This window comes from Novipirellula sp. (assembly GCF_041583735.1).
Taxonomy (GTDB): domain Bacteria; phylum Planctomycetota; class Planctomycetia; order Pirellulales; family Pirellulaceae; genus Novipirellula.
The window spans coordinates 1-54,654 of the sequence record NZ_JBFHFD010000004.1 but is presented as its reverse complement, the minus strand read 5'-3'; the positions used below and the strand labels follow the sequence as shown (position 1 = coordinate 54,654).

The following is a 54,654-nucleotide window of genomic DNA, read 5'->3' as shown; positions in this document are numbered from 1 at the left end:
TATCTTTGCCGTGCTTGCGATCAGTGGCGCAACGCTGGCGTTGTACAAGTCGTTTGCATCGGGTCCAGTCAGCAGTCGCGATCGAACACTTTCTGAATCCGCGGTGGTGACCGAGACCGTGATCATTTTGAGTCTGTTCCTAACGATGGCTGTTCTTTTTATCGCGTTCGGCGGGCTGATCTACTTAGCCATCGCCACGATCTTTCCGCAACGATTGATGCAAACCTGGACTACGGTGGTGCCGGCAACCGGCTTTCAACAGCACGCCAAGCTATGCATCTTCATCAGTGGACTATCGATTCTAGCAGGCTCCCTAGGTGGACGAGCGGACAGCAAAGAACTCATCCGCGGTGTCTTATTCACTGACGAAGAATCCTAACTGCTCATTACCTAACTGTTCATCAAACGCCACGTGCACTAACGCCGTCGGCGAGAGCGTTTAGTTAGCTCGCTCTGTGCTCATTTGCCCGACGCCATCCAGTGCAGTTCCTGGTAAACGCGAGCGAATAGGTCCTGATGCAATTGCCCCTGCTCGACTCGGTTCACCGGTCGGACGAACCCCACGGTAGTCCACTTAATTTCGCCTTGAAATGAGAATTTTCCCGCGTTGCTGGTATCGACCGCTGACCGACGACTTTGCGAACGCTACCAACGCTATTACTCGAGAACGGGATGGCTCGCGATGTCAACAAATTGCTGACTAAATCGGAGAGTAGGTCTGGATGGCCCGGCGTTTGCTTTATCGCCCTATCATTGGCGTTCCCAACCTGCAAGTCCAAGATGAACGACAAAGCTAGATTCCTCCTATTCAAAGCAAACAGTTGTCTACAAAGAACTTTATTCAACAGATAGCAGATCGCTTGGATATTGACAAAGCGACAGTCACGTTGGCCACCACCAAGACGCTGGCGATCATCAAAGCAGTTGGTGACAAAGGACTCATGTCAAAGATTGAAGCTGCCATTTCCGGTACTGCCAAGAAGGCTGACGCGGGATCAATTATCGAAGTTTGAATTGCTTCGACGCGATCGGCTTACGCGATTCCAGTGGAAAACACGAGAGTCAAGGCGCTGCTTGATTGCCCGTCGACATGGCGGGCAATCGTTCGGTCGCGAATATAGATTGGTAAACACTTTCCACTTACTTCCCCATTAACGGAGACCATTGATGAATAAAACGTTCCCACCAAACACACTTGTTGTCGTAGCTGATGGCACCCATGCGATGTTGTATCGCAATGAGGCGGGAGACGGAAATCTGAAGCTGAAACAAGTTGGTGAGTTGACGCCCAAGAATCTTGAGGACGATGGTCCATCAGGGTCTCGTCCACCGGAGTCGTCGTCGCAGGAAACTGACGAAGCGACGTTTGCCAAACAACTGGCGGAATATCTCTACCAGGAAGCTCACAAGAACAATTTTGCTGATCTCGTCTTGGCGGCTGACCCGCAAACGCTCGGGCAACTGCGTCCATGTCTGCATCAAGAAGTCACCGATCGGATCCTCAAAGAAGTTGACAAGACACATACCAACTCGCCGGTTGAAGATATCGAGCGATCGTTAAGCTGAAGTCTATCGGATGTCTCGTTTCCTGGATGATTTCCCGATCTTTATGCTGTTGACCGTGTTCAGTGGGCGTTTCATCTTGATGAACGGGACCGTCGAGCCAGGCCAAGTCGGTTGTCACGCGCTCAAGGAAGATTGCGAGAAGTGATCGAGAGTTGCAAAGCAAAATCGCAGACGCGATGTAGAGACGCAGATTCCTGACGAGAGAACACTGCAAGTCCATAACGGCACGTAAAGTGCGACCATTAACAATGGCATCCTTCGAACCCGCTCCTCAAACGCCGAAGCCACTCATCATGCAAGTACTCACCACAAAGTGTCCATACTGCAATCATGAAGTCGATACTACGATCGAGCACCTCGATGGGCCGGTCGTTTGTCCGAGTTGTGAGAAACCGTTTGAGGTTGAGATGCCGACTGCCGTGGTTTCGTCCGTTCGGGATGTGGACGAAAAGGTGGCACGCGAAAATCGAATGGCATCCAAACCGGATGAACGAACGCTGATTGAAGTCCACCCGGTTGTGTTCCGTGCCAGACCGATCGCAACTCTCGTCGTCGCTATCGTCGGCCTTGCCGCCATCGTGCTGATGATCATGTCGGTTGCGGGAATGTCACTGGCCGGCTACGCATTGGATGAAACGATGGTGCTCGGACCTGCGTCGTTGTTGATTTGGCTTTGTGCGATCACTCTGCTGGTCATTGCCGCAGTCATCAGTTACTGGATGCTATTAAGCCAGTTCACGTCGTTGACGGTGACGGATGACCGAACGATTTACCGTCAAGGCATCGTTTCTCGCGAAACCTCGGAAGTACAGCACGACGACGTTCGCAATATTCAGCTCGACCAATCTTTTATGCAACGACTGTTAAAAGTCGGTGGCGTCGGGATTTCGAGTTCTGGCCAAGACGATTTGGAAGTGGTTGCCCACCGTCTACCGCATCCTGATCGGATCATCGAACTCATCCGCGAAAATCAAGAGTGAAAACCACGCATAGCCAAATCGAGTCGTGGTCGATATGAAACGTTCAACGCGCACACCACGTCAAGTCATGATTGTCGCGGTTCTTTTGATCGCCGGTACGGGTTCTGGAATCGCGATGGCGAATCCGCAAGACGTTAGCCCAGACGTAGCTGTCGAGCAATCGGTGGACGAAGAGAAGGTGATTGAGACCCCTGATAAAGTTGAGGTCGAGCCGGTCACCGAAGACGTCGATATTTCAGGGCGTCTGGAGCGTATCCTCAATGCGACTGGCTGGTTTGAATCCGTGGAAGTTTCCACGGACGAAGGTGTCGTCTTCATGAGTGGCGTTGCGGACAGTGAACAGCACCGCGATTGGGCGGAACGAGTCGCGCAGCGGACCACGGATGTCGTTGCCGTCGTGAATCGCATTTCGGTGAAAGCGAGACCGGTCTGGGATGTCTCACCGGCAATCTTACAATTAAGACAGCTTGGACGCGATTTTGTTCAACTAATCCCGCTGCTGGTCGTTGGCGCGCTCGTCATATTCTTAGCGTACTTAGTTGCCAAGCTCCTCGCATCAATCGCCCGGCGGATGACCGCACGTCGCATCGACAGCCAACTGTTGCAGCAAGTCATCGCCAGCGTTGTCGCTGTGTTGGTGATGCTGATCGGCCTCTACATCGCATTGAAGGTGTCAGGTCTGAGTCGACTGGCGGTCACCGTTCTGGGTGGTACCGGATTGGTCGGTATCGCGCTGGGTTTCGCGTTTCGGGATATCGCCGAAAACTATCTGTCGAGCGTGCTGATTAGTTTGAATCGACCATTCAGCGTCGGGGACTTGATCGAGTTGGACAACTACAAAGGCTTCGTCCGCAAGGTGACGACTCGCGGAACTCTGTTGCTCACTCTTGATGGCAACCATATCCAGATTCCCAACAGCACGATCTACAAATCGGTCATCATCAACTACTCTTCATCGCCACGCTTGCGGAAGGACTTTACCATCGGCATCGGTTACGACGACTCGGTGACGGAAGCGCAAGACGTCGTTCTTCAAACGCTGATGAAGCACGAATCTGTATTAGACGATCCGGCACCGCTCGTTTTGGTTGAATCTCTTGGTGCATCGACTGTGAATTTACAAGTCTTGTTTTGGCTCGATGGCGAACGCTTCGACGCACCATCGGTAAGCAGTGCCCTGATGCGACTTGCGAAGGTGGCACTCACTGAGGCAAACATCAGCATGCCGGATGAAGCACGTGAAGTCGTGTTCCCCCAGGGTGTCCCGGTTGCGATGCTGGAAGGAGAGCAGCAAGACAGGGTGCAAGTTCAACCCGTGGCCGCCCGCAACAACGGGAAGCCGAGTTCACAAAAGCTATCCGCCGACAGCGTCCACGCTAGCAAGGGCGAAGGCGACCTGCGAAGCATATCGGACGAGATCCAGCGGCACTCTGATGAGGTAGAAGATGACAGCGAAGAAAACCTGATTGATTGATTGATGAAGTTACCAATTTACTCTTACAAGGTGGATACGATGAAAACAGCTGCGCATGATTGCTTTGCAGTCACCGTGGTTGCTTACTAACGGTCTGTTGCTTCGCGGCGGAGCCGGAGACCTACATGCCGGTTGTGGTCGGCGATTTTGAAGAGATGCGAAAGAAGGAGCGCACGGTACAAAGACATTGCGACTTGTTCAGCCAGCGATTTTGGGAGCGGAATTGTGGTTGGCCGTGTCGAAGCTTGCGAACACCTTTGGCGGCAACCGTGGTTTGATGGGCCTTCTGCTGTGCTGAAACGTGGTTCCAGCGATGACGGCGCAGCAGCCCTATGATTGAACTTTGACAATTGGGCAGTCGAAACGATGCGGGTCAGCGTTTGCTTATGCCGCTGGCCGGTACGACTTTAGCAGTCCACCACGCTCGGTGTGGCACTGGATCTTCGTTTTCTTCAGGTCAATTGTCCGAGGCGAATCGTCATCGCGAATAGGTGGTAAATGAGCCCGGGCAGAATGTCCGCGACGTTTGTTGTACCATTCTTGCGTAATTCAAAGGATGCCGTCGAGGTGCTTGTTGGTCGCGATGCAAAATGCGTTGAGTACCTCGTGTTTGATTGTCTGGATTACGCGTTCAACGTGGCCCTGCAAATTAGGTGATCGAACCGGTGTCAGCTTGATCTTGCACTCCGAATTCTTGAACACTTCGTCAAATGAGTCAACTTGCTGAGCCAATTCCTGCCGGGTGAGCGACGCGAGCAGTGTCAAAAGCGGGTGAACGATCGTGGCCATTCGTGCTGCCGATTCCCTTGCGAATCCTGAAATAATCGGGGTGGCATCATTATTTTACCCCGCTGAAATGACGAGCATACGGAACCATTCGCCCACCGCAATGGCCGTGGGCTTGAACGGTGTTGGGCTAGTCCGATTGTCGTTGCGTCGATCAGGGGTAACCGGCACAAATTGCCAGCGTCTCGACCGCTTTTCTAGGCATTCTCTCCACCTGTTAACCACTCGCAGAATTGGGAGAAACAGCAGCTTTAATTAACGGCAAAGCAACGTACGGCATTCGTATACGATTCGCTGCGGGTCTCATCGAAAAAGACGGGAATCGCATTAGAACAGCCATTCCAGGCAGAAAAAGCCCGCATTATCCGCGGACTCTCTCCAAATTGGTTTTGTACAGGGAGCCTTTCAGAATTGGTTCGAAACTGAGCCAATCTGGTAAACACAAGAAGCCGAGACGAGAGCCTCGGCTTCTTTCGTTTAAATCCCGCGTTTTAGCGGGTTTCTTGTTAACCGCCGTCCCGAACCGTTCGTCTCTTCCAGCTAGGTCAACGTCCAGGATCGCTCGTTTCCTGGTCCCTACCCCATCCAGGATAGCCGAATCTCTCGACCTCTCTCGGTTAACGGGGGCAGACTGGTTAACAGAATGAGATGAACCGAGAGAGTTTCTGGCGATTGCTTTCTGAGAGTTTGAGACCTGGTTTTTATTGCCCATAACCTAAAGGTAGTCGGTACAAATCCGGCTCGGTAAGAAGCCCCAAGTTGCGAACTTCGCATGCGGGTACCCGAGTTCGATGGCTACACGATCGACGCCAAGTACCAAGTCCTACACGGGCAAGGTTTCGACGCCGACCAGGCCAAGGCGTGGCAAGTGGTGGTCGATATTTGCGACGAATTCAAGTCCGCCGATAAATACTTGATCAGCATCCCGATGTGGAATTTCGGCGTGCCCTACAAGTTCAAACACTACATCGACGTCATCGCCCAACCCGGTCAGACGTTTTCGTTCGATTCGGCTACCGGCTACAGCGGTTTGGTCACGGGCAAACCGGCCGCGGTGATTTACGCTCGCGGCGGAGCTTACGGCGGCGAGGGTTCGGGCATGGACCACCAAAAGCCGTACGTCGAACAGATTCTCGGTTTCTTCGGCTTTACCGAGATTAACCCGGTCGTCATCGAACCGACTCTCGCGGCACCGGACGACTTGGCCGCGACGATGAAAGCGGCGATTGAAAAGGCGCAGCAAATCGCGTCGACGTTGTGATCCAGCGCTGGACGCTATTGATAGATTCGCGCCTTCAGGTTTCTTTCTTCGCGAACAAAATTGACGGCGGAACGGTCGACCGTTGTGGTCACTGCGTTGCCGAGGCGCGACCGGACTTTCTGATCGAACAGATCAAACTGTTTTGCAAGAACTAGGAGGCCACTGAAATGCATTGTGCGGATACACCGAAGCGAAAGTCATGGCCGCAATTCGTGCATCGTGATCGCTTGTCTTCTTCATTTTGCTTCTCCCCAAGATGGTTTTGCGAAACGAGCTTTTCAGAGACATCTTCCATCAGGCAAGAATCTAGTTTAACATGCAACTAAATCGTTGCACAACGGCACATGTCAAAGTAGGAGATTTTAATGAACAATAGCACGAGCGACCGGATCGAGAAGCAGATCGAAATCGAGGCGAGCGTGTCGCGGGTCTGGCAGGCAATCGCGGATTATCGCGAGTTCGGTGAGTGGTTTCGTGTACGCTTGGAAGGTCCGTTTGTCGTTGGAGAAGTCTCACGCGGACAGATCACTTATCCTGGATACGAACACGTGACGATGGAAGTCATCGTTGAAGCGATTGAGGCTGAGCACCGATTTGCGTTCTGGTGGCGACCCTATGCGATTGATCTCAGCGTCGACTATTCGGCGGAACCACGGACGATCGTTGAGTTTACTCTCGAACCAGCCCCCACAGGGACGTTAGTGCGGGTCACAGAATCCGGTTTCGATGGCATTCCCGCTCATCGCCGCGACGAAGCATTCCGCATGAACGACGGCGGTTGGGCCGCACAAGTAAAGAATATCCGAGACCATGTCCAAACAAACCGTTAAACGCCCCAGCAAAGCGGTCACGCGCCGAAACGCGACAATGTTCGCCGCGTTGGGAGATGAAACACGGCTGCAACTGTTGGTCAAGCTCGGTACGGGCGTGCCGCAATCGATCAAGCAGTTGACGATGGATTTGCCGGTGACGCGGCAAGCGGTGACGAGACATTTGCGAGTGTTGGAGACGGCCAAGTTTGTCACCCAGGAAACGTACGGGCGTGAACGCCGCTTTGTCGCTTGCCAGGAGGGACTCGACGAAGCACAGGACGCACTCAAAAACATCGCTCAACAATGGGGCGATGCGCTTCAAAGATTAAAACAGTTTCTCGAAGAGTAGGGCTGATATCAGCTTGACTAACGCAATTGAAATCACGATGGATGACCTTCGTGCCATTGCGGCATGGGTTGCCGAATGCGCCGACCATGTCTTGCCGCTGTTCGAGGCGAAAGTCCCTTTGGACGCTCGGCCTCGCGAAGCGATCGCGGGCATTCGAGAATTTGCGAACGGCGAGAATCGAACGACGATCTTACGCACGCTTTTTCGAGCTGCAAATGCCGCCGCTCAAGAGATCGAAGCTCCTGCTGCATCTGCTGCAGCACGCTCCGCAGCATACGCGGCGTCGAGTGCCTTCATGCACGCGGTTTATTCGGCGAATCAGGAAAAGCACTTGCTCGGACCTGCCGTCTATGCGGCGCTCGCACGGGAAGCTGAGTCAGGCAGCGACCAAGACGCAGGAGATCACGAACTCCAGTGGGCTATCGATCATGCTTCACAAGAAGTTCGACGGATCGTGGGTCGACTTCCAAAGCGAGAGCCGGGTCGCACTCGACTAAGTGCGCCTAACATAAACTGGATGCCGGATTGCATGGCCGACGACCCTGAACCAATCCAAAAGTAAGACCAACGATTCAAGGCCGCACATCGAGGCGGTCTGCTAACAGGCGATGAACACTCCTGTCCAAGCACGTCAGCACAAGTCTTTTCGTTTGACGGCAAGCAGTAGGCGTCACGGAATCGTACAAAACACGGTCGCCTGCGGCTTGCCGCTAAACGAGTTACGCCGGAGAACTCCTGGAGGCGTGCTTAGCCCCCGTGCAGAGCAGGTCGATGGTTTCAACTCGACTGCGAGCGGGGCACCGTGAACGCATTTTCTTTTAGTCTACTCTATGGATTCACAAAGCCGACGGTCGACGGCAATCGCAATCTTTCCTTGCACACCGTTGTTGGAACTCTCAAGGCGCGCATGTGCGAGCGGAATGTCGGCAAGCGAATAGGCCGCGCTCACGTGTGGCTTCAGCTGACCGCGCTCGATCAATGCACTCAACTCATCAAGCTTGCCCCGATTTTGTCTTGTGAAAACGAAGTGATAACTCGCGTTTTTGCCCCAGGCTTGAATGACGTTTTGTGGCAGCGCGGTGTCCACGATCGTGACAACGCGGCCAAGTTGAGCCAGCGCGTCGGGGCTGCGCGACAAGGCGTCGCCGCCAATGGTATCGAACACAACATCGACTCCTCGGCCACTCGTTTCCCGCATGATGCAATCGACATAGTCCTCCTTTTGATAGTCGATGATGACATCGGCCCCCATCCTTCGTGCGAACTCGGCATTTGCTTCGCGCACGGTCGTAAACACCTTCGCTCCGATGGCTTTTGCGAGCTGGAGCGCCACATGACCGACTCCTCCTGCGCCGCCGTGTACCAGAATGCTTTCGCCGACTCTCAGCACCGCACGAACGATCAGTGCTTCCCACACCGTTCCGCCAACCAAGGTCAAGCTGGCCGCCTCAAGATGGCTCAACGAGGCAGGTTTCTTTCCGATGATGTTTTCGGCGGCAACGTGGTACTCGGCATAGCTTCCGGGCCCGTTAAATATTTGTGGGGTGTACCAGACTTCGTCCCCTGGAGAGAAGGTCGTCACACCCGCGCCGACTTCTTCGACTACGCCAGATACGTCGTGTCCTGTAATGGCCGGCAGTTGCACCAGGTCGTGATAATCGCCGCGTCGAACTTGGTAATCCAACGGATTGATGGAGGTTGCATGGACCCGGACCAGGACTTGCCCCTCGTGCGGCACGGGCTTGGGGACGTCACAAAGCTCGAACGATTCCGGGCCCCCAAATGAATTAAGTATGATCGCTTTCATCGCGATGCTCTTTTTTGTGTGGCGATAAACGAACTAGCTGAGCAACCGGGGCCGCAAAGCAACGATGGACTTCAAAAGCGAACCTGCCCTGCCGATCAGGTGCATGGGCCAGGTTCGGCATTTTCACTAGCTCAGCGAGCTTGGATCACTTCTTCGCCCGCGCCGGCCTCGAACTGGTTCAGCTTGGTTTCGTGCCCATCGCGTTGCACGCTTTGCGCCTTGTCGTAACTCTCCATCAGCGCCCGGTAGTGCGGCACGAGGTCGACCATCACGGCCGCGAAGTCCATCGCGTCGGGGCGGTTCCACGTGCTCATCAGTTCGCCTAGTACGGCAAACGTGTCGATCGGGATCGCTCCAGCTTGAGCGATTCGGGCGAGCGTCAAGTCGGTGGCCATTTGGGAGTGGTTGCCCGAAGCGTCGATGATGCAGAAGACCTTGTACCCCGCGGCGACAGCGCTGATTGCGGGAAACGCCATGCAGACGCTCGTCAGCGTGCCAGCAATGAGCAACGTCTTGCGGCCTGTGTTCTCGATGGCTTCCACCCACGGTGGGTTGTCCCATGCGTTGACTTGGCCTGTACGAGGTATGTAAACCGCCTCGGGGTTCTGCTGATGAATCTCTGGGATGAGCGGGCCATTCGGTCCGTCGGGAACCGAGGCTGTCGTGAAGGTTGGAACCTTGGCGAGACGCGCCACCTTCGCCAAGGCGATAACATTAGACCGCAGCACGGGGAGTTCGATGTCCTTAACCAGTTGAAATAGGCCGCTCTGGTGGTCAATCAGCAGCATCACCGCATCGTCCGGGTCGATCATCCACTTGTTGACTGTGCTCATGATTTTCTCCTGAAGAGAAGAGTTCTCTGTTCTGCACCGCGACACCGCGATGTCTGAGAACAGAATAGATGGCGGAATCAGGAGAGTATCGGCGGTTCTTGCTGACTCTTTGGCGATTCTTGCTGTGTTCAGGCAAATTGCCGGGGGGTGATGCCGACGAGCCGTTTGAAGTGCCGGTTGAGTTGACTCTGGTCGCTGAAGCCGACCTCGAAGGCGATCTGGACAAGCGAGAGTTGCCCGGCGGCGATGAGTCGCTTGGCGCGCTCGACGCGCTGGTGGATGACGAACTGATGCGGCGCCAGGCCGGTCGTCTGCTTGAACAGCCGGGCGAAGTGGAATTCGCTCAGGTGGGCCACATCGGCAAGGTCTGCAAGGGAGATGTTTTGGTCGAGATGGGCGTGGATGTATTCCTCGACCGCCCGCAACGTATGTCGGGGCAGTCGGCCGCCTGCCCCGCGGATGCCCCCGTTGGAACCCTGCCTGTTGGACATTTGTCGAATCAGTTGGACGACCAGCACGTTCGCCAGCGACTCGGCACACAGCCGCCCGCCCGGACCGCCGGTAATCAGCTCGCGGCGAAGGGCCGTGAGGGTGTCGATCACCTCGGGGCTCGATTGGTTGTAATAGCGAACCGGAAAATGAATGCGGGCCGGGTCGAGATCGAACGCCTCTTCAGCCACTTTGGCGACCAAGGCCGGCGACAACTGGTAGTGAGTCGAGTCGGTCAAGTCGCCCGTGTTGCGCCACCGCCACCGGCTCTCGATGCCGGGCGGCAGAAGATTCACGGCATGCGGTAAACCGTCCCCGCTGTACCGCACATTATCGCAACGATGATCAGTACGCTCCGGAAAGATCTCGCCGGTGAGGACGAGCATCAGACATTCGAGAGGCGGGTGGACGAAGTCGCTCGCAGGCTGCCGTGTGTTGTATTCGACTCGAAGACCATTCCAGCCGTGCGTCGCGCTCGTATGCCGGAACCCATACGGAATGTGCCTCAGCCGATCATCGGGGGTGAGCGGACGCAAGGATTTCGGTGGTTGGATTGTCCGCGTCATGATACAACCTTCTGAATCTATTCTTTCATCTCCGACCGCCAAAGCTTGAGAAGGAACCTCTGAACTCCGATAAGCTGTCACGCGACGCGGCCTGCCGCAGCATCATTGCAACACATCGTTCGGCATTGCCGACCACCCTCATGGTAATGCTTTCGGGGCCAAATGCATAGCAACCAGATTGGAACTCGACCGGTAAAACAGAGGACAGATTTTGAACATCGTATCGCCTAGCCGCGAAATGAATTGCGTTGTCTCATGTGGAATCGTAAAAAATCCAGCTCGATTGTTGAACTCGATCGTGGCAGCACGAGGAAGCCGACTCGGCCGAATCCCGCGTCACCTTCACCGATGCGAACTCCCCTCACGCCAGCTTTGTTGTTCCCAACGAACCCGGGTAACAGTTACACATCGTGCTTGAAGCCACGGACAACGGCACGCCGCCGCGTGTTCGTTATCAACGAGTGGTTTGTAACATCCAAGATTGAGTGATGCACATACGTCACTGCTCGTAACAGAACGACAGGTGCGGCTACCTCAAAACACAATCAAAATCCACCCCGAACCAGCGTTTACATCTTTGGCGGAATGCCCGGCAACTGCGACACGCTGCGTCGGCGGGAAGACTTCCTTAAACGCCACACCCGCAGCCGGTTTGCCAGACTCGTCCATCGGCGGCCATGACTTGGCTATGATCATGCCTGAGCGGTGGAGTGGCCTCGGTGTTGTTGTAACCGCCGACGGTGGCGACTGGGGACCAACTTGGGCTGACGGGCGGAAGCTCTGGTGCGAGACACGTGTAGTCTGCTTGTCCGTGGACAACGCGTCCGCCAACGATGGTCAGTACGCTTTCGATTGCGCGAATGTCGTCGGCTTCGACCGTGAAATAGTCGTCACTGAGTACCGCCAGATCCGCGAATCGCCCAACCTCCAGAGTTCCCTTCCGGTGCTCCTCGCGGCTAAACCAAGCACTGCCCTGCGTGTAAAGTCGGAGTGCTTCTTCGCGCGTTAGTCGATCTGCTTCAGTGTGCAGCTCGATTCCGCCGACAGTCTTCGACGTAACCATCCACCAAAGACAAGTCCAAGGATGGTAGCTGGCCACTCGCGTGCCGTCCGTACCTGCTCCAACCGGCAGTCCCATCTGCAACATTTTCCGCAGCGGCGGACGACGTTTGGCGGCTTCAACGCCATAGCGTCGAATATAATATTCGCCTTGAAACGCCATGCGATGCTGAGTGGCAATTCCGCCTCCGAGCGACTGAATGCGTTCAAGGTTCCTCTCGGACACGGTTTCGGCATGGTCGATGAACCATCGCAGTTGGTCGATCGGAACCTCGCGATGAACACGTTCAAATACATCGAGGAAGCGACCAATCGACTCGTCGTACGTCGCGTGAATGCGCCACGGCCAACGCGCTTCTGCAAGCTTGCGAATGACGGCTTCGAGCTCGTGTTCCATGAGCGGGCGTAAGTCGGGTCGCGGTTGCAGGAAATTTTCAAAGTCCGCAGCGCTCCAAACCAGATTCTCGCCCGCACCATTGACGCGGAGCAAATCACCTCCGTCTCCGGGCTTCGTCATGTCCAGCCATCGCGTGTAATCGGCAAGCTCCTCTCCGGGTTTCTGCGCGAATAGACTGTAGGCGATTCGTACGGTCAGTTGTCCGGCTTCGTCCAGTTGTTTGACGACGGAGTAATCCTCGGGATAGTTCTGCCCACCACCGCCAGCATCAGAGACACTGGTCACGCCAAAGCGATTGAGTTCTCGCAGGTAGTGCCGCGTCGAGTTCAGTTGATCTTCGAGTGACAACTTGGGAGCGTTGGCAATCGTCGAATAGAGAATCAACGCGCTAGGTTCGGCGATCAGTAGCCCAGTTGGATTGCCTTTCGCGTCGCGTGCGATCAGTCCTCCAGGCGGATTCGGTGTGTTGCGATCGAACCCTAAGACACGCAAGGCGGCTTTGTTCAGTAGGGCAGAATCGTACAAGTGTAGTAGGAAGACCGGTGTGTCGGGTGCCGCTTTGTTGATCTCGTCAATTGATGGCATGCGCCCCTCCTTGAACTGAAACTCATTCCAGCCGCCGATGACTCGCACCCACTGCGGCGGCGGAGTCATGTCGGCCTGCCGCTTCAATTGGGCCAGCGCTTGCGACAGACTTGGAACGCCATCCCAGCGCAGTTCCAGGTTATAGAACAGACCTGCTCGAATGACATGCAAATGCGAGTCGTTCAGTCCAGGAATGACACGACGACCGCTCAAGTCAATTCGCAGCGTCTGCTGTTCGGCGAGTGAGAGCACTTCATCATTGGTGCCAACCGCCGAAACAACTCCGTCAGTAACCGCAATGGCTGACACTTCGAGTTGTCGCGGAGCAAGTGTAGTAACTTTGCCGTTATAGAGTACGAGTTGAGGTGCCATGGTGGTGTACGCCTTTTCTATAAAGTACGGAACATGCCTACTTGTGCAACCAACTCGCAAGGACTCTTGTCAGTACGGGCATGACGATCCAGGCAAGTGTGGCGACGACGAAAATATTGACAATCGCGACAACTATCAGATGCGGTACGCTGGTCAACAGTTGGGGAAGCACGGAAGACCAGAGCAGCACGGATGGATAGACGCCGAGCCATGTAACGACCGCCATTTTCCATCGCGGCGGTGACCTCGGTGAATCACGAAAGAAGGCCTCCAGTCCGGTTAACCGTCGCAGATTCGGTTTACCTACAACTAGATCCGCGACCCGTCGATTCCATTGCTGAAAAAGTGACGAATCGTAAAAGCGGCGACTTGCAGCCTCATCTTCAAACGAACGCAGAATGCCGAACTCGCATCCATTCGTGCCTGGAATGGGTTCAATAAGATGAACGCCTGTGGTTCCGGGAAAGTGAAGTGACTCGCGAGCAAACTCATTGAGCGCAGCTTCAAAATCGGCTTCACACCCCGGTTTGACTTCTCTCGTCACTGCGACGTGGACAGCTTTCACGGACTCATCCCAATCTCTGTTCATGGCATTGCACAGAGGGCCAAATCGGTTCGGTAAAAGAGCATTAAGACTTCACGTGCTTGCGCGCGGGCGGCTCCTTGTGCACCATCGTGTAGGCATACTCGATACCCATGCCGTATCCACCACCATGTTCTCGGAATAGATTCATCAGTGCGTTGTAGTGCTCTCGATGGGCCCAATCGCGCTGAAACTCGAGCACGGTTGCGATCGTTGTCGTCCGCACCGCACCGGCTTGAACCATGCGCGACAATGCCGCAGCATGGGCAGCGGGCGACGTACCCGCACAAGCGTCCTCGACAACAAAGATATTGTAGCCTTCGGCCAACATGTTCAGCGTTGGCCACGTGATACAGACTTCAGTCCACAGCCCCGATAGAATGATGTTCTTCTTCCCAGTTGCTTTGATCGCATCGCGGAACGCCTGCGTATCCCAGGAGTTCATGCCGGTTCGTTCAATCGGCGTTTGATCTGGAAAAATATCCAGTAGCTGTGGCCATGTTGGTCCACTGAACGATTCCGTTTCTACTGTTGTGATGATGGTTGGAACCCCAAACTCTCTTGCTCCCTTGGCGAGCATGAGCACATTGTTGACGAGCAGTTGACGGTCAATCCCGCTGGCGGCGCCAAAGGACATCTGAGGTTGCAAGTCGATGAATGCCAGTGCGCAGTTGTCTTTGGTAAGCAGTCCACCGTCGGTATTGGCAAGAGCTTTGGTCATGGGCTTGGTTTCCTTTTTTTTGGTTTGATTAAAAATATCAATACAGGTAGCTAGACTTTTGCTGGGAACGTGAAATTGCCTGCTACTGGGTCTGGACGTTCCGGCTTAGCAGAGATCGAACAACATGATTTCGGCATCCATGGTGGCGCAAATATTGAGGGCTGTTTCACTACTGACGGCAGCTCCGTCGCCTGTTTCCATCGCATATCCATTCAATTTGACGCGACCGCGTAGTACCTGCAGCCAGGCGTGACGGTTCTCTTCAAGTTGGAACTCAATTGACTTCTCGGCCGCTAGTCGCGAAACATATATTTGCACATCCTGATGGATGGTGATTGAACCTTTACGACCATCAGCCGAGGCGACCAAACGCAGCTGCTGTGCTGAACTGCTGACGTCGAAACGTTTCTGTTCATAACTTGGCGCATGGCCCGACCGATCTGGAACAATCCATATTTGGTAGAAGTGGGTCGGCTCGTCGCTCGACGGATTGAACTCACTGTGGGTGATGCCCGTTCCGGCTGAGATGCGTTGAAACTCTCCGGGGTATAGGACAGCACCGTTTCCCATCGAGTCCTTGTGTTCCAGCGCTCCTTCCAACACGTAGGAAACGATCTCCATGTCCTTGTGTGGATGAGTTCCGAACCCTTGCCCGGCAGCGACACGGTCCTCGTTTATCACGCGGAGCGCTCGAAATCCCATGTGTTTTGCGTCGTGGTAGCCTGAAAATGAGAACGTATGATGTGACATCAGCCAGCCGTAATCGGCATGCCCTCGATCTGCAGATTTGCGAATGTTGATCATCGCTAAAACCCTGTGGTTGAAGAGCTTCGTGTGTCAATTAGCCCTGTTTGGCACCGTACGGTGGAAACAAGGGTTACACGGTAGAGCCTTGGTAATAACTGGGGGACCTCGCCAACAAAGCTGGCGGGACCTTCGGCGGCGTCTCGAGGCTCGTGGTTCGTGTCTCCCTCTGCTACACTAAGCGGAGAGACAGGACAGGACCGATAGCAAGGCGATTGGGTGGTGCGTCTTTGTACTCAATGCGGTCCGTCCTGCCGCAACAGACCGTCTCGAGGCCTCACGTTCAGCAGGTGAACAACGTTGCAAAACGACATAGGAAACACAACTGCCGCCGTCGAGAAGTACGTCGCCCTCTTGGCTCAATTGCCGAAGGATGCTCCCGCTGATGCCGTGATTCATGATCTGCTCAGTCGTGCAGTAAGTCGACTGCACAAATTGTGTACCACGGTGCTGTACAGAAACTATCCGCGACTGGTGGGAGCGCCGTTGAACCTGCAGGCTGAAGAGCTTTTGAGTTCTGTTGTTGGCCGTTTGATAACAGCAATGCAGAATGCACGGCCATCGGGTGTCCGGCAGTTCTTTTCACTTGCCAATCAGCACATGCGTTGGGAACTAAATGATCTGGCCCGACGCCTGGACGATGGGGAGGCTTTTGTTGAGTTTCCAGAGGCCTTGATCGTTGCGCCAGAAAGTAGTGGGGCCGAACTCAGTGATCGTGCCAGACGAATGCTGGAGGCGATCGAAAATCTGCCCGAGGAAGAATTGGAAGTCTTCAGTCTCGTACGAATTCAAGGCATGTCGCAGGTTGAAGCCGCACAGATCGTCAACGTCTCAACCAAAACGGTTCAGCGTCGATTGAACCGAAGTCTGTTACTGCTGGCACAATCCCTAAAAGACATTTCGTTAGGTGCCGAGTCGAATGAGAAGAGCTGAATAATCTGTAAGAAACATAGTTCTTCGAGTATTGTCCCCCAGGCCTGACGTGTTGTTGGATTTCTATCTATGAACGACGATCAACGCATCACGCAACTGCTGGAACACATTCTGGCGACGGGCTGCGATCCCGCCGAAGCCTGCAAAGCTTGCCCGGAACTCTTACCTGCCGTTTGCCAGCGTTTGGACGATGTTCGAAGCATCGAACAGCAGCTCAACGAAATATTCCCAGATTCTGACAAAGGATCGGATCAGTCCCGCCAGGAATCGGAAGTAGCCAAAGGTCAGCTCCCACCATTTGCGGATTACGATGTCCTTGAGATTCTCGGCAGCGGCGGAATGGGAATCGTCTTCAGCGCGAGACAACGCAAACTCAATCGAACCGTGGCAATTAAAATGTTGCGATCCGGACCGTTTGCAAGTCATGCAGAAAAGCTTCGTTTCGCGCGTGAATTTCATGCGATCGCCGCCTTGCAACATCCCCACATCGTGCAGATTTATGACATGGGTGAAACGGAGGGGCGACCTTTCTTCTCCATGGAACTTCTGGAAGGAGGAAGTTTATCGGAACGACTTGCTGGCACACCTCTGCCAGATCGGCAAGCCGCAGAGAATGTATTTGTCCTGGCAGGTGCGGTCGAGTTTGCGCATTCAAATGGCGTTGTGCATCGAGATCTGAAACCTGCCAACGTATTGTTTTCAGCGGACGGAATTTTAAAGGTTGTTGATTTTGGACTGGCGCGCCACATGGAGCGAGATCCGGCCATTACTGTCAGTGGAATGCAGTTGGGAACCCCCAGCTACATGGCGCCTGAGCAGGCCAAAGGGGATTGCAAAGTCGTTGGGACTTCTGTAGACGTGTACGCCTTAGGGGCCATTCTGTACGAAATGCTCACGGGGCGGGCCCCCTTTCGCGCAGAGACCGCCGCTGAGACACAAAGACAAGTCATTGAACTTGAGGTATTAGCGCCGTCGCACATCAACGCCAGCGTTCCTCGTGACCTTGAAACGATCTGCCTTAAGTGTTTAAGGAAAATGCCAGAGCAACGCTACGCTTCGGCATCTGAGCTTGCTGACGACTTGAAACGCTTTCTGAATCGCGAACCCATTCAGGCACGCCCTGTCAGCCGAGTGGAGCGACTGGCGAGTTGGATACGACGCAATCCTGCATTTGCAGGTTTCTTGTTCACGTCTGTCGCATTGATTGGATTCGCAAGCGCGTTTGCGCTGCAGCATTACAAAGCCGAATCACAACGTCGGATCGAAATCGAGAAGTGGATACAGCGGTTGGCGTTCGTACTCTCACTCGAAGAAGAAGGAAGATTTACCGAAGCCCGCGCGATACTCGGTCGCGTGCCAGATGGTGGCTCGAGCCTACTTCGAGAACAAATCGTAAGAGCCCAAACCGAACTTGATCTGGCCGAGAAACTGGATGCGATTCGAATGAGTCGGGGAAAATACGTTCTCGGTGGTATCGACTATCAAGAATCGAGTGACGCATACCAAGCCGCCTTTAAGGAAGCTCGAATTGGAGTAGTCGGTTTCGACGAGCCTGACGTTGTCGCCTCGCGTATCAAGCAGTCGACGGTTCACGTCGCTTTGATAGCCGCCCTGGACGATTGGGCCGCCTGCGCACCTGCAGAATCGCGTGCATGGATTCTCGAAGTTGCTCGCCAAACCGATCCAAATGCTTGGCGTGACGAAGTGCGACACCAGGAGATGTGGGCGAACGTCGATCGATTGCGGGAGCTGGCGGAGGTTGCCGAAATTGATAAACAACCAGTGACGTTGCTAGTTGCCATGGGAACTCGTTGGCGACGGCTTGGTGGTGACCCCACCGAATTTCTGGAGCGAGTACATCGTAATTATCCCCAAGATTTCTGGCTAAACTTCGAACTCGGCCACTTATTAAGTCAGCGCGAATCTCAATTGGCGATTGGCCACAATCTCGCTGCACTTGCACTCCGGCCAAACGCATCTGCGGTCCACTACAATCTCGGGGTCAATTTCGAATCGCTCAATCAACTCGACGAAGCAATTTACCATTACCAACGCGTGCTCGAATCTGAGCCTTGGCACGGTCGGGCGGAACATCAACTTGCGTGGGCACTGCTCAAGAGTGGTCAGGCTGACGATTCGATTGCTCATTTCCGATGTGCAATCGAACTACAGCATTCTGAACCTTCAACGCATCAAGGGCTTCGAACCGCCCTATTAAGTCTTGGCCGTCTAGAGGAAGCACGGGCGGTGTGGGAGAAAGTCATCAATGACCCTCATTCGGTGCATGAAGACGTTGATGGATACGCGGAGCTGTGTCTGTTTCTTGGTCAGCAAGACCGCTACATCGATGCATGTGAATTGCTACTTGAGCGATTTGGAGAAACAACTAACCCGCTTGTGTGCGAGAGAGTTGGTCGTGCTTGCCTCCTGAAGCCTCGATCGATGGAGGTTCGTCTCGCGGCAGAACGTCTCATTGACCGCGCGCTGAGTCTCGAATTGTCGCCGGACCAGAATTGGGCGCGTCCGTATTTGTTGTTTGCAAAGGCATTGTCTGAATATCGTCACGAACGGCCGCGTGAAGCGATCGCAATTCTGCAAAACGAAGCTGGAGCGGTGTTACCGCCCGCCCCAAATTTGGTGTTGGCCATGGCGCTGAATGCGATTGGGGAAACCAATGCATCTCGTCGCGAGCTTGAAACGGCTGAGCTCGCGATGGATGGAGTTCAAAGTGTCAACCGCGAGTCTTGGATGTGCAAGCTGTTGCACCGCGAAGCTGTCGCGTTGGCATCGCGTGGGAATGTAGCGCCTAATAATCGAGCTACTCAGGTGCCGACGGACTCTCCTTGAATGAATGCCAACAGATCCGCATTGATGACATCGCTGTTGGTGGTACACATTCCGTGCGAGAACTTTTCGTAAATCTTGAGCGTGCTTTGCTTCAGTAGTTTTGCCGAGAGCATCGCGGAAGCTCCGATGGGCACGATCTGATCATCATCACCATGCATGACAAGTGTTGGCACGTCAATCGCCTTCAGGTCGTCGGTGAAATCCGTTTCCGAGAAAGCCTTGATCCCATCGTAGTGCGCCTTGGCACCTCCCATCATGCCCTGCCGCCACCAATTCTGCACGACAGGTGCGGAGGGAGTCACCTCCGGACGGTTGAAGCCGTAGAAAGGTCCGCTGGCGACATCCCAGTAGAATTGCGCACGATTGGCGAGCAACTGCTCACGAAACCCATCAAATACTTCGATTGGCAGGCCATCCGGGTTGTGCTGCGCTTTCACCATCAGCGGCGGAACGGCGCCAATGAGTACTAGTTTCGCAACGCGTCCGGCTCCGTACTGCGCGACATAACGCGCCGCTTCACCGCCGCCTGTTGAGTGGCCAATATGAATAGCGTCTCGTAAATCGAGAAGCTTCACCACGGCGGCAACGTCGGCAGCATAATGTTCCATATCGTGACCATCGCTAACCTGACTGGATCGCCCATGGCCTCGTCGATCATGCGCGATCACGCGATAGCCTTTGGACAGGAAGAACAGCAGCTGGGAATCCCAGTCATCGGAGCTGAGAGGCCAGCCATGATGAAAGACGACAGACTGATCGCTGGGATTTCCCCAGTCTTTGTAGAAGATGTTTGCACCATCAGCGCTCGTAACAGAGCTCATGGAAAGATCCCTTGTTCAAAGTGAATTGGATTGCAATCCGCCGGCGAAGGCGAGGCGTTGTCTGACTTCGATTCCCTTTCAGAATACTAAGCGTAGCAGACAGACAGACGCGGACGTGACCAGCGCCCCCTCGAAATGCTGATTCCACTCAGCCTACCTCACTGTGCGGTCCTAAAACCGTTTCAGGAAAACGACGCCGACGACAATCAGCACGACCCCCATGATCCGCCCCAAGCTGACCGATTGTTGCTGAGCGACAAGGATATTGTAATGCTCCAGAAGCAGCGCCATCGCCATTTGCCCGGCAACGATCAGGCTAAATGCCAACCCCGGCCCGAGCTTCGGGAACACCAGAATAACAATCGTCACATAGGTGGCTCCCAATATCCCGCCGATCCAGTATTGCGGTGGCAACTGTCTGATGCCTGTCCAGGAAACCGTTTGCTTGGTCAGCAGGATATAAGACAGCAATGCCACCGTCCCGACCGCGAACGATATGAACGCCGCATGAGCCGGACTGGCTCCTGCTTTTCCAAGTTTCGCGTTAACCCCGCCTTGCAGTGGCAATGCAGTGCCTGCAGCGAGAGCCATTAGAATCCAGATCAGTTTTGCCATGATTTTCTTTCGAGTTGGAATCGGGGTTGTGCGAGCAGGTTTGATGCGTGAGTGAATGAGCAAGCGGGTTAGTGGTGGCGATCGTCAACTTCTGACCAGGGAGGGGTAGTCGGTGTAGCCATGTGCTCCGGGCGCATAGTACGTCGCGACTTCGGGCTCGTTGAGCGGTGCGTCAGCTCTCAGGCGTTCGGGCAAATCGGGGTTCGCGATGAACTTCTGGCCGAACACAACGGCATCGGCTTCCCTTGTGCGTATCGCATTGGCTGCCGTCGCCTTTTCGTAGCCGCCGTTGGCGAATAGCACGCCTTCAAATTCGGCTCGTATGTAAGGTGTCACGCGGGGTGCATCTGCGTTGTAGAGTCGACCCGGTCGAATCGCTTCTGCAATATGCAAGTAGGCGAGCTGGAACCTGTTAAGCATCTGCGCTGCCCGGGAATACAATTCAATGGGATCGCTATCTGCCATCCCATTGCCACTCATGGTGGGACTCAAGCGAATACCCGTGCGATCCGCCGACCATGCGTTGGTGACTGCCGTAACAACTTCGCGGAGAAACCGCAGGCGATTTTCTATTGAGCCGCCGTATTCGTCGGTGCGTTGATTCGAGGAATCTCGCAAGAATTGGTCGATCAAATATCCATTCGCGCCATGGATCTCGACTCCGTCAAATCCCGCCTCCCGCGCTCGTCCGGTTGCCTTGGCGTAGTCGTCGATGACGCTTGCAATTGCCGATGGACTCAAAGCCTGAGGAACGACATACGGCTTCTTGCCAGTTGGGGTATGTGCTTCCCCAGTCGCCGCGATCGAGCTGGGACCAACTGGTAACTGCCCGCCTTGATAGTCCGGGTGCGACACTCGGCCCATGTGCCACAATTGCAAAAACATTCGCCCACCGGACGTGTGAACGGCGTCGGTAATCCGCTTCCACCCTTCGACCTGTTCAGCAGTGTAGATGCCGGGAGCACCGTGCCAGCCATAGCCCTGCTCGCTGATGGCCGTCGCTTCAGAGATGATCAGGGCAGCACTGCTTCGCTGGCTATAGTATTCTTCCATCAACGCATTCGGGACTCGATCCGTAGATCGTGCTCTCGTCAAAGGGGCCATCACAATCCTGTGCGGAAGTTCGATCGCACCGATGCGGAGTGGTTGAAAGAGCGTTTCATTATCGTGTGTTGCCGTCATTTCGATTCCTCTGAATGTGTGTGTCCGAATAATGCGCCCTTGTGATGGCTTCACCGAAGGCTGCCGTTGCACAAGTATTATCGGTACCAATTATGTATTTGTAAAATACATAATTGTTGCGTATGTAATCGCTTTTGCGTATAACTGGAGAATGGAACTACGACATCTTCGTTACTTCGTCGCCGTGGCGTCTGAATTGAGTTTTTCGAGAGCGGCTGAGAAGTCGTTAGTTGCCCAGCCTGCGCTGAGCACTCAAATTGCCGATCTGGAGCGGGAAATCGGTACCTCACTCTTTTTCCGCAATAAGCGAGTCGTACGTTTGACATCGGCCGGAGGCGTGTTCCTTAAGGAAGCTCAAGCCATCCTGGAGGCTGCGGAAGCAGCAAAGCTGAAAGCGCTACGTGCTTCGCGCGGCGAATTCGGTGAATTGTCAATTGGATTTTTTGCTGCTCCCACCATGTTGTTTCTCCCTGATTTGATCAGGCGGTTTCGACTGCAGTATCCTGATGTCACCATCCGGATGTTCGAAATGACGCCGGACAAACAGTTGGCTGCACTTGAACGCGGCGAGATCAACGTAGCTTTTACACGACCATTGCCTCCGGGGCACCCGGACCTCGCCACGCAGATTCTGTTTCGAGAACGTTTGCTTGCCGTCATGGCCGAGACCCACCCACTTTCGTCGATTCGGCGAGTCCGACTGAGCGATCTTGCCGAAGAACGATTTGTTCTTTTGGACCGCGGCGTCGCGATCAGCCTTTACGACCACATTATCGCAGCGTGTTCGTCGGCAGGATTTTCGCCCGTGGTGTCTGGTGGTGCCGACCTGATGGCCACCGTTTTAACGATGGTGGCCGCCGAACAGGGCATCAGCATCGTGCCCGAAGGTGTGCAGAATCTTCGCAGTCAGCAGATTTCCTTCGTTTCGATCGCACCAGCGATGGAGCCAATCCCGTTGGTCATGTGCTGGCACGCGAACCACGAAAGTCCACCTCGAGACGCATTTCTGCAACTCGTCCACGAACGAAGAACGACCATTCAGCAGGAGTTCGTCAGGCGGCCTGGAGTGCAAAAATCGGCAAGAAAGAATCGATCATGAAAACAGCAGGTCCGTGAAGGCCGCTGTCATGCACATCGATACAACGTAAGTGTGACGTGTCCGATGCGTTGACTGGCGACGAGATTTGAACTCTGCAACGTCATGTAATCAATCCACTTACGGCAAGTAGCGACCTGTTTTGGATTTGGTGAGGACGTCGATTGAACTGGCAGCCAACGCCGAAGGTATCGGCGTAAACCTTTGCTACGGAAAGGAAAACAGCTCGCCACAAATGAATGCGACGAACTGTTTTGAATTCCAGTCGGGGCGACAAGGCACCGGCAGAATTTTTTCTGACTGGTCTGCGAGAGTGGGAAAGTCGTCCGCGGTTGCTTCTTTAAGGCGCCAAGTCCATATCCTACAGATAATTACGACCCGGTTTCCCTAGAAATCGGATTGGCGCCGCTCTCACTTCGTCGCAGGTTGGAACAGCTCGACGGGATTTCCAGAGGGGTCGTCGAGAATGATTTGTGAGCCTCCCGACCCGGTGATGATGTCGTTGCGGAACTTGAGACCAGCGTCACGGAGGCGCTGGACCTCAGCTTCGATGTTACTTACTTGGATGTGAATCCGGTTCTAACCACCAGGGACGAGGTCACGACCGTCGGACATCGCTCGACGGCCGGAGTGGTCTTGCCGCTTAGGAGGAGTCGCACTCCATCACGGGTGACCAACGCGAAGGCTGGGCTCGCATCATGATCTAGCGCGAAGCCAAGGTGTGTGGTGTAGAACTGAATAGCGACAGGAACGTCGTCGATCATGTAGCGGATGCTTACTGTAGACATTGGTTTGGCCATAAAGACGCGATTCTCTGCCTGAATCGGACCGACGTCAATCGAATTAAATAGCGTTGGCATCAATAAATCTCCTACTACTTCTAGTCATCTAAGTTGTTGCCCAAGTTCAATTGTTTGAGAGGTCCATTTCCGGCAAACTTGGTCCGCTTTGCGGCTGTGAGATAAGACTCAGAGTCGTCAATGGTCCGCCAAATTGCATCAGCAATCCTCCCTCAGAAATGGCTCCCAAATCCACTGGCTCAAAGCCCCAAGATGAAACCAGTGATACGACTTTCTTGTTGGCGTCAGCATCATCACCGGATAAAAACAAAACTCGTTTGCCCTGTTCGGTCTGCGGATCTCTCTTTAAGACTCGTGCCCACATCGTATTAAAAGTCTTTACGACAGAAGCACCCGGTGCAGCCTCAGCGATCACACGACTTGATGCACGACCTAGTATTGGTGGGGTGAATAGGCTCCAAGCGTCTGGAGCGATTCACCGTGCAGCGATGTGCTAACTAACGACAGAGTCGAACCGTCCCGCTGGGCTGGATTCGCCCTCTTGCTCCATCTCTTTAGGGTCAACCCTTGCAGACTTGATAGCGTAGTTCGGCCATGCTTGTCCCCATCTGTTGGATAGACATCAAATGCAAATTTGGACTGAGCACCCTGCGAGGGAAGATAGGCTTGCCTGTGCCAAGAGTCACTGAGCCAATTTGCACAATCAGTTCGTCAAGCAGTCCAGCGTCGTAGAATTGGCCAGCAAGATCACCTCCGCCAACAATCCAGATATTCTTCGCGCCAGCGGCGGATCGCATTTCCGCATGAGCCTTTCGGACATCACCAGTGGCGAACCGAATGTTTGCGCCATTGATAGTTGGAAGTTCGCGACTGGTGAATACCCAGGCTGGCTGGGTATATGGCCAAGGGGCTCCTGTCTCTTGAGTCAGCTTCTCTGCGTTGCCAATCATCCATTCATAGGTCGCCGTCCCCATAGCCAAAGCTCCTACTTCTGCGATAAATGCAGGGTAGCTTGAAGCACTCAGGTCACCGAGAGAAAACAGCCACTCCAGGGAATCGTCTTCGGTTGCGATGAATCCATCCAGGCTTGTCGCCGCATAGTATTGGGTTTTCATGATAAGGCTCCTTTCTTCACAGGTCTTCAAAGTTCGGATTCCAGACAATCTCCCACAAATGTCAGTCTGGGTCCTGGAAATAGCCGGAATAGCTTCCCAAAAACGCATCTTGTGCCTCTTTCACGATCGTCGCTCCTGCCTGCTTCGCTAGCTGCATGATCGAATCCACTTCTGCTTTTGAGACTACATTATGGTCTAATGCGAAATCGGTAGGGGACGCCGGACTGCGCGAGATTCCGGTATCGTGCGCGATGCTGGTTCGTGGCCAGAGTGGCAACTTCATACCGCCCTGAAGGTCGAAAAATGGTTGAAGCAACTTTTCCGATCACGGGTTCCACGAGAGCCTACTGCGTCTGGCCAAAGACTACGGTGGGTCGACGATAGTGGGTTGCATCAAAGTCACTCGTGGAATTGTCAAGTTCTGAAAAACGATGGCTGGATAGACAGAGACGTAGCAATCCGCCATCAACCTTACGCGTCCTTCGTGCCAGATGCAATGTTTTTCGTTTGCAACGTGTCGCTATACGGGCTTATGAAGCTTGGTGACTTCAGACTCAAGGTAGTCTGCTAACGGCAGTTGTCCGAACCAGTCCTGGACCTCCGCAGCGTCGGTCGCACGCAACGTCATGAAGACTCGCGGATTCGGATCGTCCATTTCCGAACGAGCAAACTCGAGCAGCCGTCCATCGCGTCGCCATTCGTCGATCATTTTGTGTTCGGCGGGTACCAGTCGATGAAATTCCTCGTCGAATGGTTTGACGAATCGAACCACCACCTGAAATCGGTTTTTCGTATCGACGCTAAAGCCAGGAAAATCCGCAAGGGGCGGGAGCGTCAACATAGCTTCATCGAAAAGCGACTCCATCCTTCGATCAAGTTCCTGCAATTGCTCTCGGCGGCCCTCATCACCGATGTGAGCGGGTGACCAGGCAACGAAGGGATCCAACGGACGAAACCCGTTGAACCAAAAAATGCCGTGCTGAATAGGTGCCATCATTCGATCGAGTGCTGGGTTTACTCCCCAGCCACCATACGTCGCTTCGCCCCCGCCGGTCGTCATTAGGACAAGACCTCGCTTGATGCTCCCGCCAATCCCGCCTTCGAACAACTTGGGACCACCGTAAATTCTCCCAGCTGCCAAAACGCGGTCGGCCCAACCTTTCAAGATGGCAGGCATCCCAAACCACCAAAGTGGAAAGCTGAAGATGACTGCGTCGGCAGCTTCGAGCTTTTGCATCTCAGCTTCCACGTCAGGAGCGAATCCATCGTTTTCGGTTGCGTGAACTTCTTCGGCCTGTTGCTTGAGATAACCGGAGTCCTTGGTCGTCGTGAAGTTGCGACGGTCCGAGACGGGATCAAATTTCAACGCGTACAGATCGCTGAAGGTGACTTCGTGACCGAGCGAAAGAAGTTTCTCCTCAGCGCGTTTTGCAAGCGACGACGAAAAACTTTGTGGCTCATGGTGAGCGTGAACAATTAGAACTTTCATAGGGAGTCTCAATAGATATGGGCAAGACGGAAGTTTTAAAATCAGTGAAAGAAAATGAACGGGCCAGCGCGTGGCCGTTCCTTCCCGCGGACGATCGGTTCGGGCAAATGCTCTGCGCAAACACCCAGCCTCGCTGGTGCTAGTCGATGCCGGTCAGGGTTCCCCTTCTCGGTCGTTGACTTGGTTACACGTTTCTTGTGGGACGATTAAGCTTTGGTAGGGGAAAGGATCCTTGGTTAACCGCCAGACTCACAAATCTGAGCTACGTGTCGAAGTGTTACCGCTGGAAGTGGCGATCTTGACCAACACGTGGCCAGCCTTCACTTGGGTTTCTCAACATCTGCGGCTTCAAAAGTCGCGGTTTCGCCATAGGCGTTGATGAGCATCGCTTTCATTTTGTTTCTCCTGTCTGTTTGAAACTGTTTGTCTTTGGCTGTCTCCGTGCACATAAGTGCACATAATACGAGAACGACTTCAACGAACAAGTACGCACATTTCGGACACGTAGGCACAAAATGGATACCAAGAACAAGCCCCGGCACACCAGTTACGTGCTGCCCGCCTGTCCCGTTGAAGCGACGTTGGAGCTGATTGGCGGGAAGTGGAAAGGGATCGTACTTTTCTATTTGCTCGACGGCCGGCTTCGTTTCAGTGAACTCAAGCGGAAGGTCGGTTGTGTCACACAGCGGATGCTGACCAAGCAGCTTCGCGAACTGGAAGCCAGCGGTTTGGTGAACCGAATCGTCTACGCCGAAGTGCCACCGCGAGTTGAATACGAACTCACCGAAGAAGGCAAATCGCTCACACCAGTCTTGAAGTCACTCAAGAAATGGGGTGAAGAGCACGCGATGGATTTGATCGCTGACCGTCAAAGGACGGAAGTAAGTGAACACGCAAGCGAATGATAGGGAATATTGATGACAGCTCTGCGACTCTTTCTGCCCGGTGATTGGCTGTCCGTTTGGCGAATCCTCGAACCCGTTTTTCGGGCGGGCGAGACGTATCCGTATTCGCCGAACATCACGGAGGCGGAAGCTCGCGTGGCTTGGATTGACGTGCCTGCTGCGACGTTCGTCGCGGTGGGCGACCTCGGCGAGGTATTGGGTACTTACTACATCAAGCCCAACCCACTCCTTGTTGCGACCAAAGAGCCGAGGCATGACCTCCATACGTTCACTGCGATACCACAACTCAACGGTGTCTTGTTGAATGTGTACTTCTAGTTTCAAGCCTCGATACTTACTGCTGACCGAATACTGCTCTGCCACCGCGCATCCATTGCGCAGCATGGTGAACATTTTGCTCGCCTGATAATCCTTGAGCATCGCAAGCCTCCTTTGCGTAAGAGCTTGCGATAGCCTGATTTATAAGTACCTACCAAGGGAATTCTAATTGTCGCGGAAATCCATACCGCAATTGCTAGCTATCCCTACTGCCGGCCAACTGGCACCGCTTTGAATCAATCACAACCCGGTAATTCTGATTGTCGCGGGCGGGAGTTCTGATTGACGCTCTACAGAGGAGGAGTTTGAAGCATCCAAGAAATCAATTACGGGCCACTACGACTTCTTTAGCGAACGGAAACGAAAGAAGCAAGTTCCGAGCGGCTTACTGACGGTACTGGTTCCTGAGGCGGACAGCTAATGGGCGAGCGGTTGCAGGAAGCAGTGGAAAGATGCCAAGACACAACGAAGACTAGCTTTACATGCGCCAGCATTCGCTTAATTCCTTGTCGCCATAAGTCCTTGAAGAGATACTTTGATAACTTCCTCAAGCTCTTTACGAGAGCTTCCACTTGCAGCCTGCACTGCTACGCCTTGCAGAACGGTGGCGACATACCGTGCTACCTGTTTGGGATTGCCCTTAACCGACATGTCTCCATCCTTGCGCGCCTGCTTAAGTCGCTTTGTAAGAATTGGCTCAATTGCAGTACGTCTGGCTGCAAGTTCCAGTCGGATGTCATGTGATTTCTCGCTACTGGTAAGAGCGCCTTGGACGAACAAACATCCAGGAGGTTTGTCCGGTGCTGTATCCAACTCGACGAGGAGACGCATGAATGTCTCGATTACTTCAAATGCCGTTGGTTGCCTCAATGCCTGCTCAACGATAGGCTCGCCGCGTTTGGCGTAGTGTTCAATTGCTCGACGAAACAGCCCTTCTTTGTTCTCGAAAGCTGCATAAAAACTTGGAGGCGAAATGTCCATCGCCGCAACTAACTCGTTAAACGTTGAACCCTCGTATCCCTTTTCTAGGAATACCATCAAGGCTGCTTCCACTGCCTTTTCGATGTCAAATTGTCGGGGGCGACCTCTAGGCATGATAGTTCCAATTTAGTTTCGAGTACCCGATTCGAGATCCCCATCCTGCAATTATAGGGCAATTTACGCATCCAGGAAACAGACTTCGATCCTGGATGATTGCGGTAGCAGGAGGTGAAGCGACTTTTCGGCCCTGTTTCGCCATACACCTGACTTGACATCATCTTGTTGCTCGGCTATTTATGTAGTTGCAACTACATAATAACATAGATTTCGAAGGGATCACGATGAACCAACCATTCATGGGGAAGGTTGCTCTAATTACCGGGGGCTCACGCGGAATTGGAGCGGCAATTGTCAAGCGTATGGCAAACGATGGCGCTGACGTGGTTTTCAGTTACGCTGCGTCGAAGAAGCAAGCAGATGAAGTCGTTCTAGCTGTGGAGAGTTTAGGCCGACGTGCTCTCGCAATTAAAGCAGACCAGGGAATACAGTCTGAAGTTGAAAAGCTGGTCAAAGAAGCTTACGCAGCATTTGGGCAACTCGACATTCTTATCAATTCAGCTGGTGTATTCGTGACAGGAGTCGTGGGAGATCCTGATACGGACTACGGAGCCCTTGATAGGCAGTTAGACGTGAATGTCAAAGGTGTGGTCTCAGCGGTGCGAGCCGCGGTGCCCCTTCTCCCAGACGGTGGACGTATCGTAACGATTGGGACGACGGGTGCCGATCGAATTCAATTCCCTGGACTCGCCGATTACGTCGCGAGCAAAGCTGCGCTTGCCGCATATACTCGCGGTTGGGCCCGTGATCTAGGATCCAGAAATATTACAGTCAACATCATTCAACCCGGCGCGATCAACACCGAGATGAACCCTGAAAACAGCCCCTTTGCCGAGACGCTTAAGCAACTTGCTGCACTCGGGCGTTATGGCCAACCAAGCGAGATCGCTGCAGCGGTTGCCTTCCTGGCTGGGCCGGACGCAACCTATATAACCGGTGCGACACTGAACGTTGACGGTGGACAGATGGCGTAGTTTTGTTGAGTCAGTAGTTTTGTGACTTCACTCATTTCCCACACATTCGAAGATATGTAAAAAAATGAAGTACGCGATTATTGGTTCCGGAGCGATTGGCAATGCGGTTGCAACTCAATTTGCAAGAAATCACCAATCTGTTGTGATTGCGAACAGCCGTGGAAAAGATTCGCTCGCACAGCTAAGTGCTGAGCTCGGATCCTATGTCACTGCATGCGATTTGAAGGACACGATGTCGGCCGATATAATTGTTTTAGCAACTCCCTTCGAAGCAGCTATCGAGGTTCTTCGTCAAAGCGATGATTGGCAAGGCAAGATCGTAATCGATGCAACCAACGCGATCGCATTTCCTAGTTTTTCACCCAAAGACTTGGGAGCACATCGCTGCACGGTGAATCGCTCCAGACGCTTGGAGCCTATTCACCCCACCAATACTAAACGACCGTATACGATGAATCCGCAAATCACGGCGACCACGGTCCAATAAATTATTGGACCGAATGTCGAGTCACCGGAGAAGTAGTGAAGGGCCGTGAATATCAGCATTTCTGCAGCGATGCAGAGTGCCGCGACTGGGACCAAAAAAGCCAAGGGTCTGTGTATCAGCGGGATGACCAACGCGATACTCAAAAGGATTTCAAAGCCTCCCATCGCTAACCACACTCCGTTTGGAATAGCGTTAAGCGAGGGCATTGTATTCTCAACCGAATTCGAAAACTTCCAAACTGCTCCCATCAACGTGTGTAACGCCATCAGGATTTGCAGGGTCCAGAGAAAGATGTTCATGATGCATTCTCCTTGTTGTCTAATAGAATTTCAGCGAGTTTATCGAGCATCTCTGACCACCCATTCCTTGCTCCCTGGAGAGCTTGCTTGCCAAACGGTTTTGCTATATCGAATCCGGAATGTTCAAATAGCAATCGAGTGCCTTCCCCTTCCCGCTCAAGCTTGAAGCTGACCTGCGTTCCGACAAGTGCTCCCCCTTCCCATGAAAATACGAGTCGATTAGGCTCGTCACACTGGAGCACTTCACAATGCACGCTCAATCCTTCAAATCCAACCTCGGGTTTGGGCGGCACTTCAAATGTGAACTGATGTCCAATCCGTGGCTCGAAATCATTCGGGTATAACCACTCGCTCAGTGCTGCACTGCTGGCGAGTGATTTCCAGACGGCTTCTGGCGGCTTTGGAAACAGAATCTCACGGTGGATGGTTTCGCTCATTTTCCGTCTCCTTTCATGACATGCTCTTGTAGTCGCTGGAGGTGCTTGTCCCAGAACTGCTCGTAGTGCGCAATCCAATCCCGCACGGGAGCTAGCCGATCAGGCACCAAACGGTAGCGGCGTTCTCGGCCGTGTCGTCGCTCTGAAACAAGTCCAGCGTTTAAGAGCACGCGAAGATGCTGCGATACCGCAGGCCGACTCATCTCGAACTCTTCGGCAATCGCGTTCACCGGGCGTTCGGCCTCAATGAGCGCGTCCAGCATTAGGCGACGTGCCGGATGGCTGATGGCGGCAAAAACGTCGGTATCGGCAGTTTTAATCGTCGTAGGCATGTCCTTACGATACGTAAGAATATGCTTACCTGTCAAGAGCAGCGATGCACAAACAGGAGTGAAGACGATGCAATTGTCATCGCCGCTAAAATGCCCGGTTCGCGACGAGGAGCAGCGGAGATTCGACCTGTGTTTTGTGCCGCCTGTTTTCGAGCTGAGGTGGTCGTCATTAGCTGCTGCAATCGGTGCTCGCTGTGAAAAGGGTGGCATGCGAGCAACCGCCAATTTTTACCCCGTGCTGCGACGCCGACAAACAACAGCCCACGTGTAATGTTACACACGCATCCAGAACGACAGTCCGTTTGTTCATTCTGATCCGCTTAGGCATAAGCCACCCAGCCACGGAACGCGAGACCGACGTAGAACAGGCGGACGTTTGAAAATCCAGCCGCTCGCAGAATGGCATCTTCCCTTTCCGGAGTGAGGATCGAAACTGGGAATCGAGTGCTTCGCGAGCTTTATTCGCGTTTTCGGATTCGACACCGGAGCTGAGCGCAAAGGCCTCTGGCTGCGTGGGATACTTCGTCCAGATCACCGGCCGCTGTGCTATCTACTGAGGACGCAACGGTGATTTTCACGTGGAGCAATTTCCACCATCACCGGTTGAAAAATGTAACAAGCCAGATCACCAAAGTGACCCGGGTCATCAGTCGGGGTGACAGGACGGCAATAGAACTTTTTAGTTCGCGAATTCATGCCTTACGTGATGATGTTGCTGGACTGATCCGCGACGCAACTCATTGCGGCAGAGAAGTTTTTGAATCGCGGGCCACCACTTGAGCCTGCGGTTCTGATTGGCTGACGAACGACATCTGCAGCCACTGTTCGAGACCTGACCCCGGTTGGAAACGGGTCCAACTGCCTCCAAATTTGATTGTTGACGCGTCCTGTGCCCATCGCTATAGTTGCCTAGGAAACCATAATGCGAGAATTGTCATGACGCGACTAAGCGCACTCGAAAATCACGCAGGCTACTGGCTGCGCTATGTCTCCAACCATGTTTCGCACGCTTTCGCCCAAAAGGTCGAGGCTCAAGGCGTCACGGTTTCGGAGTGGGTTCTCCTACGTCAGATGTTCGGAACGGGAGCGGCCAATCCGAGCCAACTCGCAGAGGCCGTTGGCATGACGCGGGGGGCGGTTTCCAAGCTCGTCGAACGACTGCTCCAGAAGAAGCTGGCAGTGCGTTCGTTTTCCGAGGGTGATAGACGCTATCAGACCATCAAACTCACGGCGGCGGGCAAGCGACTTGTGCCGGTCTTGGCTCGGCTTGCCGACGAGAATGACCGCGAGTTCTTCGGCCATCTGACACCCGAAGAGAGAACCGGTCTGGTGAACTTGCTTCAAGAGATTGTCCGCCGGCACGGTTGGAAGGACTTGCCGGTCGATTGAATCCAAACTCACGAACCACGACGGAGAAGTCATGAACGCAGAAAAAACACAGGTGATTCAATGGTGCGCCGAGGGAGCATTGACCGGCGAGCTTACCTTTCCGGAAATCGTCGGCAGGCTAGGACAAATCGGCGTGGAACGATATCACGCAGACTACAGCCGCCAGGAAATCACGTACTACTTGGCAGAAGGTGACACCCTAGTTGTGGCCACACTCCATCCTACTCACGCAATCGGTACCGTATTCTCAGCATCGGAAGTCGAAGCCGCCGTCCGCCAGAGTCAGCGGAACGAGCATACCTACTTGGAGTTCATCCGGAAAACAATGGCCGCTGGATGCGTGGGATACTTCGTCCAGATCACCGGCCGCTGTGTTATCTACTTCGGACGCAACGGTGATTCTCACGTGGAGCAATTTCCACCATCACCCGTGGAGAAATAAAACAAACCAGATCACAAAAATGACCCGGGTCATTAGTCGGGGCGACAGGACGGCAATAGAACTTTTCTCCTGTGGGGTACGCTCTATATCCGCAGTCTCAAGTCTTGCTGTGAAAGGACTTGCGGTGCCGCTCGATTGCAATGCTGAAGACACACAAACGTGATTTGAATCCAAGTGACCGGGGTCACGCCCTAATGCTCAATAACCTTGCCTTGACCCACGAATAGCTGCGAAACACAAGCTTATCGCTCTAGCCACCTCTAGGTTCGATAATCGGAGCAAGCTTCAGAACGACACGGAGGTAATCCGTTCTGACCGGCAGCGCGGTTGTGCGTCCTGCCAGTTGAGTGAAATTGCGGCCACTTGCCAGCTCGGTTGCTTATAGGCCAACACTCATAATAGTTCGCGCGCCAGGCAAATGCTTATCTCTTCGTCGCTCAGGACGTCCTCGGACACGCCCTCCTTAGGCACTTGGCCGAATCGCGGCGATCATCAAAACGTCGGCCCGAATTGGCCTCAAGAATCGGATTGTCGGCCGATAGGGCGTCGCCAGCATCGCTACAATTTATTGCAATCCAAACAAGTAATTTGCACGTGCTGACGGGTGATCAAACGAGAATCAAGCTTCTGATTCACTATATGACACGCTGCCCGTTCAATTTGTAACGGCTAGTATTGCTATTTCAGTTTCGCGACCGACCAGCGAGTAAGCTTTTCTGGATTCAGGCACATATAGACTCCTCTCACGCCATCCTCGACACGGAGCGCCGCGACATGCACCACATTACCCTGTAGGGTAAACACGACGCCGGGGTCGCCGTTCACGACGGTTGGGTGCATGTCGTAGTCGCGTCGCTTGGTATGGAAGACTTTTGCCAGGAAGCGAGCAATGCGGTTGCGTCCGCGAATTACAACTCGCGCCGCCGTGACCTTGCCGCCGCCATCGGAATACACTTCAACATCTTCTGTCAAAAATTGTTCGACGAGCTTGGCATCGCCGGCCCGACAGGCGGCAACGAACTGCTCAGCCAACACGGCCGCTTGCTCTCGCGGCGGGCAATAACGCGGCGCACCATCCGCCAAGTGTGCTTTGGCGCGACTGACAATTTTTCGGATATAGGTCTCCGATTTTTCCAGAACCTCAGCGATCTCGCCGTATTCATAATCGAAGACGCTTCTCAGCACGAATGCCGCCCGCTCCATCGGCGATAGACGCTCGAGCAAGATGAGAAAACCCAAGCTCAGCGACTCTTGCAAATCCGCATCGTGCAAACCAGCAGATGTATCAACGGGCTCGGGAACCCACGGTCCGATGTACGATGGTTGCCCGTTGTCAGCGTTAGGCATCGACGTCGCAAGAGGACCAGCGTTGATCCGTCAAACATTTACTCGCGGCTTTCGTTCACTAGTTGACGTCGTGGTGTCGGCCATTCCTGGTCGATCCAAAGCGGCAAAGCAAAAGCAAGCGTTGGCGACTTGGTCGACTTTAGTAGGAGCGATGATTTTGGCGCGGGCGGTCGATGACGTGGAATTGTCAAATGAGATCTTGGACGCTGCTCGCAACGCGATCATAAAATCATCGTAAGCTACGGTACGCTAGCTGCCCAACGACGGGGTTAGGTGTTGCTGCTCAATTCGATCCGCCGCGTGGCATTGACGTTGCGCAGGAACACTTCATCGTGAGAGACGACCAGGATTGCACCGTCGTAGGAGTTAAGTCCTCGTTCAACGGCTTCGATGGAGTCGATATCGAGATGATTGGTGGGTTCGTCGAGGATCAATAGCGCTGGCGGTTCGGGGGCACCGAGCAGGCAGGCGAGTCCGGCGCGTAGTATCTGACCGCCGCTGAGTGTGCCCACTGTCTGCAGGGCAGCATCTGACTTGAATAGAAAACTGGCAAGCGTGTGACGACATAGGTTTTCACTCGATGTCGGGTTGCGCCGTTTGAAATTATCGAGGACAGAAAGCTTGGGATTGAGGAAGCTTGCTCGCTGATCCAAGACAGCCATGCTGACTCGAACTGAGACGGTCCCCTGCAGTGGAGTTAACTGACGATCCAACAGTCGAATGATGGTAGTCTTGCCGGAACCGTTGGGGCCGACTAGGGCGATGCGCTCGGGCCCAATCAGTGAGAAAGTTAAATCGCGAATGATGGGTCGGTCGGGATAATAGCCAGCTGTCACGGCATCAAACGCCAACACGACACGGCTGTTCGAGAGCCCGGTTGCTGGTACCGCGATCGCGAGTTCATCCAAGATTTCAACGCGAGCCCGGGCCTGTTCGACGTTTTCTAGTGCTTGAGCTTTCTGTCGCATGGCACGTCTCACGCTGTCGCCTTTGCTCGATTCGGCGTTGTTTTTTCTTGCGCCCAACAGAATGCGTGGGATGCCACCGCGGGCCCGAGTTCTGGCCCCGGCGGCATCTCGATGCTGCTTTCGTTCTAACGTCATTTGAGTATCTCGTTTGACCTTGGCCGCGTGTTTTTCAGCGTGGGCCATATCGTGTTGCGCGGCTTGCAACTCGATTGATTTTGCTGGCGAAAATGACTCCAATTGCCTCCATAGCGAGTAGCGCCGAGTGATGTAATTTCGACGATGGCGTCCATGTGTTCCAACAGTTCTCGATCGTGGCTGGCAACGATCGCACCTGCCTTCCAGTTGGCGATCAGGTTGAACACTGCCTCGCGTCCCATGCGATCCAGATTATTCGTTGGTTCATCGAGCAGTAAAAAATCGGGGGCTTGGAAGAACACGACAGCAATGCTGGCCCGTGTCCACTGACCTCCCGAGAGTTTGCACAGTGGTGTGTCGGGGCGGACGTCCAGACCAACTCGGTCCAGCGCAGCCGCCATTCGTTCTTCGAGCGTCCAGTCGGCATCCGCCAGCTCGTCAATACTTGCTTGACCCGCTTCGGCGCGACGCAAGATTTCAAACGCTTTGCGCACGTCAAAGAGATCGGCGAGAGTTTCTTCGGGCTCTATTTGCACTTTCTGTTGCAGTACGCCCAACGTACCAGTGACAGTGGCGCCACCCGTTTTAGGTAGGAGTTCGCCACTGATGAGCTTCAGTAGCGTTGACTTTCCCACGCCGTTTCTTCCGACTAGTCCAATTCGCTCACGACTCACACTGAGATCAAAGTCTTCAAACAGGCTATTACCGTCCGGTGTGGACCAACCAAGTTGTCTCAATGTGATTTGTGACATCGCTTCGACTCTTGAATAATCATTAAAGGTACGATATAGTGCTTTTATAGCATCGCGGCCAATAATGCAACGCCACCGTGCTATTTCCCAGCCACGAGAGAGTGAAGCGCTACGTCATGAATTTAGGTAAACCACGTGGGCGACCAACGAAGGACGAAGCGGCGGTAATAGATGTTCGCGTCCTCGATGCGGCGCGCGCACTTTTTAGCCAAAAAGGGATCGCGAACAGCTCGATTGATGAGCTTGCCCGGACACTCGGTGTTTCCAAGCACACGATCTACCGTCGCTATGCCAGCAAGGCACAATTGCTCGACGCCGTGGTCGAACGAGATATCAACGCGTTTCGTGACGAGTTGACTTCGGCAGGTGCGACCAGGACCGACGAACTTGAATCGCTTTACCAAGTGGCACTTCGATACTTCAAGTTCGGTTCCTCACCCGATTACTCCGCGTTCTATCTTTTGGTTAGCGCCGAGGCTGTCGTTTCGCCTGACCTACGCGAACGCTTAACTGAATGGACCAACTCCGCACTGCAACCGGTGATGGATGCGGTTTCGTCGGCACAGACCGCTGGATACTTGCGTTGTGGCAGTTCCTCTTCGATAGGCGAAATACTCATTGACCTGTTGGAGGGTGCAAACAATCGAGTCCGGTTGCGAGATGCGACATCGATCAGCAGCCGAACGGCACGGAAACTGTTTGACGATCGTTGGCAAGTTTTTATGAAGGCAATGGCGAGCGAATGAGGTTCAATGAATATGTCACAAAGATGGCTCATCACTGGTAGTTCCAGGGGCATAGGGCGAGCACTTGCTCAGGGAGTGCTCAGCGCGGGACATCGTCTCGTTGCCACGGCGCGTCAAGAATCGCATCTTGCTGATCTCTTAAAGCAGTTCGGCGAACAAGTACGAACTGTAGATCTGGATGTGACCGACCCGGTGGCCGCCGAGCAAGCAATGCAAGTCGCCGTCGATGAATTTGGCGGTCTCGATGTTTTGGTGAATTGTGCCGGATACGGTAACGTGGATTCGATTGAAGATACCGATCTTGGCGAGTTTGGCCGACAGATTCAAACCAACCTGTTTGGAACCATCATCGTCACGAAGGCGGCCATCCCAATCATGCGTCAACAGCGTTCGGGCCACATTATTCAGTTTTCTTCCGTGGGTGGTCGCATCGGCGCTCCCGGACGGGCACCCTATTCCGCCGCGAAATGGGGCGTGGAAGGATTCTCCGAAGTGCTCGCGAAAGAGATGGCGCTCGTCGGAATCAAAGTGACCATCATCGAACCTGGTGGGTTTCGGACAGACTTCGCCGGCTCCTCAACATCATTGAGTTCAGGTCCACCTGAGTACGACGCCGTTGTCGGAGCTGCTGCGCGGATGCAGCACGCGTACGATGGTCGGCAGCCTGACGATCCGGTTCGTGCGGCACAGGTAGTTATGAAAGTTGCTGCAATGGATCAGCCACCGTTGCGTTTACCGCTAGGCAATGACGCCGTGAACGCACTGGAGCAAGCCGATCTCGCAAGATTGGAAGAGCTTTGGCGCTGGCGTGAACTGAGCGTTTCGACAGACTATCCGGAAGAATGACTGCGTTGAACGTGTAGAAAAAGGACAGTGACTTTAACAACGGATCGTATGAAATCAATGTTTTTCATTGTGTTGTTATTCGCCTTGCTTGGCGGTGTTGTCACGGGATTGGACATCACCTTTTCACCAACGCGACTATGTCTTCACTCGTTACGCACGCTAGCTGGCGACGTTGAAATGTCATCTACTTTCCAGCTGATGAATAATTCTTCGTGTTAAAACTCGCTGATCATCGCCAAACATCAGCGTCTGGCTTCGGCTCGCTCCTTGGCAAATTGGCGCGGTTCAATCGTCAACGCTGCTACGTCCGTTGGAACAGCGAGAGGTTGTCACTCAACCAGCCTGAGACGGACCGTGCCTTCTTGCCCGTGAGGTCCAGGATCGTGTTGGTCGTTTCCGCAAGGACCGAGTCCTTGAAGAGCCGGTCGAGCCCGAGCCGGAGATCGGCGGCCATGTCGCTGGCTCCCGATTCAATGAGGAGTTTCCGGTGCTCAGCTGGATCGCGGTGACGATATTCGACCATCTGGCCAAGCAGCCGACGTGAAGAAAAGGTACGCGGACTCTTTTTCGCGTTGCGCGGGCTCTCTATTCGTGTTTTGGACGCCAGCATCCGATGGCCGACACCGGACGCTCGTCAGAGCGTCCAAACTCATCGATTTCATTGACCAGGCGAATGGTTAACGTGCTGACCTGTTCGTGGAAAGGCGGACTTTGGATTTCACCAAATGATTTTACTGTTGCGTGGCCACTGATAGCTAAAAAAGAAACGCCGTGACCGCCCCGGATGGCGGCCACGGCGTACTGGTGGTCAGCGATGGTTGGGATGACTTCGGCTGCGTCCGACGTTGCAGCCTTAGCTGCTACCAGTGCGTTTGCGGGTTTTGTAGAACCACCATGTGACGAAGCCGATGATGATCCATCCTGCTAATTCTTCAATTTTTCCTCCTTGAGAATTCGTATTGGGGCTGAGTGCCTTGGTGAATGCTAGTGCCCCATTCGTTTTGTTAGGAAGCGTCGCGGACGGTCCATTCGCAAGACAGCAAATTGATGCTGGTGTCGGCGTCGGTCGGAATGTCGCGGAGCCAGCGTGTGAACTGGTGGACCATGATTCCCGCCGCGATGCTGGCAGCGTAGATCGTGCTGCGTGACGTGCAGGTTCCCTGCTGGGCCTCTGACGCAGCAAACAACGTCGAGTCATAGTGAGTTGAGGACGCACCGTCAGTGACAGCGAGAACTCGTAGTACTTCGCCCAACATGCGACCGTCAGCCCAGAATGCCGAACGTCCTCGGACTGCTTTCCAAATCGCAGATCTTGCGGCAATTGAATCGACGCAGCAGAAGACTGCATTGCCGATTTCTTGGCGCGGACGAAAACGATCCTCCAATCGAATGACTTCGATGGTTGGGTCAATTTCGCCGATGGCTTGCGACGTCGCAAAAGGCTTCGCCAATCCAACCTCGTGCTTTCGGTAGCCCTGCGTTGTCGTGTTGGACAAGTCAACGCTATCGAAGTCGATCAGTTGGATTCTCGGTGTGCCGATCGAGGCGAGTTGTAGGGCGACTTGGCGTCCGATCGCGCCGACACCGATCACCGTTGCGGTGACTTCTGCCAACCGGGCCATCGGGACCAGTTGGCTTTGACGCTCGAAACGATTTGACGTTGCACTCAATGCCCTGCCTCCAATAGACGATCGCTCCACCGATCGGCTGCCGAAGCGTTCCGTTCCCACCAGTCGGCATCCTCGAACGTTTCGGCGAATGTGTGACGTGAGGAAAACGGATCGTAGACCGTCACGTTGTCACAGTATTCAATGAACCAAGCTTCGTGGTCGGAGGCCGGAAACTCAGTGTCGAATACGGTACGGCATCGTAGTCGTCGTTCAGTTCCTGGGCCGACGTTAAAGCGTGCTCGCGTGTAGGTGTTACCCTCCTCGGCGATAATATGCATTATCGCCCAGTCGACGCCACCGAAACAATGGTCGAACGTTTCTTCATCGGTGCCGCTTGGAGACGGCGACGCACCTGGGTGCGTGTGAATCCAGATTCTCGCGAACTGTTCCGGCTGACGACCGGCGTCAACTTGTTTGTCGAAAAAGTCGGCAACGCTGTCGTCGTTGAATTCGACCGAGACGACTGAGCAAACTTGTTCGACAAGTTGAATATCTTCAACGAGCAACAGGTCGCTGGCGTTGGAGATGCCGAATCCACCGACTTCGGTGGGGCCAATATCACGCAGGTACAGAAGCTTTGCCATCGCGTACGGTGTGAACCGCAGCGACCGTTTGCTTGACTTCTCCGCATTCTTCTTCACTCGCTTCGTTTTGTTTGGTGATGCAATCATCACAGGTTCCTTCAAAGAGACAGGCGTTACAGAAAGAATTGCCGCAGTCGTCGCACGACTTCAGGCACGTTTGACAAACATCGTCGCCACAGCCTTCGCAGGACGAGATGCACTCATTGCAAAACCGGTCCACGCAGGATTCGCAGGAGGTGCTACAATCGGGACATAATTCGGTTTCGCATTTGCAGCAGCCGACGACTTCGTCTCGGTCGACGTTGTCGCCACATGATTTGCAGCTGACTCCGTTCCAATCTTCGATTTGCACGTAGGCTGAATCGGGGTTGTAATTCCGCAGTACGTGATCGACGATGCAAAAGAAGTCGTAGATGCGTCCCTCATCGAGGGATCGCCGGATCGCGTCTGACCCTTCCCCTTCGCAAAGCGTTTCGCCTTGCACGTGAGGATGCGTGACGCTGTCATTGGATGAAGGGCAGTTCGGCTCGACTGCGATCACTTCATACGGAGATGACTCCTTAATGAACTTCCAATTCAAACAGATCTCGAAGCTTCCGAGCTCAACGTACTCGAGCGAGATGCTCGATGTCTGGACTGTGAGTCGTTGCTTTACGCGATCGATCGTGACGCTCTTGAACTCGCCGCGGAGTGCTTCGATCTCTCGATAGACGGACGTTACCGTCGGTTCGAGGCGTGGTTTAGCAAGACGATTCAAGTCGTCGATCACGTGAGCCGATCGCATTCGCAGCACATCGAGTGCCCCTCGCAGTCGGTCGGTGGCATCCTTTGCTGCGGCGTTCCAATTCCTTGCGGTGGAAGCCTCAAGCCGTCGCCGCCAGCGACGACACTGATCGAACGACTCGTCCAGTGCAGTCATTGCCTTCGGAGCCTGAACGCCTTTTAGCGAGTTCAGGATTTCGACTGCCGCCCGGTAATCGTGCGTGATTTCGTTCGTCATAACATTGGCTCCAAAAGAGGCCCTGTCGAGATGGTCGGCTACTTGCAATCAAACCACCCCGACTGGGCAATGAACATAGAAATCAGACCGCGCCTTCGATTTTGAGTGGCGTAAAGCTGACGCGGTCGCCATCACGGAGCACTTGATCCGCGGGGGCTGGTTGCCGATTGACACGGATCAGATAACTGTCGGCATGGAACCTGCCCACATGTCGCTCGAACATCTGCTGGACAGTGGTGTTTTCGGGAGCGTCGACGTGGTGGGCGTAGCCGCCAGCGTCATTGGAGATGAGGAGTACCTTCATGTTTAATTCTCTTGGGTTTTTGGGAGGTAAACTTGCGTTTGGGAAAACGAAGCCGCCGCTGCCCTCGAATGGGAAAGCGGCGGCTCGTTACGTTTGGTTGCTTATTACGATGAGGTTTCATCGCGTTAGCAGAGTGCGGCTTCGGGATCGAAGCGGCCTTCATCGAGATCCTCGCGAAAGAGGTCGAAGTCATCCCAGTCGATAACGCGACCGCCGTGCACGGGATCGGTCGGGTCGTCGATGGGAATGGCAGGGTCAAGAAGCATGAAACCGAGACGTTTAACTGCGGAAACAGTGTCTCCGGTAGCAGCAGCCACGGCACGATTGAGTTCGTTTTGGTTCATCGGATAGGTTCCTTACTGAGAGGGGAAACGAAAAAAGCCCCGACCGTCTGACTTGAAGTCAAACGATCGGGGCTTTGCGATAACGGTAAAAATGGAACGGCTACCCTCGCGAGCGAGTTAGCCAATTCTGCTGAAGCCAAGCCACTTCTGCTGCCAAGGCTTCGCTACGTTTGTCGAAAGGTCCGAGTGTCGGACCATCGACCGGGGAAAAATCTGCGGTCCATTGACCGTCGAGAGTTGGCTCCACGTGTGAACCACGCCGGATTGCGATGCAACCGACTGAGCGAACATCAAGGCGATCATCGAAAATCATTTGAGTCTCGCCGTTAGTTGCGACGACTAAATCGATGGTCTTCACCGGGGACCTCGGATGATGTTCCGACGCGGTCGATCGGTCATCAACTCATCGAGACTCGTTTCGACCTCGGTCAAAGAGCGAGCCACTCGTTCGCGCAATGACGATCGATCTCGTAGATCTTGTGGGTCGACTCCAGTAATCACCTGCCTTGCGTTCTCAACTAGTTGATTGAGATCGTCGTTGCTTCCAATGTTGAGATGCTGAAATCGTCCGAAGAACTCATTTAGGTTGGCAATGGCAGAGTCACGAAAGACTTTCGGCTTCCCATCCACCGAACCGGACAAGCGTTCGGCCAGATGACCAACCAACTGCGAGAGTTCTTCGGCAAATGTTTGCTCGGCCAGTTCAACGGCTTCAGCGAACTTCGCTTTCACACGTTGGCATTCTTGTTCGTACAACTCCGGATTGACCGTCCGCAGATACGCAGGCGGTGTGACCGACGGAAAATCCCAGGTTATCCCGAACAGATCCGAGACGGAGTCGGGATAGTCTGTTGGATCGAACAGGTGCCCGAGTTGATTGCGGGCTTGATCGACGAGTTCCGCGAAACTGAGGTCGAGTTCGTCGACGGCTTCGCTAAGTTCCACTTGGATGACGATCATTCGATCGTCAAACTCCGAAACATCGCCGCGGCGTAACAACCGGACGCCAGGTTCGATATACGGCAAGGTCATGCCTTTCCACAATGCACTCGCCTTGGACTTGATCGCCGAGACGGCGCGGAACGAAGGATGCGATGTGTCGAAGAGACGTTTGGCCGCAGAGAGCGTGCGGCTGTCGGCGTCGAACGCGCCGGCCGCTTGTAGTTTCTGGTCACGACTGAGACTCTTGCGAGTGCCGGGCCAGCGGATGTGCAACCGCGCGGCGGTCGTTTCGGCTTGAAGCCGCGTGCCGTGTGATGTTTGGCTATGGGTAACTGGATCTTCGAGCATGGTGCTCATGGATTCTCCTTTGTTTGAGTTGGTGTCACAAATTAAGCGGGTCAAATCGAAGCCGATCAATGATGGTTTCGATTTCGTCAGCGGTTAGCACCGGATGCGGGGAGACATCGAAGTAATGTCGAGTGGTGGATTTGTCTGCGCGAGCCATCTCATCCTTCCAAAATCGCAGTGCTGCCCGGATCGTGGCGAGTTGGTTTTGAGTGAGCACGTTAAAACGCCTCAATTCTGAGACGGATTGGCACGCGACACCCGGCGCCGCGATTGTGGCTTGGCATCATGCTGGTAAATTCCAGACTTTTCCGCATCCAAGCAACGCCCGCTGGCCCATTGCCGCAAACGGTCCACCGATTCAGTTGCCGTGACTGCGACGGGAACAACATTCAACCCCGCTTGTGAAAGCGGAATGTCCAGCAGGGCAGATAGTCGGCAACAAGCTCGGATTTCCGCGCCGGTCCATTTCTCATCGACCGGGCGCTTCTGTTTTGCATCCAGCCCAAACATGTCGATGTATTGGGTCCAGATTCGATCTTTCTGATCACGCTGCGGAAGATCGAGGAACACGATTCCGTCGAACCGCTCAGCACGAGAGAGCTCCGGAGGCATCCGCGTGATATCGTTGCAGGTCGCGATCAGGTAGACGTTCGAGGTATGGTCATTCATCCAGCTGAGCAACGTGCCCAGCATACGCGACGACACACCCGAATCGTTTTGCCCCGATCCCGCCGCCCCACTGAGAGCCTTCTCGATCTCATCAATGAACAAAATGCAGGGCGCCATGGCGTCTGCGATTTGCAGCGCCCGGCGAACATTTTGTTCCGTCTGGCCCACAAGACTCCCCATCAATGCCCCGATATCGAGGATAAGCGTGGGACGTCCGGCCTCTTTACCAAGTGCTTTGGCGAATGCCGACTTGCCGGTTCCTGGAACACCCAGCAACAGTACGCCACGAGGTTGCTTCAGCGGATTGTCACGCCCGTGCTGGAGCAGCGACCGTTTGCAAAACGCCTTCAAGCTGTCCAGCCCGCCGAGTGACGTGAAATCGTCACTGCTCTTGTAGAGCTGAAGCAGGCCAGACTTTTTGAGCATGCTCGCCTTCAGTTCCCAAACCGATTCGGGCTGGATCACGGAATCACGAACTAGGCTCAATCCGAAAGCGTTCTCAGCCTCCAATCGCGTCAACCCCATTGCCGCATCGAGCACCGTTTCGAGTCGGTCGGCGCTGGGGAGTTCGCCGTCTTCGGTAGCGATGCCCTCGGCGATCTCTTTCAATTGTTCGCGTGTCGGAAGCGGATGGTCGACAACGATGAACAGTTTTTCAAGTTCCGTCGGGATCTGTACGATCGGAGACAGGATGATGAAGATTGTGCGGTTCGATTTCCCATCCACGATTTGTCTTGCCAGTGCCTGCATCACTTCGGTCGAACCCAAGAAGCGATGAAAGTTGGTTAGTACAATCAAAGACGCCGTTTCATCCGAACCGAGCGACTTCATCGCACGAATTGCGGCCAAAGGGTCCGCCGCGCCGCCATCGTCCATGCTGGTGCTACCGCGAACACGCAATCCCTGGTCGATGTCCCAGGTGGCAAGTCGCCACTCTTGTTCGCGACAGAGTTGGGTAATTTCGAGCAACGCATCGTCGTGCTCATGGGACTCGATCCAGATGCCGGTGAAACAGGCTCGCACCAGTTCGACCAAGCGTTCTGATAATTTCATAGATTTCCCTATGGATTGGGTTGAGAGTTAGGATGCGAGCAGTTCGTTGATCGCCAGCATCCAAGAAATAATTTCGGCACCGCGGTCTTGCTCGCCAAGCATCGCCGGCGTCATTTGTCGGGCGGCTTTGGTGTTGAGCCATCGTTTCGAACGATTCGCCATACGGCTTTGCGAACGACGAGCCTGCAACTGCCAAGCAATCTCACCTGGACGCTTACGATAAAGTTCACGAGCGGTTAGTTCGGCGACACAATCAAAGTCGTCGAACTTGATGTGAATACCGCTAGCAGCGAAGATGGCGTCCGGATGCAGGTAGTTTTCGAGGCACCGCTTTTGAGTGAGAACGGCTTGGCATCGCGGACGCTCATTCACGGCGTTTGCAGCTTTTCGCCGAAGTTCAGTTTCCGGCGGAAGCTCGTGGTCGTAGAGATGGAACTCCGGACGAGCGAGCGGACCGAGACGCTCGGCCCAGGCTCGCACGTGACCGCCGCCAAACGGCACGAATATCAACTCCTCTTGCCGTTCCATCTCCGCCAGATTCGGAAGGCGACTGTCATCGGCATGGAGCATCAAGGAGATGCGGCGCAAGAACTCAATATCATTCATGCCTTCGACAACCATTAGCAGCCGAACGGAGTCGCAAATTTGAGTGACAGGTAAATGGGCTTGTTTAAGAGTGTCGATTATCCCTCCCGTTGAGTTTGGTTTTCGGATTGTGATTGGCTTGCGTAAAATTCCGCAGTTAGCTTTTCGGAGCATCTCGTCCCCAGGGCAGCCTCCAGAAATTGACTCGCCTCGCGGCATCCGCTTCCTGAAAAACCCTGGGTTTCGACCTTCGTTTCGCCAGTGGGGGCAACGGTGATTTGAATTGTTTTCAACTCGCACCTCCAACGTGAACCGTGAGCTTGATTGATCCATCAGCGAGCGGTTGTTCGGTCACCGAGTGACCCTGCTTATGTGCTTCCAATACGGATTTTTCAACCGCGTACCGCTGGATAAGTCGATCGAGATGGGACTGTTCGCCCCAGTTGCATTCGTAATTATCGAAGTGAATCATCCCCGCAGTCGTGTCGCAGACGACGGGGTAACGCCAGCGAGGTAACTGGACGCAATATCCAGTCGCCTCGGCGCTGAAGAGCTTCACGGTTTGATGCACCGGTTCGTCGAGTTCAAGTCGAAGGCAAGATGCCCGCAAAGCGACCGGATCGCGAATCTCGGTCGTGATCGTGACAATGTGTGACAAAGCGTTTTCCTTTAAAATTAGAGTTAGTGAAAATTATGCGGTTTTGTCGTCGCCAACTTGCGACTCAGAAGGCAGTCGCCGTGCATTTGATGAGACAGAAGGCAGACGCGACAGCAATTGCGGGTGATCCGCGACAAGGTCTCCCAACAATACGTCGATGATCACATGATCGTCGGCGGGAGCATCCGGTTGGCGGAGTAAGTGCCATACAATCACGAGTGGCAAAAGACACGCAATCCATAGTCCTGCATTGATGATCGCTGCAGCGGTCAGCGAATCGTAGCGACGCTCATTCGCTAGCGATCGACGATCCGTCTCGAGTTGATCTCGTTGCTGCCCGATGGCGGTTCGCTCAGCCTGCACCTCTCGCTGCATGGCGGTCACTTCGCGATGAAGTTGGTTGGCTTGCTGTGTTTGTTCGGCTTGACGACGTTCGTGTCGCCCGGACATTTCAACGAGACGATCGTCTTTGTCTACTTCGCATCCCGCCATCGAAAGAATCACGATCATCATCGCGAACCGTTGCAGGGTCGGGTTCAGGTTCATCCGTCCTCCATTGTTGAACGAGTCGTTTGAGAATCTGCTGCAGTGCGATCCGCAGTCTTCGCTCTTTGATTAGCGCGACGACCAACAGTAGCATGGCAACAGTCATAATTGTTAAGATGATGTGCGTCAGTTGGCACCTCCGTTAGGTTGAGTAAATGGATCCAGTGGGCATCGAGGGCTAAGATATCCCTCAACTTATATGCCGCGTTTTTGCGTCCAATTTAGCTGTTTGGTTCACGACTCGGCCGATCAGCCTTATCGCGAGTTGATTGATCACGCCGATGGGCTTGAATGATCAAGTGAGCAAGGTTGTTGACGACCTGCGCTCGCTCTGGTTTGTCAGGTTCAGGTTTCTGTCCCTTCGCATTTGGCTTAGGCATCGCATTCCTTTTTTGTAATGTCGATTGGCGCGACTGCGCATGAAAAACGCCTCACTTGAAAGCGAAGCGTTTGTGAATCTTGTGGGTGATCGACTGCGAGCTATGCAGACCGTCGCTTATGGCCGTTGTTGTATGGAACCGCTGGTGGTTCAAGCCCCTGCATTTCGTACCACCGTCGGTAGCTGTACCAAACGTTGCCGGAGTTGACTTTGTGTCCTTCTTGCTGGAGTTGCTTTGCCGTTTCACGATGGCTCGCACCCTCGATGTCAATCAGTTGGTGGACCCGCTCGGCGATGGCATCAAGTCGTGGGGGCTTCCGAAGCCACACTGTGATGGAATCGGACGACTGAGTTTCACCATCGTTCGATGAACGATTAAAACTGTCGAGTAGCCGCAGTTGAAAGGTGCCGCGAACATTGGACTGCTTACGATTTACTCGCTGTTCAACACGCACCATGATCTGCCCGCCGGTCAACGATCGAAAGATCGCAAGAGCTTGATAGAGAGCGTCTTCGCCCAACTCTCCCGTTGATGCGTCCGATAACAGATTCGACATCTCGGTAAGACGCTGTCGAATCTCAGCAACCGTCAAGGTATTCGTCTCACCGTTGATGCGCGTTTGCAGTCGATTGACTTCGCTTTGCATCGCACTACGTTCCGCTTGTGCCGCGCGAAGCCGTGCCTTTGTCTCCTTGCGGTCCGCCTCCGTGCCTTCCCCAGACATCTCGAAGAGATCATTGACACGGTTTCCAAGTACAGCCAGTTTCCGGCGAGACTTGGCGAGTTGATCGTCAAGGCCGTGATCTGCTCGCGAATCGAGTTCTTGGCTTTTCAACACTACAGATTCGATCAATTCAGCATCGCAAGAAATCGACTTGGTCAATTCACGACATACGGCTTCAACCGCATCTCGACGCCGCACGGCCGACTTGCATTTGCACTGGTCACCGTTCTTGCAATGCATCCCTGTACCCTGTGCACCGGTTTGATAGAACCTTACGAGCGACGCTGATGTACTGCAACTTTCGCAGAAGAAGAATTCGGTCGTCAGATCCCAGAGTTGCAATGTCTTGGGCTTACGTGGCCCTCGAGGACCAGTTTTGCTCCCTTCAAATTTGACTCGTAGCTTCTCAAACGTCTCGTCGTCCAAAATACGAAGTTCTTCGCATTGAACAGTGGTGACCTCGTCATCGGGTTGCTCGATCTGCTTGACGTTGTCTAGTTTTGTCGAAAATTGATTTCGTTTGCGACCAAACTCCCATTTGCCGACTAACCGCTCGTTCGCGAAAAGACGCCGGTAGCAGGCATATTGCAGTTTCCCTGTCGATGCACGCGGATCGACTGCGCCGCCAGCAGCATTCCAACGACGAACGCCCTCCCGAACGGACATGCCATTGAGCAAAAGCTGAGCATGTTCGTTGATGAGCTTCGCCGTCTCTGGATCAACTTCTGGCATCGTGCGTGGTCTGCCACGATTGGTAAGCGGAGCACCTGGAATTACTCTCCGCCGATATCCAATTCCAATTGCTCCTGTCGTCCAATTATTCAGAAAAAGCCCTGTCAATCCAGAGCGGACGTGGTCGGCGATCGCATCGAGCAACATATCGTCCATGATGCCGTGAATCTGTAGTTGTAACTTCCACGTCTTGCGATCATTGGTGTCGATTCCTTGTGAGACGCTGACTGCTCGCAGCCCTTCTTCGACAACTTCCTCATTGACGAATTGGTAGCCTTTGCCAGCCTGACGAAACAATCGACTCATCTTGTACACCAGCAAGACCTTTGCCTGTCGCTCGGAAAGGATTGCCTTCGTTCGATCGAGACCGGCACGCTGAATCCTTTTACCCTTGACGCCTTCATCGACTGAAATCAATTCAGGTGGGACATAGACGCGGTTCTTCGCAGCCCACTGGATGTTCTCGCGGACTTGGTCGTCGGTCGAGTGTTGCAGCTTCGTGCTGAAGCGTGAGTAGATCGTGCCGATCTCATAGCCTTTTGTAATCGCCCACGCGATTCGAGTTTCAAGCGTGGCGGCGGGATCGAAACCACTCAGGTCAAGATTGTGAACGGCAGCCATTTCGGACCACCATTTTTCAGCCTTTCGGATGAGTTGTACATTAGCTGTGCCGATACTAGGAATGTTAGAGTTCATGGTTGAACCTCCTGTGAGATAGATCCTCCGGATACAGCCTAAGCGTCGTGCTCGGCCCTTGAAGGATCATTGATGGGTTCAGAATAAAGATGCATGTTCCGCCAGCGTTCCGCTGGCCAGAATTCCGCAGGCGCATAGAAAACGCTCCGTCAAAGACAGAGCGTTAGTTCGTTTTGAAGCGACTGATTGAGGACACGCAATGGGTTGAGCGGTTGCCACGAGTATTGTGCCGCAATTGCGATCGCAGTTTAACTTATGGAGTCCACTCGCGAATTTCTCCGTCCACATGATGCTCAAAAAGGCGAATTTCTTCTGCGGCGACCTCTAGCTTCTGCGCACCCGCGCCAGCGGACACGATCGCGTCACCGAGGGTGATCGGAAAACATTCTAGGTTCACAATTTCCGATTTAGTTTTCGACAGCCAACTTGGCTTTTTTCGCTCACCAAAGACCGTGTGGTCGATCGACAGACCTGTCTTCGCGTGGCGTGCCATATTCCACATAAACCACCATTTTGCTTCGTGTTTCGCCCAGTCAAACTCGATTTGCTCGCCCTTCCAGTGAATCGCTTGAAGGAATGAATTGAGCACCAAGTCATTGTTGAGGACCGCATGATCGTATGCCGCGTCGTCGTCAAGCAACTCACCAGTTTCCTTCAACAACCATCGGCGATCGTTCGTCGTCAAAAGGTTCAGAGTGTGTGCGATATCAATCACGGCTCGGACCTGAGTGCAGCCATGCACAGTCGACCACATCGCAACCGATCCGCCCTTCCGATATGCGATCTCAAAGTCGCCGCCGAGCCTTGCTGTTTCTTTGTACGAAAAGACTTTTTGCCACAGCTCAAACGCTATACTGGGTGTGCACACTCTCAACATCGTTTCTTCGAGCTTTTTGCTCGCCGCTGCGGATAGATTGCTTGGCTGGGTCATTAAACCATTCACCTCATTACCTCCCTGTACCAATTTTCTCGCTCCCACATGAGCACTTATATCGCACCATCTTAGTCGAGAGGCGATTGAGGAGAACAGGTCTTTGGCTACCGGTTCTACCGGCTGGGAAAACCCTGCTGCACAATTGTTTTTTGAAATCTTCGATTTCCGGTCAGCGGAACGCTTGTGGAATGGTGGTATGGACACTGTCGGGCACTTGTTCGCATGAATCACGACTGTTGCGATATATTCAGTGCCCACCACCTCTCCCTTGCTGTCCTCCACCATCGCTGTCGAGCGTCACGGGATTGCCGCGTTGACGACCAACACGGCAATTACCAACCTTGGAGGCATGGTCCACGGACAGCAATCCAACGATCGCAAGAAGCCCGGTTCAGGCAAACTGAAACGGGCTCTTTCGACTTTAGATAGGGCTGTGCTTGAGAAGTAAATTTTGGCCCATTCGCCATATCATCATTCAACTCATATGACGCATTTTGGTCAGCAATTTAGCAATCTGCGATAGGGTGCGAGAAGCCAAAAGCTAACAGCAGTCCATCATGTAATATGACGCAAAAACGCTCTCAATTTAGCTCGTTCGACGCTTCTTCGTCATTCCGAGTGCGGCACAAAGCGGATTGTTGTGTTCGTCAGTCCATTAGGCGAAATGATCTCAACATAGTTTTGTGTTCAGGTGCCGCCCAGAACTAGATATGTCGCCGAGTGACATTTGTGACGCCGGCGAAACATCATTCGTCAGAATCTCCGGATTGGGATGGCAAAAACCATGTTCCGATAGGGCCGATAAATGTTCTGATAAGCAAAAAACGTCGGCTTGTATCTTCGGGCTGTAAGTTGCTTCCACGTAACGACTTGTGGCATATGAATCGTGATAGGAAAAAAGAAAAAGACGGATTCCCGTGTCCTCCGCTATTGAAAAAACGCCGTCGGAAACATCACGTTTCAGGCGGCGTTTTTTATTTGGCCCGGTCCATTCGGAGCAGCGTCTTCGTGGCGGTCGGTTAGTCCCGAAGGGACGGCACGATGTAGCCACGGGCGAGAGCCCGTCGATGCGTGGGCGAACACGATTGCAAAGCCCTGAAAGGGGCGACATGAATCGTGGGCATGGGATCTCTTGTCGTCTCTTCGGGACTACTGGTGTGCGATGTGTTCGTGGTCCATGGGCTGACGCCCATGGCTACAGCATGACGCCACTTTGTGGCTATTACGAATGCTTACCACTTCGTGGCTTCATTTCGAGAAAACTGGCGGAAAATCTCTAATAAAATTAGCTGTGTCGCGTCTTTCCTTTTGAGAAGATGAACTCGTCGTGATCCAAGACAGCCAAGACGCAGCGAATCGAGTGAATGTTGAAACCGACTCCCCGAGTCTTCAAACCGAGCTCCGATGATGAGCCTGAGCCCCGTGTTGAAACGGAGCTGAGCGTACGGACTTTGTTTGACAGCGAAGAGACGCCGCTGCTGCGTTATGCGTTCGCCCTCAGCGGTCGCCGTGCGGTGGCCGAGGAAATCGTGCAAGAAGTGTTCTTGCAGCTGCATATTCACTGGGACGAAATCGATTCTCCCAGGGCCTGGTTGTTTCGAAGTGTTCGTAATCGTGTTTATACCCACATCCGCGATCACCGCCGAGAAGTGCTGAGCAGCGACGACGCCAAAACGCAAACGTGCGATCGCGAAGCGGACTCGCCCGAGGCAATGGTGCTGCGAATCGAGGCGACGGGAACGTTGCGAAAAATTCTCGAGGATCTTGACGAGACCGATCGCCAGCTGGTGAAGCTGAAGTATTTCAAAGATCTCAAGTATCGCGACATCAGTGCCCAAACGGGACTCAGTATTGGCAACGTCGGCTACCGTCTGCATCACATCTTGAAAGAGTTGGCAGGCAAATTGCGTCCACTCGGAATCGATGAAAATTCATGAATCAAGAACCGAACAAACCGTTGATCGATCCGGAACTCGAAGCTCGCATTGTTGCGCTCGTGTTGGGCGAAGCTTCCGACTTTGAGCGAGATCAATTGCAGCGTCTCATTGATGAGAAAGCCGAACTCGCTGCTTTCAAAGACGAAATCGAACGTGTGCACGGATTGATGCGAGACGTCGGCAACGGCGAATGGGATGTTAAAGACAAGGACTGGAAATTACCTGCGGAAAAACGCGACGCAGTGCTGGCGTTCATCAGCGGCGAGACAACCGAACCGCCAGTGATTCGACTCGCAGGCAAGTCCGGGGATCAGCCCAGTAAGTCTGTCGGGCGAAGCAGGTCGAAGCGGCGTTGGGTTTTGGGCAATATTGCCAAGGTCGCTGCCGTGCTGCTGATCGTGGGATTCGGCGTGAGCATGTTTCTGCCAAGTATCCAATATGCGCGTGTCGCTTCCCGACACCAAGACGCCCGTATGAGCGCTGATAGCTTCTTTGATTCATCGGAATCGATGGATGGAGAGGACCTCTTGTCCGATTACGATGCCTTCATGACCGAAGACGCGGTTAGCGGACCTGCTAGCGAGGATCACTTTGGTTCCGCAGCAACAAAAAATGTTGAAGGTAGGGAGTACAGCAACAGCTCGAAATCAGCCCTCTCGGCGATTCGCGAGAGTCTTAGCCAGAATGCGAACAAAGCTCTGCCGTCCCCCTACTACCTGCAGGACGATATTCAGTATCTCCCGTCAGGTCCCGAATTCAAATTGCAAAAAAGTGAAGCAGAGTTGCAGGAGAAGTTGTGGGAGGAGAGCGAGAGTGTTTCGCCACGACAGGCCGACAATGGTCGGCGTCCTGAGTTGTCGCAGCCTATCGTGGGTGACTTCGCTGTCAGTCCTCATTCCGTGACAAGTAGCACTGCGGTTGAGTTTAGTGACGAATGGGGGGCGCGAACCTCGTCCACTTTTGAATCGGGAGCAAAGGATTTTAGATTGCCGAGTGCAGGCGATAGTAAGCTTACAAGTCCAGTTATTGCGGGATTAGCTATGGAAGAGCTGCGTAAGGCGGGGCAGCCAGAGAGTTCTAGCGAACCCGCATCGCGTGGGCTGTCGGTGAAAGAATTGGAGCAACCCCTATCGGAACAAGAGCCCGACGTCGTTGTCGAAGGTTTCCCCGCTCGGACGGGGCGAATCATGCTTGGTGCGACGGTAAATCGAGATGCTGGGGATTCGGGGCAAGTGTCTTCGGCAGACGATTTTTCGTCAGGGCTGCGCGGTGGCACTGACCTGTATTTCTCCAATGGCGGCTCCAACGATGCACCGGTCGTCGGTGTCGAAAGGGATATGGATGAGGCAGAGACCAGTATATGGGTAGACGACGATGGGGACAGCCGCGATGACGGGGCAAACCTTTTGGGGACGCCACGAGAAAAAAACGAGAAAAAGAAGAATGCGGTTCGTATCGCGGAAAATGTCTCCGGAAGCGGTCCTGCGATGCCCAACGCACTCGGCGATCGATTCGATATTGATTCGGTCCGCATTGCTCAAAGCGAAAAGTCCAAAAGGGACGAATCACTTCGGCGATATGGCGAGTCGCCTGCCGACTCACCTGGTCCGGTCTATCGGTACGTAGAACCGTCGATCGAGTTAGGGAAAATGAGAGAGCTGCAAACAAAGGAGCCTGTTCGAACCACCGTCGCTCCAACCGCTTCTCCAGCCGGGCTGGACGAAAAGAATGCAGCAGAGGAAGCCTTTTCCACGTTCTCGCTGCACGTCAGCGACGTATCCTTCAAGCTCGCCCGAGCCTCGCTGGCCAATGGATCGTGGCCTGAGGCAGCCAAGGTGCGGATCGAAGAATTCGTGAATGCTTTCGACTACGGCGATCCAATGCCAAGCCAAAGCGAGAAAGTTGCCTGCCGCGTTGAACAATCGATTCATCCCTTCTTGCAGCAACGAAACTTGCTGCGAGTTTCGATGCGTACTGCTGCGGCGGGACGTGCCAGCCATACGCCGCTACGATTGACTTTTCTGCTCGATAACTCGGGTTCGATGGAACGAGTCGATCGTCAACAAACAGTACGCCGCGCTTTCGCCCTGCTGGCTCAACAACTCAACACGATCGATCAAGTCACACTGATCAGCTTCGCACGTCAGCCGCGATTATTGGCCGACAAGGTCAGCGGCGACCAATCGAGCCGGCTCGTGGAACTCGTTGAAAACTTGCCCAGTGAAGGGGGCACGAATCTCGAAGCCGCTTTGCAATTGGCTTTCGAAAAGGCCCAGGAACAACGCATTGACAATGCTCAGAACCGGATCATTTTGCTTACCGATGGGGCGGTGAACCTTGGTGATGCCAACCCCGATCGGCTGTCGCAGATGATCGCCACGATGCGATCCGCGGGCATCGCTTTCGATGCGGCGGGGATCAGTGCCGATGGATTGAATGATGAAATTCTCGAAGCGCTCGCTTGCAAAGGCGATGGTCGTTACTACCTGCTCGATTCACACGAGGCTGCGGATGAGGAATTTGCGAGTCAGATTGCTGGGGCACTGCGTCCTTCGGCAAAGAACGTAAAAGTGCAAGTCGAGTTCAATCCAAAACGAGTGGGACGCTACAAGTTGCTGGGCTTCGAAAAGCTTCGTCTTAAACAACAGGACTTCCGCAACGACAACGTCGACGCAGCCGAAATGGCGGCGGCGGAAGCCGGCGTGGCGTTGTATCAATTCGAAGCAAAGCC

61 protein-coding genes are annotated in these 54,654 nt (G+C 53.9%); 25 read left to right on the top strand and 36 right to left on the bottom strand.

Annotation, left to right across the window (positions count from 1 at the left end; all coding sequences use genetic code 11):
• The 10 genes from ABX962_RS00960 to ABX962_RS00915 form a co-directional block, all read left to right on the top strand.
• On the top strand, positions 1–379 hold a 379-nt coding region (locus tag ABX962_RS00960; protein ID WP_372715753.1), incomplete at its 5' end, for a hypothetical protein.
• Between the two features lie 442 nt (positions 380–821).
• Entirely contained in the window at positions 822–1,013 is a 192-nt protein-coding gene (locus tag ABX962_RS00955; protein WP_372715751.1) for a hypothetical protein, read from the top strand.
• A gap of 154 nt (positions 1,014–1,167) precedes the next feature.
• On the top strand, positions 1,168–1,566 hold the full coding sequence (locus ABX962_RS00950) for a host attachment family protein (protein WP_372715749.1): 399 nt from the start codon (positions 1,168–1,170) through the stop codon (positions 1,564–1,566).
• 10 nt (positions 1,567–1,576) lie between these two features.
• Entirely contained in the window at positions 1,577–1,711 is a 135-nt protein-coding gene (locus ABX962_RS00945) for a hypothetical protein (RefSeq protein ID WP_372715748.1), read from the top strand.
• 148 nt (positions 1,712–1,859) lie between these two features.
• Positions 1,860–2,546, top strand: a complete 687-nt coding sequence (locus ABX962_RS00940; RefSeq protein WP_372715746.1) for a PH domain-containing protein — start codon at positions 1,860–1,862, stop codon at positions 2,544–2,546.
• Positions 2,547–2,580: 34 nt separating this feature from the next.
• The gene (locus tag ABX962_RS00935; RefSeq protein ID WP_372715744.1) at positions 2,581–4,020 is read left to right on the top strand and encodes a mechanosensitive ion channel domain-containing protein; all 1,440 of its coding nucleotides are present in this window, start codon (positions 2,581–2,583) and stop codon (positions 4,018–4,020) included.
• Positions 4,021–5,578: 1,558 nt separating this feature from the next.
• Entirely contained in the window at positions 5,579–6,067 is a 489-nt protein-coding gene (locus tag ABX962_RS00930; RefSeq protein WP_372715742.1) for an FMN-dependent NADH-azoreductase, read from the top strand.
• 365 nt (positions 6,068–6,432) lie between these two features.
• Positions 6,433–6,897 (top strand): SRPBCC family protein, encoded by a 465-nt coding sequence (locus tag ABX962_RS00925; protein WP_372715741.1) that lies wholly within the window; start codon positions 6,433–6,435, stop codon positions 6,895–6,897.
• Positions 6,878–7,228, top strand: a complete 351-nt coding sequence (locus ABX962_RS00920; protein ID WP_372715739.1) for an ArsR/SmtB family transcription factor — start codon at positions 6,878–6,880, stop codon at positions 7,226–7,228. Before ABX962_RS00925 ends, ABX962_RS00920 begins: the two co-directional genes overlap by 20 nt.
• A 37-nt stretch (positions 7,229–7,265) precedes the next feature.
• Positions 7,266–7,790 carry a putative immunity protein gene (locus ABX962_RS00915; RefSeq protein ID WP_372715737.1) on the top strand — a complete coding sequence of 175 codons (525 nt, stop codon included), beginning with the start codon at positions 7,266–7,268 and terminating at the stop codon, positions 7,788–7,790.
• 261 nt (positions 7,791–8,051) lie between these two features.
• Here ABX962_RS00915 and ABX962_RS00910 read toward each other — a convergent pair whose 3' ends face one another.
• The 3 genes from ABX962_RS00910 to ABX962_RS00900 form a co-directional block, all read right to left on the bottom strand.
• Positions 8,052–9,035: a zinc-dependent alcohol dehydrogenase family protein gene (locus tag ABX962_RS00910; protein WP_372715735.1), complete on the bottom strand. Its 984-nt coding sequence runs from the start codon at positions 9,033–9,035 to the stop codon at positions 8,052–8,054.
• A gap of 131 nt (positions 9,036–9,166) precedes the next feature.
• Positions 9,167–9,868 carry an isochorismatase family protein gene (locus ABX962_RS00905; RefSeq protein ID WP_372715733.1) on the bottom strand — a complete coding sequence of 234 codons (702 nt, stop codon included), beginning with the start codon at positions 9,866–9,868 and terminating at the stop codon, positions 9,167–9,169.
• A gap of 128 nt (positions 9,869–9,996) precedes the next feature.
• Entirely contained in the window at positions 9,997–10,743 is a 747-nt protein-coding gene (locus ABX962_RS00900) for a helix-turn-helix domain-containing protein (protein ID WP_372715731.1), read from the bottom strand.
• 587 nt (positions 10,744–11,330) lie between these two features.
• Here ABX962_RS00900 and ABX962_RS00895 point away from each other — a divergent pair.
• Positions 11,331–11,408 (top strand): hypothetical protein, encoded by a 78-nt coding sequence (locus tag ABX962_RS00895; protein ID WP_372715758.1) that lies wholly within the window; start codon positions 11,331–11,333, stop codon positions 11,406–11,408.
• Positions 11,409–11,551: 143 nt separating this feature from the next.
• Here ABX962_RS00895 and ABX962_RS00890 read toward each other — a convergent pair whose 3' ends face one another.
• From ABX962_RS00890 to ABX962_RS00875, 4 genes are all read right to left on the bottom strand, one after another.
• A complete protein-coding gene (locus ABX962_RS00890; RefSeq protein ID WP_372715729.1) occupies positions 11,552–13,336 on the bottom strand; it encodes an amidohydrolase in 1,785 nt (594 codons plus the stop codon).
• Between the two features lie 37 nt (positions 13,337–13,373).
• A complete protein-coding gene (locus tag ABX962_RS00885) occupies positions 13,374–13,901 on the bottom strand; it encodes an antibiotic biosynthesis monooxygenase (protein WP_372715727.1) in 528 nt (175 codons plus the stop codon).
• A 64-nt stretch (positions 13,902–13,965) separates the two neighbouring features.
• Positions 13,966–14,640, bottom strand: a complete 675-nt coding sequence (locus tag ABX962_RS00880) for a hydrolase (protein ID WP_372715725.1) — start codon at positions 14,638–14,640, stop codon at positions 13,966–13,968.
• Positions 14,641–14,745: 105 nt separating this feature from the next.
• The gene (locus ABX962_RS00875; protein WP_372715723.1) at positions 14,746–15,444 is read right to left on the bottom strand and encodes a pirin family protein; all 699 of its coding nucleotides are present in this window, start codon (positions 15,442–15,444) and stop codon (positions 14,746–14,748) included.
• Positions 15,445–15,744: 300 nt separating this feature from the next.
• Here ABX962_RS00875 and ABX962_RS00870 point away from each other — a divergent pair, with 300 nt between their 5' ends.
• Together ABX962_RS00870 and ABX962_RS00865 are read left to right on the top strand one after the other, a co-directional pair.
• Complete coding sequence (locus ABX962_RS00870; RefSeq protein WP_372715721.1) at positions 15,745–16,377, top strand: sigma-70 family RNA polymerase sigma factor; 633 nt, start codon at positions 15,745–15,747, stop codon at positions 16,375–16,377.
• Between the two features lie 69 nt (positions 16,378–16,446).
• Positions 16,447–19,224: a protein kinase gene (locus ABX962_RS00865; protein ID WP_372715719.1), complete on the top strand. Its 2,778-nt coding sequence runs from the start codon at positions 16,447–16,449 to the stop codon at positions 19,222–19,224.
• On the opposite strand, the gene ABX962_RS00860 is transcribed toward ABX962_RS00865, so the two are convergent.
• The 3 genes from ABX962_RS00860 to ABX962_RS00850 all read right to left on the bottom strand — a co-directional run bounded on the left by ABX962_RS00860 (position 19,200) and on the right by ABX962_RS00850 (position 21,842).
• Entirely contained in the window at positions 19,200–20,045 is an 846-nt protein-coding gene (locus ABX962_RS00860) for an alpha/beta fold hydrolase (RefSeq protein WP_372715717.1), read from the bottom strand. The genes ABX962_RS00865 and ABX962_RS00860 overlap by 25 nt on opposite strands.
• 171 nt (positions 20,046–20,216) lie before the next feature.
• Entirely contained in the window at positions 20,217–20,660 is a 444-nt protein-coding gene (locus tag ABX962_RS00855; RefSeq protein WP_372715715.1) for a DMT family transporter, read from the bottom strand.
• Positions 20,661–20,744: 84 nt separating this feature from the next.
• Entirely contained in the window at positions 20,745–21,842 is a 1,098-nt protein-coding gene (locus ABX962_RS00850; RefSeq protein WP_372715756.1) for an alkene reductase, read from the bottom strand.
• Between the two features lie 151 nt (positions 21,843–21,993).
• On the opposite strand from ABX962_RS00850, the gene ABX962_RS00845 reads away from it, so the two are divergent.
• Complete coding sequence (locus ABX962_RS00845; RefSeq protein WP_372715714.1) at positions 21,994–22,941, top strand: LysR family transcriptional regulator; 948 nt, start codon at positions 21,994–21,996, stop codon at positions 22,939–22,941.
• A gap of 408 nt (positions 22,942–23,349) precedes the next feature.
• Here ABX962_RS00845 and ABX962_RS00840 read toward each other — a convergent pair whose 3' ends face one another.
• The 5 genes from ABX962_RS00840 to ABX962_RS00820 form a co-directional block, all read right to left on the bottom strand.
• A complete protein-coding gene (locus tag ABX962_RS00840) occupies positions 23,350–23,490 on the bottom strand; it encodes a VOC family protein (protein WP_372715755.1) in 141 nt (46 codons plus the stop codon).
• Between the two features lie 5 nt (positions 23,491–23,495).
• On the bottom strand, positions 23,496–23,798 hold the full coding sequence (locus ABX962_RS00835) for a hypothetical protein (protein WP_372715712.1): 303 nt from the start codon (positions 23,796–23,798) through the stop codon (positions 23,496–23,498).
• 46 nt (positions 23,799–23,844) lie between these two features.
• On the bottom strand, positions 23,845–24,153 hold the full coding sequence (locus tag ABX962_RS00830; RefSeq protein ID WP_372715710.1) for an NADPH-dependent F420 reductase: 309 nt from the start codon (positions 24,151–24,153) through the stop codon (positions 23,845–23,847).
• A gap of 145 nt (positions 24,154–24,298) precedes the next feature.
• Entirely contained in the window at positions 24,299–24,853 is a 555-nt protein-coding gene (locus ABX962_RS00825) for a dihydrofolate reductase family protein (RefSeq protein WP_372715708.1), read from the bottom strand.
• Between the two features lie 520 nt (positions 24,854–25,373).
• Complete coding sequence (locus ABX962_RS00820) at positions 25,374–26,342, bottom strand: muconolactone Delta-isomerase family protein (protein WP_372715706.1); 969 nt, start codon at positions 26,340–26,342, stop codon at positions 25,374–25,376.
• A gap of 515 nt (positions 26,343–26,857) precedes the next feature.
• Between ABX962_RS00820 and ABX962_RS00815 the strand changes: the two genes are divergently transcribed.
• Together ABX962_RS00815 and ABX962_RS00810 are read left to right on the top strand one after the other, a co-directional pair.
• Complete coding sequence (locus ABX962_RS00815; RefSeq protein WP_372715704.1) at positions 26,858–27,247, top strand: winged helix-turn-helix transcriptional regulator; 390 nt, start codon at positions 26,858–26,860, stop codon at positions 27,245–27,247.
• 12 nt (positions 27,248–27,259) lie between these two features.
• Positions 27,260–27,565, top strand: coding sequence for a hypothetical protein (locus tag ABX962_RS00810; RefSeq protein ID WP_372715703.1), 306 nt, complete (start codon positions 27,260–27,262; stop codon positions 27,563–27,565).
• A gap of 498 nt (positions 27,566–28,063) precedes the next feature.
• On the opposite strand, the gene ABX962_RS00805 is transcribed toward ABX962_RS00810, so the two are convergent.
• Positions 28,064–28,618, bottom strand: a complete 555-nt coding sequence (locus tag ABX962_RS00805; protein WP_372715701.1) for a TetR/AcrR family transcriptional regulator — start codon at positions 28,616–28,618, stop codon at positions 28,064–28,066.
• 269 nt (positions 28,619–28,887) lie between these two features.
• Here ABX962_RS00805 and ABX962_RS00800 point away from each other — a divergent pair, with 269 nt between their 5' ends.
• Together ABX962_RS00800 and ABX962_RS00795 are read left to right on the top strand one after the other, a co-directional pair.
• Positions 28,888–29,637 (top strand): SDR family NAD(P)-dependent oxidoreductase, encoded by a 750-nt coding sequence (locus tag ABX962_RS00800; RefSeq protein ID WP_372715699.1) that lies wholly within the window; start codon positions 28,888–28,890, stop codon positions 29,635–29,637.
• Positions 29,638–29,701: 64 nt separating this feature from the next.
• Positions 29,702–30,124: an NADPH-dependent F420 reductase gene (locus ABX962_RS00795; protein ID WP_372715697.1), complete on the top strand. Its 423-nt coding sequence runs from the start codon at positions 29,702–29,704 to the stop codon at positions 30,122–30,124.
• Between the two features lie 295 nt (positions 30,125–30,419).
• On the opposite strand, the gene ABX962_RS00790 is transcribed toward ABX962_RS00795, so the two are convergent.
• Positions 30,420–30,860 (bottom strand): SRPBCC domain-containing protein, encoded by a 441-nt coding sequence (locus ABX962_RS00790; RefSeq protein WP_372715696.1) that lies wholly within the window; start codon positions 30,858–30,860, stop codon positions 30,420–30,422.
• Positions 30,857–31,192, bottom strand: coding sequence for an ArsR/SmtB family transcription factor (locus ABX962_RS00785; protein ID WP_372715694.1), 336 nt, complete (start codon positions 31,190–31,192; stop codon positions 30,857–30,859). The genes ABX962_RS00790 and ABX962_RS00785 overlap by 4 nt, the downstream gene beginning before the upstream one ends.
• 936 nt (positions 31,193–32,128) lie before the next feature.
• Between ABX962_RS00785 and ABX962_RS00780 the strand changes: the two genes are divergently transcribed.
• Together ABX962_RS00780 and ABX962_RS00775 are read left to right on the top strand one after the other, a co-directional pair.
• Positions 32,129–32,581: a MarR family winged helix-turn-helix transcriptional regulator gene (locus ABX962_RS00780; RefSeq protein WP_372715692.1), complete on the top strand. Its 453-nt coding sequence runs from the start codon at positions 32,129–32,131 to the stop codon at positions 32,579–32,581.
• Between the two features lie 31 nt (positions 32,582–32,612).
• Complete coding sequence (locus ABX962_RS00775) at positions 32,613–33,023, top strand: DUF1398 domain-containing protein (RefSeq protein WP_372715690.1); 411 nt, start codon at positions 32,613–32,615, stop codon at positions 33,021–33,023.
• 678 nt (positions 33,024–33,701) lie between these two features.
• Here the strand turns inward: ABX962_RS00775 and ABX962_RS00770 are convergent.
• Entirely contained in the window at positions 33,702–34,262 is a 561-nt protein-coding gene (locus tag ABX962_RS00770) for a sigma factor-like helix-turn-helix DNA-binding protein (protein WP_372715689.1), read from the bottom strand.
• Between the two features lie 130 nt (positions 34,263–34,392).
• Between ABX962_RS00770 and ABX962_RS00765 the strand changes: the two genes are divergently transcribed.
• Positions 34,393–34,608, top strand: a complete 216-nt coding sequence (locus tag ABX962_RS00765; RefSeq protein WP_372715687.1) for a hypothetical protein — start codon at positions 34,393–34,395, stop codon at positions 34,606–34,608.
• A gap of 31 nt (positions 34,609–34,639) precedes the next feature.
• On the opposite strand, the gene ABX962_RS00760 is transcribed toward ABX962_RS00765, so the two are convergent.
• Positions 34,640–35,338, bottom strand: coding sequence for an ATP-binding cassette domain-containing protein (locus tag ABX962_RS00760; RefSeq protein WP_372715685.1), 699 nt, complete (start codon positions 35,336–35,338; stop codon positions 34,640–34,642).
• A gap of 131 nt (positions 35,339–35,469) precedes the next feature.
• Complete coding sequence (locus tag ABX962_RS00755) at positions 35,470–36,225, bottom strand: ATP-binding cassette domain-containing protein (RefSeq protein ID WP_372715683.1); 756 nt, start codon at positions 36,223–36,225, stop codon at positions 35,470–35,472.
• Between the two features lie 116 nt (positions 36,226–36,341).
• Between ABX962_RS00755 and ABX962_RS00750 the strand changes: the two genes are divergently transcribed.
• On the top strand, positions 36,342–36,971 hold the full coding sequence (locus ABX962_RS00750) for a TetR/AcrR family transcriptional regulator (RefSeq protein ID WP_372715681.1): 630 nt from the start codon (positions 36,342–36,344) through the stop codon (positions 36,969–36,971).
• A gap of 6 nt (positions 36,972–36,977) precedes the next feature.
• Positions 36,978–37,817 (top strand): SDR family NAD(P)-dependent oxidoreductase, encoded by an 840-nt coding sequence (locus tag ABX962_RS00745; protein WP_372715679.1) that lies wholly within the window; start codon positions 36,978–36,980, stop codon positions 37,815–37,817.
• A gap of 301 nt (positions 37,818–38,118) precedes the next feature.
• Here ABX962_RS00745 and ABX962_RS00740 read toward each other — a convergent pair whose 3' ends face one another.
• From ABX962_RS00740 to ABX962_RS00670, 15 genes are all read right to left on the bottom strand, one after another.
• Positions 38,119–38,427, bottom strand: a complete 309-nt coding sequence (locus ABX962_RS00740; RefSeq protein ID WP_372715677.1) for a hypothetical protein — start codon at positions 38,425–38,427, stop codon at positions 38,119–38,121.
• 394 nt (positions 38,428–38,821) lie between these two features.
• The gene (locus ABX962_RS00735) at positions 38,822–39,487 is read right to left on the bottom strand and encodes a ThiF family adenylyltransferase (RefSeq protein WP_372715676.1); all 666 of its coding nucleotides are present in this window, start codon (positions 39,485–39,487) and stop codon (positions 38,822–38,824) included.
• Complete coding sequence (locus ABX962_RS00730) at positions 39,484–40,071, bottom strand: hypothetical protein (RefSeq protein ID WP_372715674.1); 588 nt, start codon at positions 40,069–40,071, stop codon at positions 39,484–39,486. The genes ABX962_RS00735 and ABX962_RS00730 overlap by 4 nt, the downstream gene beginning before the upstream one ends.
• Positions 40,046–41,071, bottom strand: a complete 1,026-nt coding sequence (locus tag ABX962_RS00725) for a hypothetical protein (RefSeq protein WP_372715672.1) — start codon at positions 41,069–41,071, stop codon at positions 40,046–40,048. The genes ABX962_RS00730 and ABX962_RS00725 overlap by 26 nt, the downstream gene beginning before the upstream one ends.
• 82 nt (positions 41,072–41,153) lie before the next feature.
• Positions 41,154–41,375, bottom strand: coding sequence for a molybdopterin converting factor (locus ABX962_RS00720; protein ID WP_345320110.1), 222 nt, complete (start codon positions 41,373–41,375; stop codon positions 41,154–41,156).
• Between the two features lie 125 nt (positions 41,376–41,500).
• Positions 41,501–41,719, bottom strand: a complete 219-nt coding sequence (locus ABX962_RS00715) for a hypothetical protein (RefSeq protein ID WP_345322597.1) — start codon at positions 41,717–41,719, stop codon at positions 41,501–41,503.
• A gap of 354 nt (positions 41,720–42,073) precedes the next feature.
• The gene (locus ABX962_RS00710; protein WP_372715669.1) at positions 42,074–43,018 is read right to left on the bottom strand and encodes a hypothetical protein; all 945 of its coding nucleotides are present in this window, start codon (positions 43,016–43,018) and stop codon (positions 42,074–42,076) included.
• A gap of 219 nt (positions 43,019–43,237) precedes the next feature.
• Positions 43,238–44,731: an AAA family ATPase gene (locus tag ABX962_RS00705; protein ID WP_372715667.1), complete on the bottom strand. Its 1,494-nt coding sequence runs from the start codon at positions 44,729–44,731 to the stop codon at positions 43,238–43,240.
• Positions 44,732–44,758: 27 nt separating this feature from the next.
• Positions 44,759–45,337, bottom strand: coding sequence for an ATP-dependent endonuclease (locus tag ABX962_RS00700; protein WP_372715665.1), 579 nt, complete (start codon positions 45,335–45,337; stop codon positions 44,759–44,761).
• Between the two features lie 77 nt (positions 45,338–45,414).
• A complete protein-coding gene (locus ABX962_RS00695) occupies positions 45,415–45,609 on the bottom strand; it encodes a DUF2997 domain-containing protein (RefSeq protein ID WP_372715663.1) in 195 nt (64 codons plus the stop codon).
• Positions 45,606–45,974 (bottom strand): DUF1257 domain-containing protein, encoded by a 369-nt coding sequence (locus tag ABX962_RS00690; protein WP_372715661.1) that lies wholly within the window; start codon positions 45,972–45,974, stop codon positions 45,606–45,608. Before ABX962_RS00690 ends, ABX962_RS00695 begins: the two co-directional genes overlap by 4 nt.
• A 33-nt stretch (positions 45,975–46,007) precedes the next feature.
• Positions 46,008–46,520: a hypothetical protein gene (locus ABX962_RS00685; protein ID WP_372715659.1), complete on the bottom strand. Its 513-nt coding sequence runs from the start codon at positions 46,518–46,520 to the stop codon at positions 46,008–46,010.
• A 221-nt stretch (positions 46,521–46,741) separates the two neighbouring features.
• A complete protein-coding gene (locus tag ABX962_RS00680) occupies positions 46,742–46,900 on the bottom strand; it encodes a hypothetical protein (RefSeq protein WP_372715657.1) in 159 nt (52 codons plus the stop codon).
• Positions 46,901–47,000: 100 nt separating this feature from the next.
• Positions 47,001–49,052 (bottom strand): recombinase family protein, encoded by a 2,052-nt coding sequence (locus tag ABX962_RS00675; protein WP_372715655.1) that lies wholly within the window; start codon positions 49,050–49,052, stop codon positions 47,001–47,003.
• A 253-nt stretch (positions 49,053–49,305) separates the two neighbouring features.
• Positions 49,306–50,271: a hypothetical protein gene (locus ABX962_RS00670; RefSeq protein ID WP_372715653.1), complete on the bottom strand. Its 966-nt coding sequence runs from the start codon at positions 50,269–50,271 to the stop codon at positions 49,306–49,308.
• A gap of 1,079 nt (positions 50,272–51,350) precedes the next feature.
• On the opposite strand from ABX962_RS00670, the gene ABX962_RS00665 reads away from it, so the two are divergent.
• Positions 51,351–51,923, top strand: a complete 573-nt coding sequence (locus ABX962_RS00665; RefSeq protein ID WP_372715651.1) for an RNA polymerase sigma factor — start codon at positions 51,351–51,353, stop codon at positions 51,921–51,923.
• Positions 51,920–54,654: VWA domain-containing protein (locus ABX962_RS00660; protein WP_372715649.1), on the top strand; the 2,735-nt coding region annotated here is incomplete at its 3' end. The genes ABX962_RS00665 and ABX962_RS00660, both read left to right, overlap by 4 nt.

Excerpts from the sequence above, each read along its gene's own strand:
- ABX962_RS00945 (WP_372715748.1), top strand. The coding sequence starts at position 1,577 with ATGTCTCGTTTCCTGGATGATTTCCCGATCTTTATGCTGTTGACCGTG.
- ABX962_RS00890 (WP_372715729.1), bottom strand. The coding sequence starts at position 13,336 with ATGGCACCTCAACTCGTACTCTATAACGGCAAAGTTACTACACTTGCT.
- ABX962_RS00875 (WP_372715723.1), bottom strand. The coding sequence starts at position 15,444 with ATGATCAACATTCGCAAATCTGCAGATCGAGGGCATGCCGATTACGGC.
- ABX962_RS00925 (WP_372715741.1), top strand. The coding sequence starts at position 6,433 with ATGAACAATAGCACGAGCGACCGGATCGAGAAGCAGATCGAAATCGAG.
- ABX962_RS00905 (WP_372715733.1), bottom strand. The coding sequence starts at position 9,868 with ATGAGCACAGTCAACAAGTGGATGATCGACCCGGACGATGCGGTGATG.
- ABX962_RS00855 (WP_372715715.1), bottom strand. The coding sequence starts at position 20,660 with ATGGCAAAACTGATCTGGATTCTAATGGCTCTCGCTGCAGGCACTGCA.
- ABX962_RS00685 (WP_372715659.1), bottom strand. The coding sequence starts at position 46,520 with ATGAACCTGAACCCGACCCTGCAACGGTTCGCGATGATGATCGTGATT.
- ABX962_RS00760 (WP_372715685.1), bottom strand. The coding sequence starts at position 35,338 with ATGCGACAGAAAGCTCAAGCACTAGAAAACGTCGAACAGGCCCGGGCT.
- ABX962_RS00850 (WP_372715756.1), bottom strand. The coding sequence starts at position 21,842 with ATGACGGCAACACACGATAATGAAACGCTCTTTCAACCACTCCGCATC.
- ABX962_RS00940 (WP_372715746.1), top strand. The coding sequence starts at position 1,860 with ATGCAAGTACTCACCACAAAGTGTCCATACTGCAATCATGAAGTCGAT.
- ABX962_RS00725 (WP_372715672.1), bottom strand. The coding sequence starts at position 41,071 with ATGACGAACGAAATCACGCACGATTACCGGGCGGCAGTCGAAATCCTG.
- ABX962_RS00910 (WP_372715735.1), bottom strand. The coding sequence starts at position 9,035 with ATGAAAGCGATCATACTTAATTCATTTGGGGGCCCGGAATCGTTCGAG.
- ABX962_RS00705 (WP_372715667.1), bottom strand. The coding sequence starts at position 44,731 with ATGAAATTATCAGAACGCTTGGTCGAACTGGTGCGAGCCTGTTTCACC.
- ABX962_RS00675 (WP_372715655.1), bottom strand. The coding sequence starts at position 49,052 with ATGAACTCTAACATTCCTAGTATCGGCACAGCTAATGTACAACTCATC.
- ABX962_RS00835 (WP_372715712.1), bottom strand. The coding sequence starts at position 23,798 with ATGCCAACGCTATTTAATTCGATTGACGTCGGTCCGATTCAGGCAGAG.
- ABX962_RS00845 (WP_372715714.1), top strand. The coding sequence starts at position 21,994 with ATGGAACTACGACATCTTCGTTACTTCGTCGCCGTGGCGTCTGAATTG.
- ABX962_RS00710 (WP_372715669.1), bottom strand. The coding sequence starts at position 43,018 with ATGAGCACCATGCTCGAAGATCCAGTTACCCATAGCCAAACATCACAC.
- ABX962_RS00825 (WP_372715708.1), bottom strand. The coding sequence starts at position 24,853 with ATGAAAACCCAATACTATGCGGCGACAAGCCTGGATGGATTCATCGCA.
- ABX962_RS00665 (WP_372715651.1), top strand. The coding sequence starts at position 51,351 with ATGTTGAAACCGACTCCCCGAGTCTTCAAACCGAGCTCCGATGATGAG.
- ABX962_RS00785 (WP_372715694.1), bottom strand. The coding sequence starts at position 31,192 with ATGCCTACGACGATTAAAACTGCCGATACCGACGTTTTTGCCGCCATC.
- ABX962_RS00790 (WP_372715696.1), bottom strand. The coding sequence starts at position 30,860 with ATGAGCGAAACCATCCACCGTGAGATTCTGTTTCCAAAGCCGCCAGAA.
- ABX962_RS00720 (WP_345320110.1), bottom strand. The coding sequence starts at position 41,375 with ATGAAGGTACTCCTCATCTCCAATGACGCTGGCGGCTACGCCCACCAC.
- ABX962_RS00780 (WP_372715692.1), top strand. The coding sequence starts at position 32,129 with ATGACGCGACTAAGCGCACTCGAAAATCACGCAGGCTACTGGCTGCGC.
- ABX962_RS00715 (WP_345322597.1), bottom strand. The coding sequence starts at position 41,719 with ATGAACCAAAACGAACTCAATCGTGCCGTGGCTGCTGCTACCGGAGAC.
- ABX962_RS00820 (WP_372715706.1), bottom strand. The coding sequence starts at position 26,342 with ATGAAAGTTCTAATTGTTCACGCTCACCATGAGCCACAAAGTTTTTCG.
- ABX962_RS00700 (WP_372715665.1), bottom strand. The coding sequence starts at position 45,337 with ATGAATGATATTGAGTTCTTGCGCCGCATCTCCTTGATGCTCCATGCC.
- ABX962_RS00880 (WP_372715725.1), bottom strand. The coding sequence starts at position 14,640 with ATGACCAAAGCTCTTGCCAATACCGACGGTGGACTGCTTACCAAAGAC.
- ABX962_RS00930 (WP_372715742.1), top strand. The coding sequence starts at position 5,579 with ATGCGGGTACCCGAGTTCGATGGCTACACGATCGACGCCAAGTACCAA.
- ABX962_RS00795 (WP_372715697.1), top strand. The coding sequence starts at position 29,702 with ATGAAGTACGCGATTATTGGTTCCGGAGCGATTGGCAATGCGGTTGCA.
- ABX962_RS00920 (WP_372715739.1), top strand. The coding sequence starts at position 6,878 with ATGTCCAAACAAACCGTTAAACGCCCCAGCAAAGCGGTCACGCGCCGA.
- ABX962_RS00745 (WP_372715679.1), top strand. The coding sequence starts at position 36,978 with ATGAATATGTCACAAAGATGGCTCATCACTGGTAGTTCCAGGGGCATA.
- ABX962_RS00815 (WP_372715704.1), top strand. The coding sequence starts at position 26,858 with ATGGATACCAAGAACAAGCCCCGGCACACCAGTTACGTGCTGCCCGCC.
- ABX962_RS00775 (WP_372715690.1), top strand. The coding sequence starts at position 32,613 with ATGAACGCAGAAAAAACACAGGTGATTCAATGGTGCGCCGAGGGAGCA.
- ABX962_RS00860 (WP_372715717.1), bottom strand. The coding sequence starts at position 20,045 with ATGAGCTCTGTTACGAGCGCTGATGGTGCAAACATCTTCTACAAAGAC.
- ABX962_RS00810 (WP_372715703.1), top strand. The coding sequence starts at position 27,260 with ATGACAGCTCTGCGACTCTTTCTGCCCGGTGATTGGCTGTCCGTTTGG.
- ABX962_RS00730 (WP_372715674.1), bottom strand. The coding sequence starts at position 40,071 with ATGGCAAAGCTTCTGTACCTGCGTGATATTGGCCCCACCGAAGTCGGT.
- ABX962_RS00755 (WP_372715683.1), bottom strand. The coding sequence starts at position 36,225 with ATGTCACAAATCACATTGAGACAACTTGGTTGGTCCACACCGGACGGT.
- ABX962_RS00935 (WP_372715744.1), top strand. The coding sequence starts at position 2,581 with ATGAAACGTTCAACGCGCACACCACGTCAAGTCATGATTGTCGCGGTT.
- ABX962_RS00800 (WP_372715699.1), top strand. The coding sequence starts at position 28,888 with ATGAACCAACCATTCATGGGGAAGGTTGCTCTAATTACCGGGGGCTCA.
- ABX962_RS00900 (WP_372715731.1), bottom strand. The coding sequence starts at position 10,743 with ATGCTCGTCCTCACCGGCGAGATCTTTCCGGAGCGTACTGATCATCGT.
- ABX962_RS00865 (WP_372715719.1), top strand. The coding sequence starts at position 16,447 with ATGAACGACGATCAACGCATCACGCAACTGCTGGAACACATTCTGGCG.
- ABX962_RS00750 (WP_372715681.1), top strand. The coding sequence starts at position 36,342 with ATGAATTTAGGTAAACCACGTGGGCGACCAACGAAGGACGAAGCGGCG.
- ABX962_RS00740 (WP_372715677.1), bottom strand. The coding sequence starts at position 38,427 with ATGCTGGCGTCCAAAACACGAATAGAGAGCCCGCGCAACGCGAAAAAG.
- ABX962_RS00915 (WP_372715737.1), top strand. The coding sequence starts at position 7,266 with ATGGATGACCTTCGTGCCATTGCGGCATGGGTTGCCGAATGCGCCGAC.
- ABX962_RS00670 (WP_372715653.1), bottom strand. The coding sequence starts at position 50,271 with ATGGTGGAGGACAGCAAGGGAGAGGTGGTGGGCACTGAATATATCGCA.
- ABX962_RS00950 (WP_372715749.1), top strand. The coding sequence starts at position 1,168 with ATGAATAAAACGTTCCCACCAAACACACTTGTTGTCGTAGCTGATGGC.
- ABX962_RS00680 (WP_372715657.1), bottom strand. The coding sequence starts at position 46,900 with ATGCCTAAGCCAAATGCGAAGGGACAGAAACCTGAACCTGACAAACCA.